Annotated in this window: 43 protein-coding genes, 1 tRNA gene and 3 rRNA genes (2 of these 47 cut by a window edge); 17 read left to right on the forward strand and 30 right to left on the reverse strand. The window is 63.4% G+C overall.

Going from position 1 to position 57,671, the window contains the following annotated elements; all coding sequences use genetic code 11:
- From C3E77_RS11755 to rpoB, 14 genes are all read right to left on the reverse strand, one after another.
- Positions 1 to 551, reverse strand: partial view of a hypothetical protein gene (locus C3E77_RS11755; RefSeq protein ID WP_108391807.1) — the 5' portion only. Its footprint begins 151 nt before the window's first position; only the first 551 of its 702 coding nucleotides appear in the window; its start codon is at positions 549 to 551; its stop codon lies off the left edge, out of view.
- 2 nt (positions 552 to 553) lie between these two features.
- On the reverse strand, positions 554 to 1,300 hold the full coding sequence (locus C3E77_RS11760) for a PilN family protein (protein WP_162924996.1): 747 nt from the start codon (positions 1,298 to 1,300) through the stop codon (positions 554 to 556).
- Positions 1,297 to 2,346 carry a type IV pilus assembly protein PilM gene (pilM, locus tag C3E77_RS11765; protein WP_108391809.1) on the reverse strand — a complete coding sequence of 350 codons (1,050 nt, stop codon included), beginning with the start codon at positions 2,344 to 2,346 and terminating at the stop codon, positions 1,297 to 1,299. The genes C3E77_RS11760 and pilM overlap by 4 nt, the downstream gene beginning before the upstream one ends.
- 21 nt (positions 2,347 to 2,367) lie before the next feature.
- Complete coding sequence (locus C3E77_RS11770) at positions 2,368 to 3,222, reverse strand: prepilin peptidase (RefSeq protein ID WP_108391810.1); 855 nt, start codon at positions 3,220 to 3,222, stop codon at positions 2,368 to 2,370.
- On the reverse strand, positions 3,219 to 4,949 hold the full coding sequence (locus tag C3E77_RS11775; RefSeq protein WP_234031198.1) for a hypothetical protein: 1,731 nt from the start codon (positions 4,947 to 4,949) through the stop codon (positions 3,219 to 3,221). Before C3E77_RS11775 ends, C3E77_RS11770 begins: the two co-directional genes overlap by 4 nt.
- A gap of 56 nt (positions 4,950 to 5,005) precedes the next feature.
- On the reverse strand, positions 5,006 to 5,713 hold the full coding sequence (locus C3E77_RS11780) for a PilW family protein (RefSeq protein ID WP_108391812.1): 708 nt from the start codon (positions 5,711 to 5,713) through the stop codon (positions 5,006 to 5,008).
- Positions 5,713 to 7,125 carry a prepilin-type N-terminal cleavage/methylation domain-containing protein gene (locus C3E77_RS11785; RefSeq protein ID WP_418288043.1) on the reverse strand — a complete coding sequence of 471 codons (1,413 nt, stop codon included), beginning with the start codon at positions 7,123 to 7,125 and terminating at the stop codon, positions 5,713 to 5,715. The genes C3E77_RS11780 and C3E77_RS11785 overlap by 1 nt, the downstream gene beginning before the upstream one ends.
- A gap of 106 nt (positions 7,126 to 7,231) precedes the next feature.
- Positions 7,232 to 7,705: a prepilin-type N-terminal cleavage/methylation domain-containing protein gene (locus C3E77_RS15770; protein WP_108391814.1), complete on the reverse strand. Its 474-nt coding sequence runs from the start codon at positions 7,703 to 7,705 to the stop codon at positions 7,232 to 7,234.
- A 174-nt stretch (positions 7,706 to 7,879) separates the two neighbouring features.
- Positions 7,880 to 9,109 carry a type II secretion system F family protein gene (locus C3E77_RS11795; RefSeq protein WP_158270298.1) on the reverse strand — a complete coding sequence of 410 codons (1,230 nt, stop codon included), beginning with the start codon at positions 9,107 to 9,109 and terminating at the stop codon, positions 7,880 to 7,882.
- Positions 9,110 to 10,645, reverse strand: coding sequence for a type IV pilus twitching motility protein PilT (locus tag C3E77_RS11800; protein WP_269467311.1), 1,536 nt, complete (start codon positions 10,643 to 10,645; stop codon positions 9,110 to 9,112).
- Positions 10,646 to 10,722: 77 nt separating this feature from the next.
- Positions 10,723 to 12,393, reverse strand: a complete 1,671-nt coding sequence (locus C3E77_RS11805) for a GspE/PulE family protein (protein WP_108393308.1) — start codon at positions 12,391 to 12,393, stop codon at positions 10,723 to 10,725.
- A gap of 135 nt (positions 12,394 to 12,528) precedes the next feature.
- A complete protein-coding gene (locus C3E77_RS11810) occupies positions 12,529 to 13,254 on the reverse strand; it encodes a hypothetical protein (RefSeq protein WP_162924997.1) in 726 nt (241 codons plus the stop codon).
- A gap of 210 nt (positions 13,255 to 13,464) precedes the next feature.
- Positions 13,465 to 17,346 (reverse strand): DNA-directed RNA polymerase subunit beta', encoded by a 3,882-nt coding sequence (locus C3E77_RS11820; RefSeq protein ID WP_108391817.1) that lies wholly within the window; start codon positions 17,344 to 17,346, stop codon positions 13,465 to 13,467.
- A gap of 45 nt (positions 17,347 to 17,391) precedes the next feature.
- Positions 17,392 to 20,883 (reverse strand): DNA-directed RNA polymerase subunit beta, encoded by a 3,492-nt coding sequence (rpoB, locus tag C3E77_RS11825; protein ID WP_108391818.1) that lies wholly within the window; start codon positions 20,881 to 20,883, stop codon positions 17,392 to 17,394.
- Between the two features lie 378 nt (positions 20,884 to 21,261).
- Here rpoB and C3E77_RS11830 point away from each other — a divergent pair, with 378 nt between their 5' ends.
- From C3E77_RS11830 to C3E77_RS11860, 7 genes are all read left to right on the forward strand, one after another.
- A complete protein-coding gene (locus C3E77_RS11830; RefSeq protein WP_108391819.1) occupies positions 21,262 to 22,290 on the forward strand; it encodes a putative endonuclease domain-containing protein in 1,029 nt (342 codons plus the stop codon).
- A gap of 76 nt (positions 22,291 to 22,366) precedes the next feature.
- The gene (locus C3E77_RS11835) at positions 22,367 to 23,242 is read left to right on the forward strand and encodes a spermidine synthase (RefSeq protein ID WP_108391820.1); all 876 of its coding nucleotides are present in this window, start codon (positions 22,367 to 22,369) and stop codon (positions 23,240 to 23,242) included.
- 1 nt (position 23,243) lies between these two features.
- Complete coding sequence (locus tag C3E77_RS11840; RefSeq protein ID WP_108391821.1) at positions 23,244 to 24,413, forward strand: PQQ-dependent sugar dehydrogenase; 1,170 nt, start codon at positions 23,244 to 23,246, stop codon at positions 24,411 to 24,413.
- Positions 24,414 to 24,463: 50 nt separating this feature from the next.
- A complete protein-coding gene (locus C3E77_RS11845) occupies positions 24,464 to 24,994 on the forward strand; it encodes a hypothetical protein (RefSeq protein ID WP_232528982.1) in 531 nt (176 codons plus the stop codon).
- Positions 24,995 to 25,037: 43 nt separating this feature from the next.
- Entirely contained in the window at positions 25,038 to 25,532 is a 495-nt protein-coding gene (locus C3E77_RS11850; RefSeq protein ID WP_108391822.1) for a SprT-like domain-containing protein, read from the forward strand.
- Positions 25,533 to 25,570: 38 nt separating this feature from the next.
- Positions 25,571 to 26,116 carry a DUF1697 domain-containing protein gene (locus tag C3E77_RS11855; RefSeq protein ID WP_108391823.1) on the forward strand — a complete coding sequence of 182 codons (546 nt, stop codon included), beginning with the start codon at positions 25,571 to 25,573 and terminating at the stop codon, positions 26,114 to 26,116.
- Positions 26,117 to 26,268: 152 nt separating this feature from the next.
- Positions 26,269 to 27,303, forward strand: a complete 1,035-nt coding sequence (locus C3E77_RS11860; RefSeq protein ID WP_108391824.1) for a hypothetical protein — start codon at positions 26,269 to 26,271, stop codon at positions 27,301 to 27,303.
- A 30-nt stretch (positions 27,304 to 27,333) separates the two neighbouring features.
- On the opposite strand, the gene C3E77_RS11865 is transcribed toward C3E77_RS11860, so the two are convergent.
- A complete protein-coding gene (locus C3E77_RS11865; protein WP_234031199.1) occupies positions 27,334 to 27,915 on the reverse strand; it encodes a helix-turn-helix domain-containing protein in 582 nt (193 codons plus the stop codon).
- 69 nt (positions 27,916 to 27,984) lie between these two features.
- On the opposite strand from C3E77_RS11865, the gene C3E77_RS11870 reads away from it, so the two are divergent.
- The 3 genes from C3E77_RS11870 (at position 27,985) to C3E77_RS11880 (ending at position 30,482) form a co-directional block, all read left to right on the forward strand.
- Positions 27,985 to 29,052 (forward strand): NAD(P)/FAD-dependent oxidoreductase, encoded by a 1,068-nt coding sequence (locus C3E77_RS11870; RefSeq protein WP_108391825.1) that lies wholly within the window; start codon positions 27,985 to 27,987, stop codon positions 29,050 to 29,052.
- 5 nt (positions 29,053 to 29,057) lie between these two features.
- Positions 29,058 to 29,714 (forward strand): SAM-dependent methyltransferase, encoded by a 657-nt coding sequence (locus C3E77_RS11875; protein WP_108393314.1) that lies wholly within the window; start codon positions 29,058 to 29,060, stop codon positions 29,712 to 29,714.
- A gap of 78 nt (positions 29,715 to 29,792) precedes the next feature.
- A complete protein-coding gene (locus C3E77_RS11880) occupies positions 29,793 to 30,482 on the forward strand; it encodes a CGNR zinc finger domain-containing protein (RefSeq protein WP_232528984.1) in 690 nt (229 codons plus the stop codon).
- Here C3E77_RS11880 and C3E77_RS11885 read toward each other — a convergent pair.
- From C3E77_RS11885 to C3E77_RS11895, 3 genes are all read right to left on the reverse strand, one after another.
- Positions 30,472 to 30,774, reverse strand: a complete 303-nt coding sequence (locus tag C3E77_RS11885; protein WP_108391826.1) for a DUF427 domain-containing protein — start codon at positions 30,772 to 30,774, stop codon at positions 30,472 to 30,474. The two genes, C3E77_RS11880 and C3E77_RS11885, sit on opposite strands and share 11 nt — an antisense overlap.
- A 92-nt stretch (positions 30,775 to 30,866) precedes the next feature.
- Positions 30,867 to 31,409, reverse strand: a complete 543-nt coding sequence (locus C3E77_RS11890; protein ID WP_108391827.1) for a 2-phosphosulfolactate phosphatase — start codon at positions 31,407 to 31,409, stop codon at positions 30,867 to 30,869.
- Positions 31,410 to 31,459: 50 nt separating this feature from the next.
- The gene (locus C3E77_RS11895) at positions 31,460 to 31,918 is read right to left on the reverse strand and encodes an EVE domain-containing protein (protein WP_108391828.1); all 459 of its coding nucleotides are present in this window, start codon (positions 31,916 to 31,918) and stop codon (positions 31,460 to 31,462) included.
- A 79-nt stretch (positions 31,919 to 31,997) separates the two neighbouring features.
- On the opposite strand from C3E77_RS11895, the gene C3E77_RS11900 reads away from it, so the two are divergent.
- From C3E77_RS11900 to C3E77_RS11910, 3 genes are all read left to right on the forward strand, one after another.
- Entirely contained in the window at positions 31,998 to 32,552 is a 555-nt protein-coding gene (locus tag C3E77_RS11900; protein ID WP_198410474.1) for a hypothetical protein, read from the forward strand.
- Between the two features lie 145 nt (positions 32,553 to 32,697).
- Entirely contained in the window at positions 32,698 to 34,290 is a 1,593-nt protein-coding gene (locus C3E77_RS11905; RefSeq protein ID WP_108391829.1) for a DEAD/DEAH box helicase, read from the forward strand.
- Positions 34,291 to 34,478: 188 nt separating this feature from the next.
- Positions 34,479 to 34,994: a GNAT family N-acetyltransferase gene (locus C3E77_RS11910; RefSeq protein ID WP_108391830.1), complete on the forward strand. Its 516-nt coding sequence runs from the start codon at positions 34,479 to 34,481 to the stop codon at positions 34,992 to 34,994.
- A gap of 95 nt (positions 34,995 to 35,089) precedes the next feature.
- On the opposite strand, the gene C3E77_RS11915 is transcribed toward C3E77_RS11910, so the two are convergent.
- The gene (locus C3E77_RS11915) at positions 35,090 to 35,659 is read right to left on the reverse strand and encodes an NUDIX hydrolase family protein (protein ID WP_108391831.1); all 570 of its coding nucleotides are present in this window, start codon (positions 35,657 to 35,659) and stop codon (positions 35,090 to 35,092) included.
- 67 nt (positions 35,660 to 35,726) lie between these two features.
- On the opposite strand from C3E77_RS11915, the gene C3E77_RS11920 reads away from it, so the two are divergent.
- From C3E77_RS11920 to C3E77_RS11930, 3 genes are all read left to right on the forward strand, one after another.
- Positions 35,727 to 36,368, forward strand: a complete 642-nt coding sequence (locus C3E77_RS11920; protein WP_108391832.1) for an alpha/beta hydrolase — start codon at positions 35,727 to 35,729, stop codon at positions 36,366 to 36,368.
- A 62-nt stretch (positions 36,369 to 36,430) separates the two neighbouring features.
- A complete protein-coding gene (locus C3E77_RS11925) occupies positions 36,431 to 41,212 on the forward strand; it encodes an Lhr family ATP-dependent helicase (RefSeq protein WP_108391833.1) in 4,782 nt (1,593 codons plus the stop codon).
- Complete coding sequence (locus C3E77_RS11930; protein WP_108391834.1) at positions 41,205 to 41,981, forward strand: DNA-formamidopyrimidine glycosylase family protein; 777 nt, start codon at positions 41,205 to 41,207, stop codon at positions 41,979 to 41,981. The genes C3E77_RS11925 and C3E77_RS11930 overlap by 8 nt, the downstream gene beginning before the upstream one ends.
- Before the next feature lie 7 nt (positions 41,982 to 41,988).
- Here C3E77_RS11930 and C3E77_RS11935 read toward each other — a convergent pair whose 3' ends face one another.
- The 8 genes from C3E77_RS11935 to C3E77_RS11970 all read right to left on the reverse strand — a co-directional run bounded on the left by C3E77_RS11935 (position 41,989) and on the right by C3E77_RS11970 (position 51,061).
- Entirely contained in the window at positions 41,989 to 42,483 is a 495-nt protein-coding gene (locus C3E77_RS11935) for an FBP domain-containing protein (RefSeq protein WP_108391835.1), read from the reverse strand.
- Positions 42,484 to 42,577: 94 nt separating this feature from the next.
- The gene (locus C3E77_RS11940; RefSeq protein ID WP_108391836.1) at positions 42,578 to 43,195 is read right to left on the reverse strand and encodes a GNAT family N-acetyltransferase; all 618 of its coding nucleotides are present in this window, start codon (positions 43,193 to 43,195) and stop codon (positions 42,578 to 42,580) included.
- A 321-nt stretch (positions 43,196 to 43,516) separates the two neighbouring features.
- Positions 43,517 to 43,633: ribosomal RNA gene (gene rrf, locus C3E77_RS11945) — 5S ribosomal RNA — on the reverse strand.
- A 169-nt stretch (positions 43,634 to 43,802) separates the two neighbouring features.
- Positions 43,803 to 46,921: ribosomal RNA gene (locus C3E77_RS11950) — 23S ribosomal RNA — on the reverse strand.
- A 454-nt stretch (positions 46,922 to 47,375) separates the two neighbouring features.
- Positions 47,376 to 48,900: ribosomal RNA gene (locus C3E77_RS11955) — 16S ribosomal RNA — on the reverse strand.
- Together the 16S, 23S and 5S rRNA genes form the textbook arrangement of a ribosomal RNA operon.
- A gap of 558 nt (positions 48,901 to 49,458) precedes the next feature.
- Positions 49,459 to 50,361 (reverse strand): Cof-type HAD-IIB family hydrolase, encoded by a 903-nt coding sequence (locus C3E77_RS11960; RefSeq protein ID WP_108391837.1) that lies wholly within the window; start codon positions 50,359 to 50,361, stop codon positions 49,459 to 49,461.
- The gene (locus tag C3E77_RS11965) at positions 50,358 to 50,798 is read right to left on the reverse strand and encodes a hypothetical protein (RefSeq protein ID WP_162924998.1); all 441 of its coding nucleotides are present in this window, start codon (positions 50,796 to 50,798) and stop codon (positions 50,358 to 50,360) included. The genes C3E77_RS11960 and C3E77_RS11965 overlap by 4 nt, the downstream gene beginning before the upstream one ends.
- Before the next feature lie 172 nt (positions 50,799 to 50,970).
- Positions 50,971 to 51,061 (reverse strand) — tRNA-Ser (locus C3E77_RS11970).
- A gap of 129 nt (positions 51,062 to 51,190) precedes the next feature.
- Between C3E77_RS11970 and radA the strand changes: the two genes are divergently transcribed.
- Positions 51,191 to 52,543: a DNA repair protein RadA gene (radA, locus tag C3E77_RS11975; RefSeq protein WP_108391839.1), complete on the forward strand. Its 1,353-nt coding sequence runs from the start codon at positions 51,191 to 51,193 to the stop codon at positions 52,541 to 52,543.
- 43 nt (positions 52,544 to 52,586) lie between these two features.
- On the opposite strand, the gene C3E77_RS11980 is transcribed toward radA, so the two are convergent.
- From C3E77_RS11980 to C3E77_RS11990, 3 genes are all read right to left on the reverse strand, one after another.
- A complete protein-coding gene (locus tag C3E77_RS11980; RefSeq protein WP_108391840.1) occupies positions 52,587 to 52,973 on the reverse strand; it encodes an SseB family protein in 387 nt (128 codons plus the stop codon).
- Positions 52,974 to 52,996: 23 nt separating this feature from the next.
- Positions 52,997 to 53,614, reverse strand: a complete 618-nt coding sequence (locus C3E77_RS11985; RefSeq protein WP_108391841.1) for a hypothetical protein — start codon at positions 53,612 to 53,614, stop codon at positions 52,997 to 52,999.
- A gap of 97 nt (positions 53,615 to 53,711) precedes the next feature.
- A protein-coding gene (locus tag C3E77_RS11990; protein WP_108391842.1) for an ExeM/NucH family extracellular endonuclease crosses the window boundary here: on the reverse strand, positions 53,712 to 57,671 show its 3' portion. 528 nt of this gene lie beyond the right edge of the window; only the last 3,960 of its 4,488 coding nucleotides appear in the window; the start codon falls outside the window, past its right edge — the gene reads right to left on this strand; its stop codon occupies positions 53,712 to 53,714.

Genomic DNA, 57,671 nt, shown 5'->3' on the forward strand with positions numbered 1-57,671 from the left:
TCGCCCTGCACGTTCACCGTGATCGGAATCGCCACAAAGTTCTCAGCGGAGATGCGAGCATCGGTGATGACCGTGGGAGTTTCAGGCCCTTCTGGTTCGGATGCCGCGGCATCCGTTTCAGCAGCTTCGTCGCCTTCCGCAGCTTCCTCGCCTGAATCCTCAGCCGGAGCCTCCGCCGGAGGCGGGGCAATCGACGTTTCCGGAGCCGTGTATTCGATCGCCTCGGCCACCGTGAGGGACGTAACCGTCGTCCCGCTCTCAGCTGCCAGAGTGTCGAGCTGGGTCAGAAACGCAGGAAGATCTCCGTCTGCAGGGATCGAGCTTCGCAAACCAGCAAGCTCAGCCCGCAGCGCATCGATGCTCTCAAAGTCGCCTTTCAGTTTGGCGATCGTCTGAACGGTCGCGTCGTTCTGCGCTTCCACAGAAACCCGCTGCTCGTCGGCGGCGGCCTTCGCCTGCAGTTGCGGGTCAACACCGACGAACCACCCCATCGCGAGGATGCCGACCATAACGACGGCGAGGCCGAGGACCCAGAGCTTGTACTTGTCCATAACTACTCGCCACCCTCACCGTTCGCAGCATCGCCGGAGTCGTCAGCATCCGCGTCAACTTCTCCATCGGCCTCCGCGTTCGGATCAACCTTCTGGTCCTCAGGCACGTAACGCTGTGACCACGCGCCCTCACCGATGTGCATGGTCACGACGGTCTTGTACAACCCGGTCTCCTCCTCGAGGGTGATCGAGTCAGGATTCGCATCGGTATACCCCGGCAGTTTCGACAGGGCAACGAGCCACGCGTCAGTATCCGGCAACGCAACAGTCGCCGCCCCGAATGTCAGCGTCGCCACCCTCATGCCCTGCAGCGGTGCACTCGGCTGTCCATAATCAACAAGAGGCGACGCCCCGTCGATCGCGATCTCGACAACAAGAACGTTTGGGGGCAGGGTCGCCTCGATCTGGTCGATGTACGCCTTCCAGTCGATCTCCGTCGCCGATCCGACCATCTGGCCGGCCTTCACTGTGGCGAGCGCATCCTGCACGACGCGCACATCCGCATACTTCTGCTGCTCGAGCAGCAGCTCCGCCGTACGGTTCTGCTCGGCCTGCAACTGGATTTGCGCGGTAAGCGCGAAGTAGAACGACGTCCCGGTCGCAACAAACACGAGCAGAACAACTCCGAGCGTTGCGTAGATCATCGAGCGCATGCCCCGCTTGCCGCGGTGCACAGCCCGGATCTCGAGCGGCAACAGGTCCGCCCGCGGCACTCCTCCAATTACCAGCGACTCTGTACTCTTGCTCATGCTTTGCTCCCCAGCGCGAGTCCGAGAGCCACGAGAATCGAAGCCTGGCGCTCGCGCAATTCGTCCGCGTTGAATGATTTCCCCAACGCGATGCCCGCATACGGGTCTGCCTGGATCACGCGCGTGCGCGTCAATTCGGCGAGCGCGTCAGGCAGCCCGCCGAGGTTCGCTCCCCCGCCCGTGAGCAGGATGCGGTCGACGGATGCCTCCGGCCGCGACTGGCTGAAATACTCCAGCGTATTGCGCGCGCTGATCAGCAGTTCACTCGTCACCTCGTTGATGATTTCCATCGGGTACTGGTATTGCGGGTCGTCGACACTCGTCCGAAGGCCGAGCCCGCGTTTGAGTCCGTCGGCCTGCTCCGGGGTGGTCTCCAGCCGCTGCGCAAGCGCCGTGGTGAGGTCATCGCCACCCGCAGGGATGATGCGCAGGAACTGCGGCACCCCGTTCGTCGCAATAACGATGGTGGTGGCGGATGCTCCGATGTCGACGATCGCGACGGTCCCGTTCGCCTGGTCCCCACGAAGCAGGACCCGGGCAAGGGCGAACGGAATGAGGTCGACTTCTTTCGTGGTCAACCCTGACTTCTCGACCGCGCGGACGTTTCCCATAACGGCTTCCTTGATCGACGCGATGAGCAGCCCGTGCACAACGGGGCCCGTGTCTGACTGGCCTTCGGAGACGGGATAAAAGTCGAGCATGGCGTCGGCCACCGGAACCGGCAGCAGTTCCTGCACCTGGAACGGGAGGGCTTCGCGGATCCGTTCCTGTGACATCCGCGGCAGGGTCAGGTCTCGAGCGAGCACCCGCTGGTTGCCCATGCCGATCACCACGTTCTTGCTCTTGAACCCGCCGGTCGACCACAGCCGTTTGAGCACGGATGACACGGTGCTCGGCTCGATCACCTCACCCCGGTTCACCGCCCCCGTCGGCAGCGGAAGCTCGTGAAAGCGCAGGAGAGTGGGGCGCGCCTTATCGGCATCTTTCAGCTCGACGGCGCGGATAGCGACGCTACCGATGTCGATACCCACGATTGTTGCTGACATGCTTCTCCTCTTACTTTCTACCTACGCCACGCCGAGCAGCGAGAGATAGGACTTCCATAGCGCGGTGCCAAAGAAAATGCCGGTCCAGGCGCCGATGAGCATCCATGGCCCGAACGGAATACCGCTCTTGCGGCCCGCCTTGCGCGCGAGCAGGAGCCCGGTCGCGAACAGCCCGCCGAAGAAGAACGCGGCAAATGCGCCGACAAACAAAGCACCCCAACCGACGAAGCCGAGGTACAGTCCGAGCACACCGGCGAGCTTGACGTCGCCGAATCCCATACCGCCGGGGTACAGCATCGCCATGAGGAAGTACGCCAACCACAGCGCCGCCATCCCGATACCCGCCCGAATCAGCGAGTCAAAATCCGAATTCAGGATGCCGACGGCCGCCAGCAAAACTCCGCCGACGAGGTAGCTCGGCAAGACGACTGCGTTGGGAAGCTTGTGCGTATCCAGGTCGATCAGCGCGAGAGCGACGCTGACGCCCGCAAGCCAGAGAAAAGCGACGAGCACGAGCACGTTCGCGACGATGCCGCTGGTCGAGGTCGCAGACGCGCTGGAATACAGCCACCACCACACGGCAACGACAGCGAAGAAGACACCGACGCCTGCTTCCACGAGCGGGTACCGCGCCGAGATGGGCTCTTTGCAGCTCCGGCACTTGCCCCGGAGCGCGAGCCATGACAGCACAGGCACGTTGTCGTACGGCTTGATTTCGGAGCCGCACCCCGGGCACGCGCTCGGTGGCGCGACGACGGACATGCCGTTCGGCACGCGGTAGACGACCACGTTGAGGAAGGAGCCGACGAGGAGGCCGAAAATGCCGACCGCGACAGCGAGAAACGTCAGCGGAATGCTGAACTCGGCGGGGGTCATGGGGTCGACCCGTCAGCGTTGAATGCCGTGCCAACACTTCCGATCTGACTGACACCGTACGTCGTCGACGTCGGCGAAAGAAACTTGGGTGGTGCCGTCGTTCGCAGTCGTCGGTCATAGTGGTAGCTCTTGTCATAGCCGGAGCTGCCCGTAGTCGCCACAGGCCCACGGAATACTTGCGCGATGGCGCCATTCACCGTGAGCGTGCCGCGCTTACTTGAGCCCTTGTCGTAGTTTTGAACAGAGAACGAGTTCGTCACGGCGAGGAGTGCAGCATTGATCGTCCGATCCTGCCCCAGTGCGAACTTCGACCTTTCACAGGTCGTGGTGTACCTCCCGTTCCTCACTTCATATTGGGTGCACTCGATCGGGTTCCAGACCCAGATCGCGTTGGCGACCAGGCCCAGAATGTCCGTCCCGGCATCCGTATAGGTGAGATCGCCCACGACGTAGGCATAGTTTTGCGCAGCGATCGTCATGGCCCCTTTGAGCTGTCCGGCCACGTAAACGTCACCGTTGCGGCACCCATAGTGGGCGGGCTTAACGGCCGCGGGCGCAACCTCGTTTTTCATCGGGTACTGGGAGACGGTGCTGTCTGACGAGAACACCCATCCGCCTTTCGTCGTGTTGGAATCCCCGTTGGAGCACACAAAATTCGCCGGATAGGTACCCGGCTGGGTGTAGTTCTTGTCGGTGTCGACAGACGGCACACTTTGCACGTAAAGGAGGTTCTGATCGACGACATCGATAGTCGCGCCTGTGGCCGACCCCAGCCCACCGGGTTCTGTTCCGGGCCTTCCGCATTGGTCCGGGTTAGATCCGACCGCGGAGTCGTCACCGGCGGTGTTCGTGAATTGCGTGTATGGCGACTTAACCGTCATCTTGCCCGTCGCCCCGTTGAGGGAAATCTGGGTGGGTCCGGTGTAGAGGCATCCAGGCCTGGGGACGTCCTGCTTCAGGTCGGACCGCGTCTCGCGTTTCATTTCCGCGTTCGTGGGCGGCATCCCGATGGTCTGGCTGGTCTTCGGGGCACCGGCATCGAATACGGGATTCGAGCAGGCATTTTCGTAGTTCTTCGGCGTCTTGTTGTTGGCAGTGGTTATTTCGCCCTTAAACCGTCCGCACAGCCGGAGCGTGTCGTTCGAGTGCATGGGGCCATCCATGACGTCAGTGGAAGAAAACTGAATGGTGTCGCACGAGTTCCCTGCCTTCCAGCTGTAGGTCGGTGTGCAGCTTTTACCACCCTGGCTCGGATCTCTGACTTCGTAGTCGGTGAAATACAAGAAGTCGATAAAACCCTTCTGCTTGAGATCGGCGACTACGGTCCTGGTCGCCGTCCCGACCCGCCCGGTTGAACGAATGGTTAGCACCCCGTTCGCCGTGTATTTCGAATTGTCGACCTCGTAGCGAAAAGAGGCTCGATCGTCGCTACCGGGAACTGTGCCCCACGTTCCGGCGACTCCGCTGCCGAAGGCCGGATTCTCCGGACTCGTCGGAAGAGTGACGGTGCTTCCGGAGGCCGACGAAAAAGCGGATGCTGGATTGCCGTACTTGCTGTACGTGCTGTCGTTTGCGAGCCGGTTCTGGTATTCGTCGACCCCCGCGTACGCCGCTGCAAGGGCAGCATTCCAGTCTTCGCTCGACTTCGAGCTACGCGCGCCGCTGACGGCGATAGTGACGGCTGTCGTCGCCACCATCATCATCACCGCTCCCAAGACGATGACCATGACGAGGGCTGCTCCGCTTTCTCCCCTGAGCCGCAAGAATCGGCCGACGGCATGTCTCATTCTGCACTGACCTCTCCGAGGTTAGGTACGCCGACGATGTTCTCAAGTTCGATGATCTGCCCCTTCGCGCCGCCCTCGGCTTCGACGCGCATCGTGATCAATACCGAACGGACTTTTCCGAGGTTCGGAGCTGACAATTGATTCCCGGCGCTCATCTCGATCGGATTCCTCTTCTCGTCGAGATAGGTGAAGAGAGGCCGCTCCTCGTCTTTCGGGATGAGCAACGAACCACTGAGGTTCCGAGAAGTCATCGCGGCGTCTGCCGGCCAGGAGAAATATCCGTCTGTCACCTTTGCCGTCCACCGTTGTTCTATGAGCTGGCGCTTGGCATTAACTGTGAACTTCACTTTCACCGGAGAGAGCGACAAACCAGACCCGCCCAGAATCGAATGGATCGTCAAGGATTCGGGGCCTCCAGCAACGAAGGCCGCGAGGGGGATGATGTTGTTCTTCACGGGAACAGTCGAACCGTTTCGAATAACGAGAGCCAGATCATTCATCGCATTGGACGCCGTCTTACTACTGGCGTCGATTCCCCGGCTCATGGTCGCGGCATTGGTCAAGCTGATGAGGAGGGCGGCGACGACGGTGGTCACTATGGATAACAGCACCATCGCGATGATGAGTTCGATGAGAGAAATCCCGCGATCACGCTCGGCCGCCGCGCGCGCGGCGAGGACAGCGACTCGCTTTCTGCTGGTCATCACGGGAGCGCCGTGCGCGGATCGAGAGTGAACGTCTTCGAGCCGGGCGGCGGCGGCGTCGAGGTGCGAACGGTCACCCGCGTTGTGTCGAGGGCCGTGGGATTAGTCCCGTTGGACCTCGGACTCGTATACAACTTCCAGGTGCCAAACGGCAGACCCACCGTTACTGTCTTATTCGTGCCCTGCGGAATCACCGTGTCTCCGAAAGAATATGTGACGGCATCCGTGCAGGCGGGCTGGCCACTGGCCGACACTTCCGGCGTCGTGATTCTCTCGGCGAAGAGGTACCGCTGTTCGGAATCTCCGGTGATGGAGACCACGCCGATGGGTACCGTAATAGCAGTGCTCGCCGGCGGCTTGGCCGCGACGAGGTTCGGCAGTTGCCCTACTCGCGGCGGCGTGGCGGTCTCGTCGTCGACCCAGGAGGTGGGATCGACGACCATACACGATTCCTTTGCCGCGGGCGCACCCGCTTCCTCAATCGTTTCGGGCATGAATGCGCCCGCGATCATTTGGTACCCAGCGCCGGCTGGAAAGAGGTTCATCGTCGACGACAGCGCTCGCACTACGGGAGGGCCTCCGCCGAGCACGCTGACCTCCATGTTTGTTGGGATCTTGATGGCGCCCGGCAAGGGCGCAGCCGGAGTGGGCGTGGCGGCATACGTGACGGAGTATCTCGCGGCGGCGTCATACGCGAACGACGCCGACGTCGATTGGCCCTTCAGCACGGTGACGACGCTCTCAGGGGTGGGGTTGTGGAGGTTGTCAACACTCCCCGTCTTCTCGAGCTTGACCGTGTACGTTCCCGGTACGACTTTGAGCAGGTAGCTGCAGCCGTCGGCGTCGGTCAGCGGAGGAGTCTCTGTGATCGCACCGCCCTCCGAGGTCTGCGTTGCGGTGACCTTCACGTCGGGGGTCCCCGCGCCGGCAGCGTTCTTCACAGAGACGAGGATCGTGCCCGTTGTGGGTTCATTGATCCTGCTCCCCGGTGTGAGGATGGTGTCCGCCCGAACTTCGGTCGACATATTCCCTTGCCAGGTAACGGTCACATTGACGCGTTTGTATTGCAGCGCCCCGCCTGCGCTGTCGCAGCGCACATCGGTGCCCGCCGTCGAAATCCAGGAGGTCGAACGGTTGATGGTGAAGCGGGTGCCGTCCACTTCCCTCTCATACGTTTCCGTCAGCACGTCGAAGACGTCGTCGAGCGATCTGACGAAGTCAATGTCACTGGCAGCGAGGTTGGTGGCTACGACCCGCGCGCGCGACCCCGAGGTCGTGGAGAGAACACTCGTGATAGACATCGACACGCCAACGGCGATGACCGCGAAGACCATCATCGCAACGAGGAGTTCGATGAGCGTCATGCCGCCTTCGCGACGCTCACTCGGAAAATGAGAACGGATTCGGTGCACAGCTATCCCTCCTTCGAGTAGGGCGCCTGAGGGGATTGCGGGACGGGTGCATAAGGAAAATAAGCGAGGGCGCCGCCTCTCGGCGACGCCCCACCCTCTCAAGCTGCTAGCCAGCGGTGGTGCCAGTGCAGGGCCCGGACTCTACTCCCGACGAATCGGTTACGTGGAACTTCTTGCCGTCCGTCCCCGTACGCGCCCCTTCGATGCAGAACGCTGGGCTTGCGGAGGTAGGAATCTTCTTCAACGTGAGTGAGCCGGTTTCCTTGCTCTTGGTGAGACCAAGCTTTGCGAGCTCCGCACCAGCCCCGGTGGTTGCCGCTGGATCCAGCGAGGTGGCCGTGAGTGCAGCCGCGCCATTGGTCTGGTACGCGACAACGGCGATCTTCGCGTTGGTCAGGTCCGACTGCACAGCGCTGTCCTTGGCATTCTCCTGAACACCCATGTAGATCGGGATGGCGATTGCGGCGAGGACGCCGATGATGATGACGACGATCAGGAGCTCGATCAGGGTGAAGCCCTTTTCCTTCTCCTGAATGGCCTTGTAGCGAGCCGCGAGCGCGGCGTTGATGCGAGAAACCATGAGGCTTTCCTTCTGACTAAGCGGTACTGATTTATGGGTCGGAAAGCCCGGTGGCCCCCCGTCTCTGACCTTACGTGAAGGAAACACTCAGGTTGGACACGCGAACAGGGGTGACTTGAGCATTTCGCCACCCCAGAGCGGGGGCGGTTGCACGTTAAGCTGAGTGAATCTCAGTTATTGCATCAGTGTGGCGATGTTGAAGACGGGCAGGTACAGCGCGACGATCATGCCGCCGACGACGATCCCGAGGAAGGCGATGAGCAGCGGCTCGATCAGCGACGTGAGGCTGTCGGTCATGGTCTGCACCTCCTGGTCATAAAATTCAGCGATCTTCTCGAGCATCTGCTGCATCGCCCCGGAGTCCTCGCCGACGGCAACCATCTGCACGACCATGGGCGGAAAGACGTCCTCCTCGGCCATCGGGCCCGCGATCGACTTGCCCTGCCGCACCGAATCCGAGACCTTCTTGAGCGCCTCCTCGATGACATAGTTGCCGGACGTCTCACCGACGATCTGAAGCGACTGCAGGATCGGCACGCCAGCCCCGATCATGTCTGCGAAGTTGCGCGAAAATCTCGCAACGGCCAGCTTCTTCATGAGCAGGCCGAAGACCGGCATCTTGAGCTTCAGCGGGTCGAGGAACTTGCGCACACTCTCGTCGTTCTTGTGCGACTTCCACCACGCGGTGCCGGCAATGGCGAGTACGAGGATCAATGGCCCGAGCCAGATCATTTGCTCGGAGAGCGTGACGAGGATCTGGGTCGGCAGGGGCAGGGTTCCACCCATCCCTTCGAACATGTCCTTGAACACCGGCACGATGAAGATGAGCATTCCCGCGACCGCGAGAACCACCATCCCGACAACGACCACCGGGTAGGTCATGGCGCTCTTGATGCTGTTCTTGAGCGCCGCTTCCTTCTCGAAGTTCGTCGCGACAGTGTCGAGCGCCTTATCGAGGAACCCGCCGGTTTCCCCCGCCTTGACCATGTTGATCATGATCGGCGGGAAATCCTTGTGGTGCTTGCGCATGGCATCCGACAGCGACGACCCGATCTCCACGTCGTCGCGCACGGTGCCGAGGATCTTCGCCAGAGGCTTCGACTCGGTCTGATCCGCCAGGATCGTCAGAGTCTTCATGAGCGACAGGCCCGCGCTGGCCATCGTCGACATCTGCCGGCTCATGATCGCGAGGTCCTTGAGCCCGATGCCCTTCGAGAACCCCGGGATGGTGATCTCTGTACTCAGCCCCGTGCCATCCGGAGCGGCCTCAATCGAGACCGGTGAGAGTCCCATCGAGCGGAGTCGCGTCGCAACGGCGGACTCGCTCGATGCCTCGACTTTGCCCTTGACGATCTTGCCCGCTGCGTCTCGTCCCTTGTAGGCATAGGCGAGGGTGGTTGGCACTTACCGCTCCAACCTGTTCGAGAACGAATCGCCGAAATCGATGTCAGACGCCTGCATCGCGCGAGTCGATGCCTCTGTCGGCGACTGAACACCGCTCAGCATCCGCGAGAAGCCCTCTGGGTCGTGTGCCTTGGCCTCGGCGGCCTGACGGGTCACCCGACCCGCGTTGACGAGCTCAGCGAGGTGCTGGTCCATCGTGTGCATGCCGAGTTCCTTACCCGCCTGCATCGCCGAGAGGATCTGGTACGTCTTGCCCTCGCGGATGAGATTCGACAGCGCCGGCGTAATGACCATCACCTCGGTTGCGACCACGCGGCCCGATCCGCTCGCCTTCGGCACGAGCGTCTGACAGACGACGCCCTGCAGCACTCCGGACAGCTGCGTGCGCACCTGGTCCTGCTGGTGCGACGGGAAGACGTCGATCACACGGTCGATCGTCTGCGCGGCATCCTGCGTGTGCAGCGTCGCGAAGACGAGGTGGCCGGTCTCGGCAGCGGTCAGCGCCACCGAAATCGTCTCGAGGTCGCGAAGCTCACCGATGAGGATGACATCCGGGTCCTGACGCAGCACGTGTTTGAGCGCGTTCGCGAAGCTGTGCGTGTCTGCACCGACTTCACGCTGGTTGACGATCGACTTCTGGTTCTTGTGCATGAACTCGATCGGGTCCTCGACCGTCACGATGTGGTCGGCACGGGTGCGGTTCACGAGGTCGATGAGCCCGGCAAGCGTTGTCGACTTACCCGAACCGGTCGGACCGGTTACCAGTACCAGACCGCGCGGCAACGCCGCGAAACGGCTCACAGAGTCAGGCACTCCGAGGTCGCTGAGGCGCTTGATCTCGGTCGGGATCAACCGGAACGCCGCCCCGATCGCCCCTCGCTGCATGTAGTAGTTCACACGGAAGCGGCTCTCCGCGCTGAGCGTGTGCGCGAAGTCGAGTTCGAGATGCTCGTAGAACGTCTCGCGCTGCTTGTCGGTGACGATGGCGGCAAGCTCCGCCGTCACCTTGTCGCGCGTCCATGGCGCTGCACCGTCGATCGGCGTGAGCCCACCGTTGACGCGGATCATCGGCGGTGCGTCGGCAGTGATGTGCAGGTCGGATGCCCCGAGGGCGACGACAGCGGAGAGCGCCTCAGCGAGCGAGATCTCAGCTTCTGCCTGGGGTGCGGTCTGCTCACCACCGTTTCGCTCGGCGCGCGCTGCTGCGGCGGCCTGGGCCATCCGGTTGGCCTCACTCCGCGTCATCGGCTTGGCGGCCTGCGGAATCGGCGTAGCCATGGCTCCGGACGCAGACAGGGACGGAGACGCATCACTGAACGGCAGCCCCGCGCGCGGCGCGAAAGGCGGCGTGAGCTCGTCAAAGACGTCGATGCCCGTAGAGTCCGAGTCGGAGGTCGCGTTGCTGGGCGCAGGATCCGGTGTGGCCGCTGCGGGGACACCAGTACTGGCATCCGTTCGCGGCTTGATTCCCGGGGTCCAGCCGCCGACGTTCGCGCCAGGTGGCAGGATCGGAATCTCATAGATTGGATCGCTCAAGCGTCACTCCCTCAAATGTGCTTTCTGCTGTGTGATACCCGGATCCGGCACATGCCGCCCCGGCCCTGCCGGCGTCGCTATACGACGACCCGCAGGATCTCCTCGAGGCTCGTGAGCCCCATGGTCGCTTTGGTGTACCCGTCTTCGCGGAGCGTGAGCATCCCCTGCTCACGAGCCACCCTCCCGATGTCCGCACTCGAGGCGCGGGCAACGGCCATCCGTTCGATCTCTTCCGAGATACTCATGACCTCGTGGATCGCGAGGCGACCGCGGTAGCCGGTGTTCGAGCACTGGTTGCAGCCCACGGGCCGGAAGATGCCCGGCATCCGCCTGCTTACCTCGACCTGCGGGAACTTCATCCGCTGCAGGTCATCGGCCGAGTGCTCCGCCGGCGCCTTGCACCGGTCGCAGAGCCGACGGGCGAGTCGCTGGGCGACGACGCAGTCGAGGGCAGAACCGACGAGGAAGGGTTCGATGTCCATCTCGGTCAGCCGGACGACGGCACTCGGCGCGTCGTTGGTGTGCAGGGTCGACAGCACGAGGTGGCCGGTGAGTGACGCTTCGATCGCAATCTGCGCGGTTTCATGGTCACGGATCTCGCCGAGCAGAACCACATCGGGGTCTGACCGCAGGATCGACCTCAGCGCACTCGCGAAGGTGAGCCCGGCTTTGGGATTGACCTGCACCTGGTTGATGCCAGCCATCCGGTACTCGACGGGGTCTTCAACGGTGATGACGTTGATCTCGGGCCGGGCCACGGTGTTGAGCGTTGAGTAGAGCGTCGTCGACTTTCCCGAACCGGTCGGACCGGTGACGAGGATCATGCCGTACGGCTTCGTGTACGACGCCTTGTACGCCTCGAAGTTTCGGTCTAGCAGCTGCAGGTCGCGCAGATCGAGGCTCGTGTTCGAGTTGTCGAGAATACGCATGACGACTTTCTCGCCCCACACGGTGGGCAGTGTCGCAACGCGCAGGTCGATCTTGCGCCCGCCGTGCATCACCGACATCCGGCCGTCCTGAGGCTTGCGCCGCTCGGCGATGTCGATCTCGCTCATGATCTTGAGCCTCGAGATCACACCGTTCTGGATGCTCTTGGGCGCGCTCTGCATCTCATGGAGCACGCCGTCGATGCGGTATCGCACCCGGAGTTCGTGTTCGCCGGGTTCGATGTGAATATCGGAGGCGCTGTCCTGGATCGCCTGCGAAACGAGCAGGTTGACGAACCGCACGATCGGCGCATCGTCGTCGCCGTTGTCCGCGAGCCCGAGTCCGGCATCCTGTGGCGCTGACTCCTCCTCGAGGGTGCTCGTCAGGTCGTTGAGCTCATCATCGGCACGAAGGTACCGATCGATGGCGGCGAGGAGATCCCCCTGCTCCGCCTGCACCTTCTCAACCCGCAGATGGGTTGCCGCGCGTACGTCATCGATCGCGAACACATCACCGGGCGTGACCATCGCGAGTTGAAGTACACCGTCGACGAGCCCGATCGGCAGCACCGAGTGGCGGCGGCAGAGCGTGGCAGGAACGAGGGCGACGGCCGTGCGGTCGACCGGGTACTCGAGCAGCTCGACGAAGCCGATCCCGGCCTGCGTTGCCCGTGCCCGCGCGAGTTGCACCGGGGTGACCATCTTCTGTTCGAGCAGCGCGCTGAGCGCAACCTCGTCGTCGGCCTGGTTGCGGCTGACCCGCTCGAGCTGGTCGAACGGCAGGATCCCCTGGAGGATCAGCGTCTCCATGATGGATGGCACGAAGATCACCTCCGGATCGTGTCAGGGCTTGGCAGCCTTGTTACGTTACAGGCCACAGTCGCATCGGCCACAGTCCCCCGTTGGGGATTCCGCCGCCCCCGTTCGCGTGACGCGTGTTGTCGTCGACGCTGCGAGCTATCCCCAGAGGGTCGCCACAATGTCCTCGGTGTAGCCCGCGATCTCAACCTGGGTCCAGTGCGTCGAGACCCATCCGTTCCCGCGGAAATAGTGCGACTCGCCCGCCGGGCCATATTCGCCCGTGTCGTCGGTCCACAGGATCGTGCAGTGCGTGCCACCCATCCAGTCCGCGCAGGTATGACCGTCAGCGGTGAGCGCTTCGATCGCCCCGGCACGCTGACCCTCGTCGACGATATTCACGGCGGACCCGATACCGACCTCGCTCGCCACCCCCCAATCGCAGTCGATGGATGGCAGGGATTCGCGAATCGACTCCGCTTTCTCCGACTTGGTCGGAGGAGTACCCGCGAGGGTTTCATCGTTGAGCGGCATACCGGAAACGTTGAGACTCTCGAAGAACGTGGGGCTGTAGACCTCAGAACACTCCGACGGCAGCGAGATCGCGTCAGGGCCTTCTGCCGTCGGCGTCGGCGTAGGCGTAGGCGTCACGCTCGGAGTCGGCGTGGCGGTCGCGGTGGGCGTCTCCGTCGCTGTCGCCGTCGGCGTCGGTGACGCCTCACCGCCGGTCCCCGCATCGCCACGGGTGGCCCAGAACACGACCAGGGCAATTACGACGGCGACCGCGAGCCCAACCGAAACCCACAGGATAAGGCGCCGGCGTCGTCGCCCGTCATCCACCGACACGGGCGTTTCATCACCGGGGATCCCGAACTGGTCCGACATGGCTGTCCTTTCACGAGGCAGGGTCCCCCACAAACTATCGGGAAGCCGACCCCTCACTCCGCAACGACCGGTCACGATTCGGACACGCATCACAACGGATGCCGTCGCGTGCGTCGTTCATGCGGCCGGAGGCATCCGTTAACGACGAAAGGCCCCGACTCAAAAGTCGGGGCCTTTCGCGTCAGCCGCCGAAGCGACCGTGCCTGTTACCTAGTTGTAGGTACCGGGGGTGAAATCGTCACTCGAGAAGGTGTCGAAGTCAACGAAGCCGAGGTCGGCCTCATCGAATGCACCATCCGTTGCGAAGATACGGTTCGGGTAACGCTCGGCCTTGGCCTCGTCAGTTGCCTCAACTGTGACGTTGCGGTACTTTCCGAGTCCGGTTCCGGCCGGGATGAGCTTACCGATGATGACGTTCTCCTTGAGGCCAAGAAGCGGGTCGCTCTTGCCCTCCATGGCGGCCTGCGTAAGAACGCGGGTCGTCTCCTGGAACGATGCGGCAGAGAGCCACGACTCGGTCGCGAGAGAAGCCTTGGTGATACCCATGACTTCCTGACGAGCGGATGCCGTCTTCTTGCCTTCGGTCAGCGCAGCGCGGTTCAGCTCGTTGTACTTCATCCGGTCGACGAGCTCACCAGGCAGGAGGCCTGTGTCACCGTGGTCAACCACTGTCACCTTACGGAGCATCTGGCGGACGATGACTTCGATGTGCTTGTCGTGGATGGGTACACCCTGCGAGCGGTAAACGCCCTGGACGCCACCAACGAGGTGCTTCTGAACTTCGCGAACACCGAGAACCCGGAGAACTTCCTTCGGGTCGACGGCACCGAGGTGCAGAGGCTGACCGAGCTCAACGTGCTGACCATCTTCAATGAGGAGGGTCGCGCGCTTGAGAACCGGGTAGATCACTGGCTCGTCACCGTTGTCCGGCGTGAGGATGATCTTGCGGCTACGGTCAGTGTCTTCGATGTTGACGCGGCCTGCAGCTTCAGCGATCGGCGTCGCACCCTTGGGGGTACGAGCCTCGAAGAGCTCCTGGACGCGGGGAAGACCCTGCGTGATGTCGTCTGCTGATGCCGAACCACCGGTGTGGAACGTACGCATCGTGAGCTGCGTTCCTGGCTCACCGATCGACTGGGCCGCGATGATGCCGACGGCCTCTCCGATGTCGACGAGCTTTCCGGTTGCGAGCGAACGGCCGTAGCAGGCTGCACAGACACCGACAGCGGACTCGCAAGTCAGGACCGAGCGCACCTTGATGCTCTCGACACCTGCCTCGACGAGCTTGTCGATGAGAACGTCTCCGACGTCCGAACCGGCCTCCGCAACAACGGTGCCCTTCGGGTCGATGGCGTCTGCAGCGAGCGAACGAGCGAACACGGAGTTCTCAACGTTGGCGTCACGGACGAGGGTTCCGGTGGAGTCGACAGCGGCGATCGCGAGCTCGAGGCCCTTGGTCGTTCCACAGTCTTCTTCACGGATGATGACGTCCTGCGACACGTCGACGAGTCGACGTGTGAGGTAACCCGAGTCGGCCGTACGAAGCGCCGTGTCAGCAAGTCCCTTACGAGCACCGTGGGTTGCGATGAAGTACTCAGCAACCGACAGGCCCTCGCGGTAGGACGAGATGATCGGGCGAGGGATGATCTCACCCTTCGGGTTGTTCACCAGGCCTCGCATACCCGCAATGTTGCGGATCTGCAACCAGTTACCACGAGCACCAGACGACACCATGCGGTTGATCGTGTTGTCCTCGGGGAAGTTGGCGCGCATCGCCTCAGCAACCTTTTCGGTCGCCTCGGTCCAGATCTTGATGAGCTCCTGACGACGCTCGGCGTCGGTGGTCAGACCCTTGTCGAACTGGCCCTGCACCTTGGCGGCGAGCTTCTCGTAGCCCATGACGATCTCGCGCTTGTTCGGCGGGGTGAGAACGTCGCTGAGCGCAACGGTGACGCCTGAGCGGGTTGCCCAGTGGAAACCGGCGTCCTTGATGTTGTCAAGGGTCGCGGCCACAACTGTCTTCGGGTAACGCTCTGCGAGGTCATTGACGATCGCGGAGAGCTGGCCCTTGTCGGCAACTGCTTCGACGTACGGGTAGTCGTCAGGAAGGGCTTCGTTGAACAGCGCGCGACCGAGTGTGGTCTCGACGAGTACAACTCCGGAACCTTCGTAGCCCTCTGGGCCCTCGCCCTTGGCAAAGGTGATGTCGTGAAGACGAATGCGCACCTTGGCGTTGAGGTCGAGTGACTTCTGGTCGAACGCGAGAATTGCTTCCGCGATCGACGAGAACGCGCGACCTTCACCGGCGACACCCTCCTTGAGGGTGGTCAGGTGGTGCAGGCCGATGATCATGTCCTGCGTGGGCAGGGTGACCGGGCGTCCGTCAGACGGCTTGAGGATGTTGTTCGATGCGAGCATCAGGATGCGAGCTTCAGCCTGCGCCTCAACCGAGAGCGGCAGGTGAACAGCCATCTGGTCACCGTCGAAGTCAGCGTTGAATGCAGCACAGACGAGAGGGTGAAGCTGGATGGCCTTACCCTCAACGAGCTGAGGTTCGAACGCCTGGATTCCGAGGCGGTGGAGCGTTGGTGCACGGTTCAGCATGACCGGACGCTCGCGGATGATCTCTTCGAGAACGTCCCAGACCTCGGGACGGCTGCGCTCGACCATACGCTTTGCTGCCTTGATGTTCTGAGCGTGGCTCAGGTCGATCAGGCGCTTGATCACGAACGGCTTGAACAGCTCGAGAGCCATCTGCTTCGGCAGACCACACTGGTGCAGCTTGAGCTGCGGTCCAACGATGATGACCGAACGACCCGAGTAGTCAACGCGCTTTCCGAGCAGGTTCTGGCGGAAACGACCCTGCTTACCCTTGAGCATGTCGCTCAGGGACTTGAGGGCACGGTTTCCCGTTCCTGTAACCGGACGACCACGGCGACCGTTGTCGAACAGAGCGTCAACAGCCTCCTGAAGCATGCGCTTCTCGTTGTTGACGATGATCTCGGGGGCCCCGAGGTCAAGCAGTCGACGCAGACGGTTGTTGCGGTTGATCACACGACGGTAGAGGTCGTTGAGGTCGGATGTCGCGAAGCGGCCACCGTCGAGCTGCACCATCGGGCGCAGTTCCGGCGGGATGACCGGGACAACCTCGAGCACCATCGCGGCCGGCGAGTTGCCGGTCGAGAGGAACGAGTTGACGACACGGAGGCGCTTGATGGCGCGGATCTTCTTCTGACCCTTGCCTTCGGCGATCTGCGTGTGCAGCAGCTCGGACTCAGCCGCGAGGTCGAAGCTCAGCAGTCGCTTCTGGATCGCTTCTGCGCCCATGAACGCCTCGAAGTACAGGCCGAAACGGTCCTGCAGTTCGTGGAAGACGGCATCCTCAGGCTTCAGGTCTCCGACCTTCAGGCTGCGGAAGTCATCCCAGACACGCTCGAGGTGAGCGATCTGCTCGTCGTACGACTTGCGGGCCTGGCTCATCTCCTTCTCAGCGGCGTCCTTGGTGCGACGCTTCTGGTCAGCCTTGGCGCCTTCTGCCTCAAGGGCAGCGAGGTCGTCTTCAAGCTTCTTCAGACGGTCGGCAATGCGGGTGTCGCGCTGGTCGCCGAGGGTCTTGATTTCGAGACGGATCTCGTTCTCAAGGCCTGGCATGTCTTCGTGGCGAGCTTCCTCGTCAACGGAGATGACCATGTATGCCGCGAAGTAGATGACCTTTTCGAGGTCCTTCGGTGCCATGTCGAGCAGGTAGCCCAAGCGCGAGGGAACGCCCTTGAAGTACCAGATGTGGGTGACGGGGGCAGCCAGCTCAATGTGACCCATGCGCTCACGGCGCACGGACGACTTGGTGACTTCCACTCCACAGCGCTCACAAACGATGCCCTTGAAGCGGACACGCTTGTACTTGCCACAGGAGCATTCCCAGTCACGGCTCGGGCCGAAGATCTGTTCACCGAACAGACCATCCTTCTCGGGCTTCAGGGTGCGGTAGTTGATTGTTTCAGGCTTCTTGACCTCGCCGTACGACCAACGACGAATGTCGTCGGCTGTAGCCAGGCCAATGCGAAGCGCATCAAAAGTTGTTACGTCGAGCAATTTCTCTCCTAAAGAAAGTTCTCTGAGGTCTTCAGTTGGCCAGGCTTAGATCTCGTCGATTGACGAGGACTCGAACCTGGAGGAAATGTTGATTCCGAGTTCTTCCGCAGCGCGGAAGGCGTCGTCGTCGGTGTCTTTGAGGCTGACGACAGTGCCGTCAGCAGACAAGACCTCAACGTTCAGGCAGAGAGACTGCATTTCCTTGATCAGAACCTTGAAGGACTCGGGGATGCCGGGCTCCTGGATGTTCTCACCCTTGACGATGGCCTCGTACACCTTGACGCGGCCAAGGATGTCATCGGACTTGATCGTCAGCAGCTCCTGGAGCGCGTAAGCGGCTCCATAAGCTTCGAGCGCCCACACTTCCATCTCACCGAAGCGCTGTCCACCGAACTGTGCCTTACCACCGAGCGGCTGCTGGGTGATCATCGAGTACGGTCCGGTCGAACGAGCGTGGATCTTGTCGTCGACGAGGTGGTGCAGCTTGAGGATGTACATGTAGCCAACCGAGATCGGCATCGGGAACGGCTCACCGGAGCGACCATCGAACAGGCGGGCCTTGCCGCTTGATCCGATGAGGCGGTCGCCATCACGGGTGACCGTTGTCGAGTCGAGGAGACCTGCGATCTCTTCCTCGGAAGCACCGTCGAACACGGGGGTCGCAACCTTGGTTCCGGCGGGAGCACTGTGTGCCTCTGCCGGCAGGTTCTTCGCCCACGTCGGCTTGCCTTCAACCTTCCAGCCCTGCTGAGCGATCCAGCCGAGGTGAAGCTCGAGGACCTGGCCGAAGTTCATTCGACCCGGGATACCGAGCGGGTTGAGGATGATGTCGACGGGGGTTCCGTCTTCGAGGAACGGCATGTCTTCGACAGGCAGAATCTTCGAGATGACACCCTTGTTGCCGTGACGACCGGAGAGCTTGTCACCCTCGGTGATCTTGCGCTTCTGGGCGATGTAGACGACAACGCGGCGGTTGACGCCCGAGCCGAGCTCGTCGTCGCCATCTTCGGAGTTGAACTCCTTGACGGCGATGATCGTGCCGCGCTCACCGTGGGGAACCTTGAGCGAGGTGTCGCGAACTTCGCGGCTCTTCTCGTTGAAGATCGCACGGAGCAGACGCTCTTCGGCGGAAAGCTCGGTCTCGCCCTTCGGCGTGACTTTTCCGACGAGGATGTCGCCGGGGCGAACTTCGGCGCCGATGCGGATGATGCCGCGCTCGTCGAGGTCCTTCAGCAGCTCCGGGCTGACGTTCGGAAGGTCACGGGTGATCTCTTCCTTACCCAGCTTGGTGTCGCGAGAGTCGACCTCGTACTCCTCGATGTGAATCGAGGAGAGGGTGTCGTCCTTCACCAGGTTCTGGCTCAGGATGATCGCGTCCTCGAAGTTGTGACCCTCCCATGACATGAATGCCACGAGGAGGTTCTTTCCGAGTGCGAGCTCGCCGTTCTCCGTTGCTGGACCATCAGCGATAACCTCGCCGGCCTCGATGCGGTCGCCCGCTGAGACGATGACGCGGTTGTTGAAGCTGGTGCCCTGGTTGGAGCGGTCGAACTTGCGGAGGTAGTACTCCTGGGTTCCACCCTCGTCGAGCTGGATGGTGACGACCTCGGCGGAAACCTCGGCGACAACACCCGACTTCTCGGCGGTGATCACGTCACCGGCGTCGATGGCTGCGTAGCCCTCCATACCGGTTCCGACGATCGGCGACTCCGAGCGAAGCAGCGGAACAGCCTGGCGCTGCATGTTGGCACCCATGAGTGCGCGGTTTGCATCGTCGTGCTCGAGGAACGGGATGAGGCTCGTCGCGACGGAAACCATCTGGCGAGGCGAAACATCCATGTAGCCGATTTCGCCGGCGGGGAAGAGGTCAACCTCTCCACCCTTGCGGCGGGCGAGGACGCGGTCCTCGGTGAAGCGGCCATCGTCGTTCAACGGTGCGTTGGCCTGGGCGACGATGTAGTCGTCCTCTTCCATCGCCGTGAGGTAGTCGATGTCCTTCGTGACGAGTCCGTCGACAACGCGACGGTACGGGGTCTCGATGAAACCGAACGCGTTGATGCGAGCGAACGATGCGAGCGAACCGATCAGACCGATGTTCGGGCCTTCAGGCGTCTCGATCGGGCACATACGGCCGTAGTGGGACGGGTGAACGTCTCGAACCTCAACACCTGCACGCTCACGCGACAGACCACCGGGGCCAAGCGCCGAGAGACGACGCTTGTGGGTGAGGCCAGCGAGCGGGTTGTTCTGGTCCATGAACTGCGAGAGCTGCGACGTACCGAAGAACTCCTTGATCGCGGCGACGACGGGGCGCACGTTGATCAGGGTCTGCGGGGTGATCGCTTCGATGTCCTGCGTGGTCATGCGCTCGCGAACGACGCGCTCCATGCGGGACAGACCGGTGCGGACCTGGTTCTGGATGAGCTCGCCGACGGCGCGGATACGACGGTTACCGAAGTTGTCGATGTCGTCGATGTCGAGGCGGATCTCAGCCTTCTTGCCATCGCGAAGACCGGTGAAGGTGGTCTCACCCGAGTGCAGGCGAACGAGGTACTTGATCGTCTCGACGATGTCGTCGACGGTCAGGACGCTGTCGCTGAGCGGTGCTTCAAGACCAAGCTTCTTGTTGATCTTGTAGCGACCGACCTTGGCGAGGTCGTAGCGCTTGGAGTTGAAGTAGAAGTTGTCGAGGAGTGCGCGGGCTGCCTCAGCGGCGACCTGCTCTCCCGGACGGAGCTTCCGGTAGATGTCGCGGAGCGCATCTTCCTTCGTGAGGATGGTGTCCTTCTCGAGGGTCAGCTCGATCGACTCGAAGCCCTTGAACTGCTCGAGGATGTCTTCGCTGGTCAGGCCGAGGGCCTTGAGGAACACGGTGACCGACTGCTTGCGCTTGCGGTCGATGCGAACGCCGACCTGGTCGCGCTTGTCGATCTCGAACTCGAGCCATGCACCGCGGCTCGGGATGATGCGAGCGGAGAAGATGTCCTTGTCGGATGTCTTCTCCTGGTTGCGGTCGAAGTACACACCCGGGCTGCGGACGAGCTGCGACACAACGACACGCTCGGTGCCGTTGATGATGAAGGTGCCCTTTTCGGTCATGAGCGGGAAGTCGCCCATGAACACGGTCTGAGTCTTGATCTCACCGGTGAGGTGGTTCATGAACTCGGCCTCGACGTAGAGCGGAGCAGCGTAGGTCTTGCCACGCTCCTTGCACTCATCGATCGAGTACTTCTCCGGCTCCAGGAAGGGGCTGGTGAAGCTCAGCTGCATCGTCTCGCCGAGGTCCTCGATGGGAGAGATCTCCTCGAAGATCTCGTCGAGGCCGGAGTGAGTCGGCAGGTCCTGTCGGCCGGCCTTTGTGGCTTCATCGACGCGTGCTTTCCACACGTCGTTGCCCACGAGCCAGTCGAAGCTCTCGGTCTGCAAAGCAAGCAGATCCGGAACCGTCAGGGTGTCGGTGATCTTCGCGAACGACAGACGCGATGCGTCGCGGCCGTTCTTGGGTGAGTTGGTGGATGCGTTGCGCGCAGCAGCCAAGGAAATAACCTCCGTGGGCCCTCGTACAGGCTCTAGTTACTGGTAGTAATGGAGAACTCGTCAGACGCCATCAAAAATGGTGCGTCTTTCTTGAGAAAGAAACACTTGGGCCGACCGCAATATGAAGGCATGGAAACGTCTGGGAGCGCAAAGGTCTACTATATGTCTTCCTAACTCCGCTGTCCAGTGCTTCGCCTTGACTGACATCCGTCGCTGCGGTATAAAGACCGCCTGCCGCTGATCCCGCCGGTCAGGAACCCCGGAATGGCGTGCACTGACGGCATGGAACGGTCCTCAACCGCCCGCTCGTTCGGTTCGCTGATTCACAGAACTTGTCCAGCCGCAGGCCGTCGAAAACGCTCCAACCATTCTGGGCAAATGACCGCGCGCAAACCTCTTCCCCACGAGCTCACCGGCCGCCCATTCACGGTGACCGAGGCGCGGGCGCTCGGGGTCAGCCGGGCGCGGCTGGCGGGAGGCGACCTCGCGCACCCGTTCTCGGGCATCCGTACGCCAGCAGGGACTCCCGTTCACGATCCGGTGTCGGCGGATGACTGGCGGCAGGTCTTCCAGACACACCAGCGGCGAACCCGCGAGTTGTGTGCCGCCTTTGACCTGCGGATGCCGTCAGGCGGTTTTTACTGTGGACCAACAGCGGCCCTCCTGCACGGCGTCCCGCTCCCGTACCGACTCTCATCCGACACCCGGCTCCACATCGGACTCCCCGAGGGGTGTCGAGCAGTGCAGGCGATCGGCACGATCGGTCACAGCTACAGCATCGACGAGGCCGAGATCGTCTCGGGAGCCCTGGGGCGCCTGACTGGCCCCGAACGGACGTGGTGCGACCTCGCCCGCTACCTGCCGCTCACCGAGCTCGTTGCCGCCGGCGACTACCTCATCCGCCGCACCCGCCCTCTGACGTCCACCGACCGACTGGCCGCCGCGGTCACCGCATACACGGGGCGGCGCGGCGTCAAGACCCTTCGGCGAGCGCTGGAACTCCTCAACAATCGCGCGGAGTCACCCAAGGAGTCGATCCTGCGCGTCGAACTGGTACTCGCCGGCCTGCCCTCACCCGAAATCAACGTCGACGTGTTCGACCGGCACGGCAGGTTCATCGCCAGGGTCGACATGATGTTTCGGCAACACCGTCTCATTCTCGAGTACGAGGGGTTGCAGCATCTGCTCGACGCCGACCAGTGGACCCGGGACATCCGGCGCACCCGAAGGCTCGAGTACGAGGGGTTGCAGCATCTGCTCGACGCCGACCAGTGGACCCGGGACATCCGGCGCACCCGAAGGCTCGAGTCCGAGGGTTGGCGGGTCATTCGGGTCACGCAGGCAGACCTCCACAACCTCCGCTCCCTGGTCGGGCTCATCACCGCCCACCTCACCGCGAGTTGCTGACTTTGCACGGGTTGGGCGGCCCCGCACCCGTGCAAACCCAGCAACTCGCGTGATGGAGCAAAGGTAGGCTCGAACCATGGCATCGCGCGAGACCGACAACCCCAGCATCAAACTGGCCCTGAGCGGTTTCCAGGCTGTGATCGAGGCCGACCGCTTCAACCCGGGGAGCTTCCAGCTCGTCGTCGACGGCACCCCGCAGTCGCACGTCAACCTCGACGACCCGAGCCAGCTCTTCTTCGAGTACATCCAGCGCATCGGCCACGTCATCGACGAATTCCGGGATCCTGGCAAGCCGATCACCGCCGTTCACCTTGGTGCTGGCGCGCTCACACTCCCCCGCTACATCGAGGCCACCCGCCCGGGCAGCAGGCAGCAGGTCATCGAGATCGAGCAGGATCTCGTCGATTTCGTGCGCGAGCACCTGCCGTGGCCCAAGCGCGCGGCAATCCGGGTCCGGTACGGCGACGCCCGCGAGGTCCTCGGCCGGCTGCCGGGCGGACTCGCCGGCACTGTCGACCTCGTCGTTGTCGATATCTTCTCCGGGGCACGCACCCCCGCCCACGTGACGAGCCTCGAGTTCTATCGCGCGGCATCCGCCCTTCTCGCGCCAGACGGCATCATCGTGGTCAACGTCGCTGACGGCCCCGGCCTGGCCTTTGCCCGTAACCAGGTTGCGACGCTGAACGCCGCGGTCTCCTCCGTCGCCGTGCTCGCCGAGACGCAGATCCTCAAGGGCAGGCGGTTCGGCAACCTCGTCCTCGTCGGTTCGAACGCTGAGTTGCCGATGGACTTCATCCCTCGGCTTCTCGCCGGCGGACCGCACCCGGCCAAGGCCGTCTACGGCAGTGAGCTCAAACAGTTCGTCGCGGGCGCCCCGGTGATGACCGACGCGACAGCGATCCCGTCTCCCCCACCCGCAAAGAGCATCTTCCAGGTGAAGTCAGGGAGCTGACATGGCACGCCGCACGCAACTGGGCACTGCCATCGCGCTGGTCGCGACGGCATTTCTCACTGGATGCACGGCGAGCGCCCCCGAGGCGCCTGGCGCGCCATCCGGTTCGCCGGCGACCACCCCGGCTCCCGCGCCGACGAGCACCGGTCCCGTCGGCCCGACCGGCGAGACGACGGTCCTTGCCACCGGCCTCGAGGCACCGTGGTCGATCCTGCCCCTCGGCGACAGCACCCTGATCAGCTACCGCGACACCGGCCAGATCATGGAGTTGACGATCGCCGGAGACCTCCGCGAAGCCGTCGTCGTTCCCGACGTCGCCGCGCAGGGAGAGGGCGGCCTCCTCGGACTGGCCTCCCGCACGGTCGCCGACACCAGGTGGATCTATGCCTACCTCACCACGGCTTCTGACAACCGCGTCATACGGATGCCGTTGGACGGTTCACCCGGCTCCCTCTCCCTCGGCGCCGCTGAGGTCGTCATCTCCGGGCTTGAGAAGGCGGGCAACCACAATGGCGGCCGAATCGCGTTCGGACCCGACGGGATGCTGTACGTCACGGTCGGCGACGCGGGAGACCCCGACAACGCGCAGGACCAGGACTCGCTCAACGGCAAGATCCTCCGACTCACGCCGGTCGGCGAGGTCCCGCAGGACAACCCGTTCCCCGGTTCTCCGGTGTATTCGCTCGGCCACCGCAACCCACAGGGCATCGCCTGGAGCGAAGACGGACGCCTGTGGGCCAGCGAGTTCGGGCAGAACACCTGGGATGAACTCAACCTGATCGAACCTGGTTCGAACTACGGCTGGCCGGTCGTCGAGGGTGCCGCAGCCAACGCAGACTACGTCGACCCCGTCTTCCAGTGGTCGACGAGCGACGCGAGCCCGAGCGGCCTCACCGTCGTCGACAACACCCTGTTCATGGCGGCCCTTCGCGGCGAGAAGCTCTGGTCGATCCTCGACGGAGTCCATGTCCCGGAGGGCAGCGTCGGGCTTGAGGGCGTGATTTCGGCCCAGCCATTCTTCGACACCGAGTTCGGGCGCATCCGCGACGTAGTGCCCGGCCCCGACGGCTCACTCTGGATGATCACGAACAACACCGACGGCCGAGGAAATCCGACCCCGGATGACGACAGGCTGGTCGAGGTCACGCTCTCCCCGCTCGTCGAGGGTTAAAGTCGAGAGTAGCCCCGGGGAAATCGGCGACACCGGGCAGCACCACCCTTTTGGAGTACACCCTGAGCATCATTCTTGGCTACGACGCCAAAACACTGCGCGAAAAAGTCGACCTCAAGGCTGTCGGAGAACGCCTCGAGGAACTCGGCGATATGCGCAGCCTCAGCGCCCTCTGTGAGAAGGCGTGGCTGTACAAGGTCGCCGGACAACTCGATGAAGCACTCGACGTCGCCAACCAGTGCGTGCGCCTCGCCCGGTTCACCGGCGACCGCAAAGGACTGATGCAGCCACGGATGCTGCGCGCACAGGTTCTGCAGTTCCGGGGCGCTTTCGACGAGGCGATTCACGAACTGTCCTCGCTCATCGACGAAGCACACACCCACGAGTGGAAGCTGCACGAGGCGCTCGCGCTCCAGCACCGCGGCAAGGTCTACTTCGACCAGCGTGAGTTCAAGCCAGCGCTCGCGGACTTCAGGGCCGCGGTTGCGCTGCGGACCGAACTCGGAGCATCCGATGACCAGATCGAGTCGGCTCTCATCGCCGTCGCCGTTACCGAGTCCTTCGTCGGTCAGCGGGCTTGACCGAAAGTGCCTGAATGTCGGCGGCTGCCGCTAACGTGATGACATGTCAGATTTGGTAAAGGTTCGGCTGTGGGCCGATTCTCTGATCAAGTTGCACCTTGACCCCTCGGTGTGGTCGTTCGGCTTCGACAACGCCAAGCGCCGCGCAGGCCTGTGCAACTTCACGACGCACCGGATCACCGTGTCGCGTTACCTCGCTGCTCGATACGACGACGATGATGTCCACCAGATCCTGCTGCACGAGGTTGCCCACGCGCTGGCTGGCCAGCGCGCCGGGCACGGGCCGGCGTGGCAGCGGGTCGCCGCCGACCTGGGCTATGTCGGCTCGAGGCTTCACCACGGCGAGACCGCCGACGAGCTCGCACCCTGGGTGGGGGCGTGCCCAAGCGGGCACACCCTTTATCGCCACCGAAAGCCCAGGCACGTGACCAGTTGCGGTGTGTGCTCACGGAGCTTCGACCCGAAGTTCACCATCACGTGGCAGCACCGTGAGATCACGCCGTCGATGCGGCAGCGCGCGGCCGCGGCGACTCCCTAACCCGCGAACCCAGGAACCGACGAACAGCGACGAGAACAATGACGACCTCCGGCACGCAGAACGACGCCCCGCGGCGCTGGGTCGCCCTCCTGCGTGGTGTCAATGTCGGCGGCGTCACCATCAGGTCCGCGCCTCTCGCCGACGTTTTCCGTGCGCTCGGCTTCGACGATGTGAAGACGGTGCTTGCGTCAGGGAATGTGCTCTTCACCACGACCGAGGACGACGGTTCGGCGCTGACCGGTCGAATCGAGAAAGCCCTGACCGACGAGTTCGGCTACTCGGCGCGGGTCGTCCTGGTGCGGCAGTCCACCCTCGCCGACGTCGTCACGGCCTATCCGTTCGATGAGGTCGACGACCGGCAGCCATACGTCATCTTTGCGTCAGACCCGATGATCTTTGGTGGTGTTGATCTTGCCGATCTCGACGAGTCGATCGAGCGTGTAGCTTCGGGCGATGACGTCCTCTATTGGGAGGTGCGGCGAGGCCTGTCCACAGACAGCACCTTCTCGAAACGCACGGCGAAGGCCAAGAGCACGGCTGTGACCACAACCCGCAACCTGCGGACGCTGCGCAAGCTGCTCTGAGCACCGGCGCGTGCGGTCAGCGGCGATGCTCAGCTACGCCAGAATGAACTGTGGACATCCGATGGTTAACCGCATCAGACGCTGACGTTGGTGCCGCCGTCGCGGCCTTGAAGCGCGACTCCCGACCCGCCTGGGTACCGAATAAACGGCAGGTGCTTGTTCATGTGAACAACTGTCTTCTCCTCTGGTATCTCTGCATCGTCTTTATGACGTTCGGCATCCGTGTGGATGACTTCCAGGGCGGTCAGGTCACGGGCACGGACGTTCTCGACATCGTCGGCAGCATGGTCGTTTTTGCGGCCTGGCTCGCGGGAACCGTATGGCTGACGCGGTGGGCGGCCAGACCGCCCACGCCGCAAGCACAACTCCGGCAGTGGCGGCAGGACCTGACCGCCCTCGCCAACGGCTTTGAGCCACGGCCACGTTCGATCGCTCAGTTCTCCTCCTTCCTCGGCGCCGATGGGCGCCCGATGGAACAGTTCCCACGCTTCGAAGCGCCCGGGATCGAGTTCGGCAACCTCACTCCGTATGGCCCGCGAGCTGGCGAGTGGCGGTATCTGCGCGTCGCACTTCCCGCGCCGTTGCCCCACCTCGTCCTTGATGCGACAGCGAATGACGGGCTCACGAGCGACCTGCCCGAGGGCATTGAGCGGCAGCAGAGATTGTCTGTTGGTGGGGAATTCGACAACTGGTTCCGCGTCTACTCACCGACGGAGTACGGCACCGAGGCCCTCTACGTCCTGACGCCCGACGTGATGGCCGACCTCATCGACCACGCCTGGGGCTTCAACGTGGAGATCCGCGACACGTCGATAATTTTCTTCACCAGGCCGGGGGCGGACTTCGCTGATCCCGCCTCGTGGCAGAGCTTCGGCGCCATCCTCACCACCGTCGTACCCCGCATCACCGCCAAAGCCGCCCGGTACCTCGACGAACGCGTTCCCGGGCAGGACACGTCTCGCCTCGTCACGCGCATTCGCGCCGAGCTTGATGCGCCCGACGTGCGGTACGTCGCCCAGGAGCCGCGCATCGGACACGATGGGCGCCGCCTCGCTCTGCGCGAGTGGGCCAACAACGCCCGGTGGGGTCTGCGAGCAGCCGGCTGGCTGGCCCTTCTCACTTTCCTCTACGTGGTGCCGGGGCTTTTCGCTTTCGCCGGGTTCATGTCGATCGTCGACGGCCGGTAATCCGCGACCACGTTCACGCATCGTCGCCCCTCAGCCGGGCGTCGAGGGGCGGGCGCGGAGGTGGATGCGCTTACCCTCTTTGCTGAAAATCGACAGCATCTCGACGGGCCCGGCACCGGTCGCCGACAGCCAGTGCGGAATGCGCGTGTCGAACTCCGCAGCCTCTCCAGGCCCGAGAGTCACGTCCTGTTCACCGAGCACGAGGCGCAGATGCCCCGAGAGCACGTAGAGCCACTCGTGCCCCTCGTGCACATTCGGCTCAGGCACAGCGGCGACACCCGCCGGGTTGGCGGGAAATGTGACCTTATAGGTCTGTACTGGACTCGACTCCGGCGAGAGCGTTTCGAACTGAATCTCGCCGACGCGCTTCGTTGTTCGGGCCACCAGCGGGCTGGGCGCGGCACGAGGAACTATGTCATCGAGTTCCAGTCTCAGCGCCCGCGCGATCGGGACCACGAGCTCAAGGTTCGGAGCACGCTTGCCCGCCTCGAGACGCGAGAGTGTGCTCGATGAGATCCCGGTAGTCTCCGAAAGCTCGGCGAGAGTCATACTTCGCTTTTCGCGCCAGCTCTTGAGCCGTGGGCCGATGAGGGCGAGAGAGTCGTCGGCCACGGGAACTCCGTTCTTGCCAAATTGGCACAGATAGTTGCTAACACGCTAGCACGGGGACACGCTGGGGGAATGACGAACAACGACCACCTCTCCGCCACATCCACCCCCGGCGCCCCTGACCCCTCGACTTCGAATGAGCACTGGGACGTCATCATCATCGGCGGCGGCACCGCCGGACTCAGCGCCGCTCTTATCCTGGCTCGCGCCCGCCGCCGCGTACTCGTCTTCGACGCGCAGGAGCCCCGCAATCGATTCGCACCCCACATGCACGGCGTGTTGAGTCGAGACGGCTACTCACCGCTCGATCTCGTCGCCGACGGCTACCGCGAAGTGCGCGCTGTCGACGGTGTGATCGAGAACGCCCGTGTCATACAGACTCGTGCGACGCCGGAAGGATTCGAGCTGATCGCCGACACTGGTGTGCGTGCGACCGCGCGCCGCCTCATCGTCGCGACAGGAACACGCGACGAACTTCCGGACATCCCTGGCCTCTCGGAACAATGGGGGCGCGGCGTGGCGGCCTGCCCGTATTGCGACGGCTACGAGGCGACCGGTCGGGCTATCGGAGTGCTGGCCAGCTCCGTAATGGGCCTGCACAAGGCGCACATGCTGCGCTCGTATTCAAGCGATGTCACAGTGTTCACCGCGCTCGTCGGCCCCATCCCCGACACCGACCTGCGCGTGCTCCAGCAGCGCGGAATACGGCTGGAGGATCGCCCCGTCACACACGTTGTCACTGAGGGGAGCACGATGACCGGGCTCGCCCTCGCGGACGGCACCGTCGCGCCCCTGGATGTCGTGTTCGCCGAACCGAGACCCATCGCACTGGACGAGCCACTGAGGCAGCTCGGCGCCGAACGCACCGACACGCCCTTCGGCCCGTGGACAGCGGTTGACGCGTTCGGCAAGACCAGCGTCCAGGGCGTGTGGGCGGTTGGCAACTCTGCCAACCCGGGTGCGCTGGTTCCCATCGCTGCCGGCGCAGGAGCGACCGCCGCCCTCGCCATCAACGGTGAGCTCGTGGCCGAGGACGTCGCTGCAGCTACAGAACGCGTCACTACAATCACTTCTCACCCCTCGAATGATTTCCCCGCCGACCGAGTGTTCGCGCCCATCTCCGAGGCGGTCGGAAAGTGACGGCGATGAGTTCCGAGAACCCGATCACCGATCCGGCCGCTTTCTGGGAGGCTCGCTATTTCTCCACCCAAGGCGACAACGGGGGGATGTGGAGCGGTCGCGTCAACGCGACGGTCGAACACGAGGTGTCCGGCCTGACCCCGGGCACGGCACTCGATCTCGGGAGCGGTGAGGGTGGCGACGCGCTGTGGCTCGCCGCACGCGGCTGGGACGTGACCGCCGTCGACATCTCGGCGACCGCGCTGGCCGTTGGAGCAACCAGAGCTGCCAACAGCGGCCTGGCCGATCGCATCAGCTGGGTGCAGGCTGACCTCGCGACGTGGCATCCGTCAACCGAGTTCGACCTTGTGACTGCGGCGTTCCTGCACTCGCCCGTCGAACTCCCGCGCGAGGACATCCTGCGTCGCGCGACCGCAGCGGTTGCGCCTGGCGGTCGGCTCCTCGTCGTCGGGCACGCAGCCTTTCCGCCGGGGGCGGGCCACGACCACGCCGACAACCACGACGCCCAACCGTTGCCGACACCGGACGCGGTGTTGGCGTCGCTCGAGCTGCCTGCCGGTTGGGTGGTCGAGACCAATGCGCTCGTCGACAGACCCATCACGGGGCGGGACGGAACAACCCTCACGCTGGTCGACTCCGTGTTGCGGGTGCGACGGGGCTAGACGGGCTGCCTGCTGACCAGCCGAGTTCGTCGGCAGGCCCCGGGGCTCCCTCAACCGGCTGCTCAGTACCATGGTCACATGCACCCCACTCCGCAGAATCCCTCTGCACTGAGCACGCCACCCGGACCCCTGACCAACGCAATGCGCGATGCTCGGGGGCCCGGTGCCGTGACGGGCATGACCGGGCAATGGCTCGTCTCCGAGGGCACACGCTGGTGGTTTGACACCGGTTCGCTCGCCCTGGACTTCGCATACACCGGCCAGGTCGGCGTCGACGCTGCAGCTGAGGGCGCGGAGGACGAGGAGACGCTGCGCACACCCGACGACCTCACATCATGGCTCAAGACGAGGCTTCCGAGTGCACCGGCCACCGAGCGTGATCTGCAGGACGCACTCATGCTTCGCGGGTCCATCGCGAGGCTCGCGCTTGCGGCGAGCGCCGGACGCGATCCGGAAGCCAGGGACATCGACCTGCTCAACCTGTACGCGGCAACCCCTGACATCCCGCCACGCCTTGCCGGCGGTACCGTGCAGGCCGGCCGCACAGAACCTCGGACGGGGCAGGCTCTCTCGACGGTGGCACGCGACGCCGTCGCACTCTTCTCGGGTGAGACGCTCGGCCGCATCCGCCAGTGCGACGCCGACGATTGCGCGCTGATCTACCTCGACACCTCACGCGCCGGCAACCGCCGCTGGTGCTCGATGCAGCGCTGCGGAAACCGGCACAAGGTTCGCGCCCACCGCGCCCGGGAGGCGGCTACTCGCTGATCGTCACCGAGCGGTCGAACGCCACGTACCCGGAGAAGTCCTTGCCGACCCTGTCGAAGGCGGTCGGGTACGGCTCCGGGTAGCTCCACGCCAGATCCTTCTTCTCCGTGCCGTCGACCGTGACGTTCCAGTACTGGCACGCGCCCTTCCAGGGGCAGGTGTACGGAGTGGGACTCTCGGAGAACAGGTCCTCGGCAATGCTCGACGGAGGGAAGTACCAGTTCCCCTCGATCTTGACGAGGTCTTCGGTCGGAGAATCGGCGATCACTGTGTCCTGATACGTAGCCTTCATGGCCCCGACGATACGCCCGGCATCCGCTGGAAACCATCGCTTGCGGGAGTTCGCAGAGAGCTGTCAGGATGCCCCGACGCTCCCGTGCCGGCTCAGACCAGACGCAGCACGTCGACCGAGTCCGTCGAATCCAGCCGGGCGGCGGCGACAACCCGGTCGCGCTGACCGTCTGCGATCAGTTCCTGGCCGGCGACGGATGCCGTGAACAGATGTCCTACCGCGTTCCTCAGTCCGTCGAAAGCCGCACAGGCGACAGCGGCCTCGGGCGAGGTGAAGTCGATTCCGAGCGCCGTCAGCGCATCGATGACCGCGCCGGCCGCGAGCAGGTCGTTGCTCGCGAAGCCGCCATCCCGCCCTGCGGCGACCACGGCAATCGAGACCCGGCGCCCCCGCTGGAGCTGCTGCTCGAGCAGCCACGCGGCGACCGCACTGCGGTTGGTGAGGTTCGCTGCCACGGCGCTGGTCGAGTCCCCCAGCGACTCGAGCGCAGCGTCCACCCCGGCGAGCGCGAGCGAGTCGACCCACACGACGATGTCGGCGTCGCCGATTCGCGCGAGGCCGTCGATACCGACATCGAACCGCACCTGGTACTTCGACTGGGCGGTCGGCAGGTTTCGGGTGGCGAGTTCAGGCATGGATCAAGGCTAGCTGCGGCATCCGGATGCCAGCTCTACTGTTACGCCGTCTAACGGCGGTGCTCGGGGTAGCGGCGATCATCGGCGCTCGGCCGCTGCATGGCCTCCCTGATCAGATGGAAGTCATATCGTGAGATCTCAAGCAGCCCGCGTCGCAGCTGGTAGCCCCACTGCGGCTGGTCGCGAGTGAAATCGAGCATGCCGAGCATCGGGCGGATGGGCGCTGGCTCGGCCTCCCGCTCGTAGTCGACGCGTCGCCGCCACGGCCGCCGGTCGAGCGATATCGCCTGGTACGGCATACCGGAGGCGATTCGACCAATTGCCGTGAACTCACGCAACGGCTCCCCGTCGGGATACTCGGTCTTGGGCGAGTACCAGACGATCCCGTCCGCCTCACCCATCGCGTCGAGTCCGCCGCGCTGCCCATGGTTCACCTGGGCGATCCCGAGGTCGACGGCATTGTGGACGTGGTCACGCGACGCCACCGCCAGCCAGTACCGAATCGCCATCCCCCCTGTTTAGCGCATTCCGGCGGGTCCACCGGTCGCGCACGGCGTCTCGGCCCACAAACACCTCCATACTGGGCATATGCGAGTTCAACTGAAGCTCATCCTCGACTGCGAGCCCGACGACGCGTGGCGGGCACTGCGCTCCCCCACCGTGCTGCAGGAGCTGTACGGGCCGCTGCTGACCCTCGCCCCTGACTCGCCAATGCCAACGCTCTGGGAACCCGGAGCGATGCAGGTCACCATGAAGGGTGTCGGCGTCGTGTCCGTCGGGCGCCAGCTGCTCGACCTTGACTTCGACCTGAAGCGGATGCCCGGCGTGCGGATCCTTGTCGACAACGGTCGACCGCTGAGCGGCCCCCTCGCCCTTCTCGACAGCTGGCACCACCGCATGGCTGTCGCGCCGGCCCCCGGCCAGCCCGGCAAGACCCTCTACCGCGACCGGCTCGACATCACGGGACCCGCCGCTGTCGCACTCTGGATGCCGCTGTGGACGATGTGGCAGTGGCGCGGGCTGCGCCTGACGCAGATGGCGCCGCACTGGGCGTTCGAGCCGGTGCAGCCGGACGCTCCGGCGGACGCAGAAGCTGGTCCAGAAACCGGTCCAAAAGCCGGCCCAAAAGCCGGCAAGGAGTAGCCATTCTCGGCGTCCTGCCAGACGTCACCAGGAGCATCCGCTAGACTGGGAGAACTTGCGGGCCCATAATTGTGCCCCTTGCGTCGTAGAACGCTTCCTCTCTCCCCGAGAAACTCGGGTCGATGACTCTTCATACGGCGAACGGATGTGGCCTTCGCCACCTTCGCCACTTGCTCCCGCTCCAGCGATTTCGCCTGTCGAGATCCGTACGGGATGCTTTGCCCCGAAAGGCACCACTTTGTCAGAAACTGTCCCAGACACCACTTTCGCTGAACTCGGCGTTCCCGCGCCCCTCGTCTCGGCCCTCGCCGCAGACGGCAAGACCCTCGCCTTCCCGATCCAGGTCGACACCCTCCCCGACACCCTCGGGGGACGCGACGTTCTCGGCCGCGGAAAGACCGGCTCGGGCAAGACGCTCGCGTTCAGCATCCCGATGGTCGCACGCCTCGGCGGCAAGCTCGCCGGTGGAAAGCGCCGCCCGGGCCGTCCGCTCGGCCTCGTGCTCGCACCGACCCGTGAGCTCGCCACCCAGATCTCGGCTGTACTCACCCCGCTCGCTGCGGCATACGGCCTCAACACCACCACCATCTTCGGCGGGGTCAACCAGACCCGCCAGGTCACCGCGCTCAAGGCCGGCGTCGACATCGTCGTTGCCTGCCCCGGTCGCCTCGAAGACCTCATGAAGCAGGGCTTCGTCAACCTCGACGCCGTCGAGATCACCGTGCTCGACGAGGCCGACCACATGGCCGACCTCGGCTTCCTGCCGGTCGTCACACGCATCCTCGACAAGACGCCGTCCAACGGACAGCGCCTGCTCTTCTCGGCAACGCTCGACAACGGAGTGGACAAGCTCGTCCGCCGCTTCCTGCACAACGAGGTCCTGCACAGTGTCGACGAGGCCACCAGCCACGTCTCAGCGATGACCCACCACGTTTTCGAGGTTCACGGCCCCGACGCCAAGAAGGACCTCATCGAGACCCTCGCATCTGGCACCGGTCGCCGCATCCTCTTCATGCGCACCAAGCACCACGCGAAGAAGCTCGCCAAGCAGCTCACCGACTCCGGTATCCCCTCCGTCGACCTGCACGGTAACCTCTCGCAGCCGCAGCGCGACCGCAACCTCGCCGCGTTCAGCGACGGAACCGCCCGTGTTCTCGTGGCAACGGATGTCGCGGCTCGCGGCGTGCACGTTGATGACGTCGAACTCGTCATCCACGTCGACCCGCCCATGGAGCACAAGGCATACCTGCACCGTTCGGGCCGTACCGCCCGTGCCGGCAGCGCCGGTGACGTTGTCACCATCTGCCTCCCGACCCAGAAGAAGGACCTCGCCGTTCTTCTCCGCAAGGCCGAGATCAAGGTGACCCCGGTCGCCGTCACGTCGAAGAGCCCCGAGGTCACCGCCCTCGTCGGTGAGGTCGCCGCGTACGTCAAGCCGCTCCCCCGCGTCGTTCAGGCACAGGGTGGTGGACGCTCACAGGGCGCCAACGCCCAGCGCAAGCGCGCTGGCCAGGGTGGACAGGGCGCTGGACGGTCTCGTTCAGGCGCCGGTTCACGCGACTACTCCACGTCATCCGCAGGCACAACGGGTCGCCGCCACGAGGGTGCAGCATCGGGCCGTCCGGCTCAGGCTCGCCCGGCACAGGCTCGCCCCGAGCGTTCCGCGCGTCCGGCATCCTCCGGTGGCGCATCCGCCGGTGGACAGCGCACCAACCGCAGGGTTTCCAGCGGCAGCTAACAGCCTTCTGAGCTGAACACCGGCCGGTCCGCGTTCCAGGATTCTGGAATGCAGACCGGCCGGTTTTTTTGTTGCCCCGGCATCCGCCCTCGCCCGCTTCTCGCCCTGTCTGCACCCGCATGAACCGGTGACGCGTGGATGCCGTCACCCGATTTCACGGCAGCGGGACCAGGGGGTATCGTCACGGTATGAGCAGCGAAGCCACCGTCACCCCGATCCGCGACGTTATTGTCCGCCCCGTCCGCGATGTCGACGCGGAGTCACTCGGTCGAGTCCACGCACAGTGCTGGCACGAGCAGTACGACGAGATCATCTCGAAAGCAGCGCTCGAGCACCTCTCCCCCCGCCGCATGGCCGAACTCTGGACCCACTGGATGAATCAGGGGCCCGAGTACCTTCAGTTCGCCGCGGTGCTGGACGGAGACATCATCGGGTTCTCGGGTTCAGGCCCAGCCCGCGACGCCGATGCACCTCGCCCCCGGGAGCTGTACTTCATCAACATGCTCGCCGAGTTCCGAAGCACGGGCACCGGCCAGAAGCTCTTCGACGCCGCGATCGGCGACGCTCCCGCATATCTCTGGGTATCGACGGCGAACACCCACGCCCGCCACTTCTACGAGAAGAACGGGTTCATCGCGGATGGCGCCGAGCACACTGAGCCGTTCCTCGGCGAGGAGATCCACGAAGTTCGCTACGTCCGGTAGCGCTTCGCCCTCCGCCACAAACGGCTGAACGGGCCTTGCTCGGCCACAAACGGCTGCGTTTCCTCGCGAAACCCAGCCGTTTCTGTCGGCGAGCGCTACCTCAGCTGCCCCACCGATGCGAGCGCGACCCGAAGCAGGGTGCCGCGTCCGCCCTCCATCTCGTCGCTGACGGCATCCGACTGCGCTTCTTCCGGGGTCATCCAGGTGATCTCGAGTGCGTCCTGGCGCGGGTCGCAGGTCCCGGTGACGGGAACGACGTAGGCCAGGGCAACGGCGTGCTGCCTGTCATCGGTGTATGCGGAGATACCGGGCATCGGGAAGTACTCGGCGACGTGGAACGGAGTCGGCGACGCCGGAAGCAGCGGGAACGCCATGGGTCCGAGGTCTTTCTCGAGGTGGCGGAACAGCGCGTCGCGCAGCGTCTCTCCATAGAGCACGCGCCCGGAGACGAGCGTGCGGGTCATCTGCCCCGTCGACGTCGCGCGGAGCAGCACTCCCACCTCGGTGACGATGCCGAGGCCGTCGACGCGAACCGGCACCGCCTCCACGTACAGCAGCGGCAGCCGCTGGCGAACCTCAGCAAGCTCAACGTCGCTGAGCCAGCCCGGGGTCGGGTTCGATGACGGTTCCTGGGGCTGGTCGGGGTCGGGAGTGCGAACGCTCATGATCCATTCTTACCAGCGTTCACCTCTGTAGGCTTGACCGAAGTCCCGAATGAGAGAGAACCGCCGGATGACAAAGCCCATGATTGACCACGACGCCGTCCTTTGGTCGGCAACCGGGGAGGATCAGGACGACAGGTCCCTCTTGATCGTGATGCACGGCTACGGATCGAACGAAGCCGACCTCTTCGGCCTGGCACCGTTCCTGCCGCTCGAACCGGTGATCGCGTCCCTTCGCGCGCCGCTCATCGCCCCCTGGCCCATCGACGGCTTCTCCTGGTACCCGATCGACTCGCCGGGACAGCCTGACGAGTCAGGGGTCGACCTGGCCGCCGAGGCCGTGCTCGAATGGCTGGACTCGCTGCCGAACCAGCCATCGACGATCGGCCTGCTCGGCTTCTCCCAGGGCGGAGCGATGGCGATGCAACTGCTCAGGCACGCTCCCGAGCGTTTCGCCTACGCCGTCAATCTCTCCGGCTATGTGCCCCCTGGCGTGGTTCCCGGTGACGCGGTGCTCGCCGAGCGCCGTCCCCCGGTGTTCTGGGGCCGCGGCACTCACGACCAGGTCATTCCGCTCTCGGCGGTCACCCGGACCGTGGACTGGCTGCCCGAACACTCCAAGCTCGCCGGGCGCATCTACGAGGGACTCGACCACTCGATCTCACAGCAGGAACTCGCCGACATCCGCGCGTTCATCGAACGCCAGTTGTAAATCCCCCGGGCATTTAACCCGGAGGGACGGATGCTGTCAGTGGCGTCAGGCAGGATGGAAACGTGCGAGATGTCCTCGACAGGTTTTCCCCCGCCACCCGTGAGTGGTTCAGCGGGGCGTTTGCCGAGCCCACCGGCGCCCAGATCGGTGCATGGGATGCCATCTCGCGCGGTTCCCACGCCCTCGTCGTTGCCCCGACAGGGTCGGGTAAGACGCTGTCGGCGTTTCTCTGGTCACTCGACCGGCTGATGGCAACGCCGCGGACCGACGACACAGGCACCCGCGTCCTGTACATCTCTCCGCTCAAGGCGCTCGGTGTCGACGTCGAGCGCAACCTCCGCGCACCGCTCACCGGCATTACCCAGACCGCGCTGCGCCTCGGCGCAGAGCCACCCCACATCTCGGTCGGTGTCCGCTCCGGCGACACGCCTGCCGCCGACCGCCGGTCACTCGCGAAGAACCCGCCAGACATCCTCATCACGACGCCTGAGTCGCTCTTCCTCATGCTCACCTCGGCCGCGAGAGACACCCTCCGTTCAGTCGAAACCGTGATCATCGACGAGGTCCACGCCGTTGCCGCGACCAAGCGCGGCGCGCATCTCGCGCTCTCCCTCGAACGCCTCGACGCACTCCTCGAGAAGCCGGCACAGCGCATCGGCCTGTCGGCGACGGTTCGTCCGCGCGAAGAAGTGGCACGCTTCCTCGGCGGCTCCTCGCCGGTCGAGATCGTCGCGCCGCCGGCGTCCAAACGGTTCGACCTCAGCGTCATCGTCCCCGTCGACGACATGACCGACCTCGCATCGGGCGCCCCGTTTCTTCCCGAGGGCTCAACATCCGGCGCAGTCGACGGCGAACGCACCGGCTCGATCTGGCCGCACGTCGAAGAAGCCATTGTCGACCGCATCCTCGACCACCGATCCACCATCGTCTTCGCGAACTCCCGCCGACTGGCCGAACGGCTCACCGCACGCTTCAACGAGATCTACGAAGAGCGGCTCAATCCAGAGTCCCGCGTCGAAGAAGCCCAGCCGGTCGGCACGGCCGTCGGCTCGCCTGCGCGCCCACCCGCAACGCTGATGGGCGGAAGCGGCCAGACCGAGGGCTCCGCGCCCGATGCACCACAGCTCGCCAGGGCACACCACGGGTCCGTGTCCAAAGAACAACGCGCGTTCATCGAGGATGACCTCAAGTCGGGCCGACTCCGCTGCGTCGTTGCCACCTCGAGCCTCGAACTCGGCATCGACATGGGTGAGGTTGACCTGGTCGTTCAGGTCGAGTCGCCGCCCTCGGTCGCGAGCGGCCTTCAGCGCGTCGGCCGCGCGGGGCACCAGGTCGGTGAGATCTCGCGTGGCGTGCTGTTCCCGAAGCACCGATCCGACCTCGTCAACTCGGCAGTGGCATCCGAACGGATGGTGGCGGGGCGCATCGAGTCGCTCGCCGTCCCGACGAACCCGCTCGACATTCTCGCCCAGCAGACCGTCGCGGCCACGGCACTCGAGCCCATCGGCGTCGAGGAGTGGTTCGAGCAGGTGAAGCGCAGCGCCCCGTTCTCCAGACTGCCCAGGTCCGCCTACGAAGCGACCCTCGACCTGCTGGCCGGCCGCTACCCCAGCGACGAGTTCGCCGAGCTGCGTCCACGCATCGTCTGGGATCGTGACGCCGGCACCCTCACCGGTCGCCCCCGCGCGCAGCGGCTGGCGGTGACGAGCGGAGGCACGATCCCCGACCGCGGCCTCTTCGCCGTATACATGGTGTCGAGCGACTCGACGCCGGGGTCCCGCGTCGGCGAGCTCGACGAGGAGATGGTCTACGAGTCTCGCGTCGGCGACGTCTTTGCGCTCGGCGCCACCAGCTGGAAGATCCAGGAGATCACCCACGACCGTGTGCTCGTCACGCCGGCGTTCGGCCAGCCGGGCAGGCTCCCGTTCTGGAAGGGTGACAGTCTCGGCAGGCCAGCCGAACTCGGTGAAGCGGTCGGCGCGTTCCGCCGTGAGATCGACGGGGCGAGCGAAACGGATGCCGCGGCGCGGCTGAGCGGCGCCGGTCTCGATTCACGCGCTGCAACGAACCTTGTGGCGTATCTCACCGAGCAGCGAACGGCCACCGGGCACATCCCGTCGGACAAGACGCTCGTCGTCGAACGCACGCGAGACGAACTCGGTGACTGGCGGGTCATCCTTCATTCCCCATACGGCATGCAAGTTCACGCGCCGTGGGCTCTCGCGGTGAGCGCGAGGGTGCAGGAGCGCTTCGGCCTCGACGGCGCGTCGGTCGCGAGCGATGACGGCATCATTGTGCGGATTCCCGACACCGAGGCAGAACCTCCCGGTGCCGAGCTGTTCGTCTTCGACGCCGACGAGCTCGAGGCGCTCGTCACCGAGCAGGTCGGCGGCTCCGCGCTGTTCGCGTCCCGGTTCCGCGAGTGCGCGGCCCGTGCACTGTTGCTGCCCAACTACTCGCCCGGAAAACGCGCTCCGTTGTGGCAACAGCGCCAGCGATCGGCGCAACTGCTCGATGTTGCCCGCAAGTACCCGAGCTTCCCGATCATCCTCGAAACCGTGAGGGAGTGCCTTCAAGACGCGTACGATCTTCCCGCGCTCCTCGACATCACGAAGAAGCTCGCCGGCCGCGCCATCCGTATCGTGGAAACCACCACCGATCTGCCGTCACCCTTCGCAAAGTCGCTGCTCTTCGGGTATGTCGGTGCCTTCATGTACGAGGGCGACAGCCCGATCGCCGAGCGCAAGGCTGCGGCGCTGACGATTGACAGTGCCTTGCTGGCCGAGCTGCTCGGGCAGGTGGAGCTCCGCGAGCTGCTCGACCCTGGCGTCATCGCGCGCACCGAAGCGGAGCTTCAGCGGCTGGCCGAGTCGCGCCGGGCTCGTGGCCTCGAGGGGGTTGCCGACCTGCTGCGGATGCTCGGTCCACTCACCGTCGAGGAAGTCGCGGAGCGGCTGGAACCGGTCGGCACCCCAGACGTTTCGGGTACGCGAGACGCTGTCGGCGCCGGAGACGTCGCCGTCGACGGAGACCCGGCTGACGCAGCAGAGGGATCCCGCGCTACTGACGGCGCGCCGGCATCCGCACCCGCTGACACACACGGCACTGCGGCGCCCATCGACGCGGAACGTCTCGACGCTGCTGCCGCACACCTCGAAACGCTCACCGCCACGAAGCGGGCCATTGCGGTCTCGTTCGCCGGCACGAGCTGGTTCGCAGCGATCGAGGATTCGGCACGGTTGCGCGACGCGCTCGGTGTCCCGCTGCCGATCGGCGTTCCGCTCGCGTTCATCGAGCCGGTCGCCGATCCCGTCGGCGATCTCGTCGCCCGTTTCGCACGCACCCACGGTCCGTTCACCACCCAGCAGGTGGCCGACAGGTTCGGGCTCGGCAGCGCCGTCGCGGCGCACACCCTCACCCGGCTCGCCGACGCCCGACGGGTCGTCCGCGGCGAGTTCCTCGCCACGGGCAGAGAAGCCATCGGCGATAACACTGAGTGGTGCGACAGCGAGGTCCTCCGTCGACTCCGTGTCCGTTCGCTCGCGGCGCTCAGGCACGAGGTCGAGCCTGTCGAGCAGGCTGCTTTCGCCCGGTTCCTTCCGGTCTGGCAGCAGGTCGGAAGCCGACTCCGCGGCGTCGACGGTGTTGCCGCGGTCATCGACCAGCTCGCCGGTGTCTCCCTTCCGGCATCCGCGTGGGAATCCCTCGTGCTGCCGCAACGGGTGACCGACTATTCACCGGCGATGCTCGACGAGCTGACGGCGACGGGCGAAGTCGTCTGGGCCGGCGCGGGCTCGCTCCCCGGAAACGACGGCTGGGTCACGCTGCATCTCGCGGAGACTGCACCTCTTACCCTGCCGATCCCGGCTGACGCCGACACCGACGAACTGCAGCGCGAGGTGCTCCTCGCCCTGGGTGGCGGCGGGGCGTACTTCTTCCCCCAGCTGGCGGAGGCGACCGGTGCCCGCGACGATGCGTCGCTCGTCACCGCGCTGTGGGAACTGGTCTGGGCTGGGCTGATCACCAACGACACCTTCGCGCCGCTTCGCACACTCACTGGCCACGGAAAAGGCGCACACCGAACCACCCGCGCCCAGCCCAGGTCGCGCATGTACCGCGGGCGGCCGATCCGGCCCGCCACGATGGCCACGAGGGTCGGCGCCCCGATCCTCGGCGGTCGCTGGTCGATCCTGCCGCTCGCCGAACAGGACTCCACGGTGCGCGCCGCGGCCACCGCTGAGATCCTGCTCGAACGCTACGGCGTCGTCACCCGGGGTTCCGTCATGGCCGAGGGCGTGCCAGGCGGTTTCGCCCTGACCTACCGCGTGCTGAGCGGGTTCGAAGACTCCGGCCGCGCCCGCCGGGGGTACTTCATCGACGGACTCGGAGCCGCACAGTTCTCCCTGGCGGGCACGGTCGACCGCCTCCGAACCTTCACCCGCCCCGACGACGACGAGAAGCGCGCACCGGCGGAGACTGTCACCCTCGCCGCGAGTGATCCTGCCAACCCGTACGGTGCAGCACTTCCGTGGCCGGCCCTCGAGACGAGCGGAACCAAGCACAGGCCGGGCAGAAAAGCGGGTGGCCTGGTCACGCTCGTCGACGGTGAGCTCGTCCTGTACTTCGAGCGTGGTGGCAAGACGCTTCTCGCGTTCTCCGACGACCAGGACACACTCACCGTGGCGGCGACATCCGTCGGAATGCTCGTCAAACGCGGCGCGATCGACAAGCTCTCCATCGAGAAGGTCAACGGCGAATTTCTCCTCGGCACGCCCGTCGCCGCGGCGCTGCGCGAGGCTGGCTTCAGCGAGACGCCACGGGGGCTTCGGATGCGACATGCCTGAGGGTGACACCGTCTACCGCGAAGCCTTCCATCTCAACCAGGCTTTGCAGGGCGCGACCGTGACCGGGTGGGACATCCGGGTGCCTGCGTTCGCAACCTCCGACCTCACCGGCGAACGCATCGATGGCGTCGCCAGCCGCGGCAAACACCTGCTCCACCGCGTGGGCGACTTCACCCTGCACAGCCACCTCAAGATGGAGGGATCGTGGCACCTGTACCGGCCGGGCTCCCCGTGGAAGCGCCCGGCGTTCCAGGCGCGCGCTGTTGTCACGACCGCTGACTGGGTGAGCGTTGGCTTCGACCTGGGCGTCGTTGAATTGATCCCCCGGACAGAGGAAGAAACGGTGGTTGGTTACCTCGGCCCCGATCTCCTCGGCGCCGACTGGAACTCCGATGAGGCAATCGCCAGGCTCACGGCTGCCCCAGAGGTGCCTACGGCCGTCGCGCTCCTCGACCAGCGGAACCTCGCCGGCCTCGGAAACGTCTTCGCGAATGAACTGTGCTTCCTCCGTGGAGTTCTGCCCAGCCGCCCCATTGGCGAGACGGATGTTCCGGCGCTGGTCGCACTCTCGTCCCGGCTCATTCTCGCAAACCGGGATCGCGTCGAACGAACCACGACGGGAGACGCCCGTCCCGGCCGAAAGGTCTGGGTCTACGGCCGAGCCGGCAAACCCTGCTTGCGATGCGGTACCCGCATCCGGGCGGGCAAGCTCGGCCAGGACGAACTGAGTCTGCGCGACACCTACTGGTGCCCCCGCTGCCAGTCCTGAGACGGCGTCAGACGCTGTCGACCTTCGCGAGGAATCCGGCGAGTCGGTTCAGCAGCCCCTCGATCTTCGCGGCGACCACCGCCGACGGATCCGGCTGGATCTCAGACACCGGCGGTTCGACCCGGACGTGCGCGGAGCAGTTCAGGCCAACACAGAGGTAGGTGCCTATGGTGTTGCCGTTGCGGCCGGCATCGCCCGAGCGCGGAGCCACAAACAGGGCGACGCTGTCGGCCGGTTGCGGCGTTTGGCAGAGCGAGCACATCTGGAATCTGGCACGGGAGGCAACCGGGTCGGCGCGGCGCAGCACGATGCCAACCGGCTCATCACCACGCCAGGTCACGAGGTACGCCCGCTGCGGGGCCTTCGGGTCCTGCCAGCCCAGGTAGTCGCGGCGCTCCCAGTCGAGGTGTTCCAACCCGACAGGGACCATGATGCGAAACGCCTCACCCTTGGAGCAGTTCATGAAGGACGTGCGGATGTCGATCTCGCTCAGCTCACGCATGGATCCCCTTCCGAGTGTCGCCCCTCCAGCCTACGAGCCACTCCGCGTCACCCTCAAGCGACGGGCGGAGAACCGCGACTTCCCGGAGCGTTCTCTATCCGCGTGTACGCACCCCGTCCTCTCGCGAGGTGGGCCGCGTTCCAGCGGGAGTCGCGTCCGCTGCGGACGCTCGAGCAGTCAGTTGCGCGTACATGTACATGTCGCGCGGCGTCCCATCAATTCGCTGCCACGCCCGGAGAAGTCCCTCGCGTTCGTAGCCGGCGCTTTCTGCTGCACGCCAGGATCCGCGATTCCACGGCTCGACGTAGAGCTCAAGGCGGTCCAGGTCAGGATGGTGTCGCGCCCACGACGTGAGAGTCTCAAGGGCCTCCGCCGCATACCCCTGTTGCCGCTGGGATGCCACGATCCAATAGCCGACGCTTGCGCGTGCCCCGGCACCTGCCGCGAAGAACATCCCGATGTGGCCGACGGCGCGGTCGGATGCATCGGCGATCACAAATGAGTAGCCCTCTCGCGTTCGTAACCGGTCATGTTGCCGAGCAACAAAGTCGAGAGCTTCGCGCTCACCATCCGTCGACGGCACCGTGGTGATGGACGGGATCAGTTGATCGCGGGACGCCTCCTGCACGGTTGGCACGTCTGATGCTCGCCAGGCACGCAAGCGCAACCTCGGTCCGCCGAGGAGCGGGAGTTCCATCGGGATGTCCGTCATGCCCTATGGTCCCACGCGGCTCGGGCGCTGCTTGGCCAGAAGGGGCGCGACTTCCGGTGATGGAGTAGCCGGTTGTGGCCGAGCAACGGGGATGAGCAACCGTATCTGGCCGAGCAATGTGGTGAGCAGCCGGTTGGGGCCGGGCAGTGGGGGTGGGGCGGGTGCTGCGGATGTTGTGGCCGGGGGGTTAACGAGGAAAAGCCACCCGGTGTGGGTGGCTTGGTTGCGTTGGTGTGGCTGGCTTTGACCGTCGGAAGTCGCGGTCTGTTGTGGGTTAAAGACGAAGAGCCCACCCCGGTGGGGTGGGCTCTTCTAAGTTAAGTCCGGCGGTGTCCTACTCTCCCACAGGGTCCCCCCTGCAGTACCATCGGCGCAAAGAGTCTTAGCTTCCGGGTTCGGAATGTGACCGGGCGTTTCCCTCTTGCTATGGCCGCCGAAACATCTTGTGACACTTGGTCAAAAGTTGAATCGAACAAACACATAATGTGTGTGTTCGGTTCTCGACCGTACATCGAGAACCACATAGTGGACGCTACGCATCGTGAATTTTATCGATCACGAAATTCGATTTACCTCAAAACTCATGCTCCACCACGAGGGTGGGATGATTGGTAAGTTATCGGCTTATTAGTACCGGTCAGCTCCGAGAGTCTTTAGTCCTCTCTTCCACATCCGGCCTATCAACCCAGTAGTCTAGCTGGGAGCCTCTCGCCCGAAGGCATGGAAATCTCATCTTGAGGCCGGCTTCCCGCTTAGATGCTTTCAGCGGTTATCCATCCCGAACGTAGCTAATCAGCGGTGCTCCTGGCGGAACAACTGACACACCAGAGGTTCGTCCAACCCGGTCCTCTCGTACTAGGGTCAGATCCTCTCAAATTTCCTGCGCGCGCAGCGGATAGGGACCGAACTGTCTCACGACGTTCTAAACCCAGCTCGCGTACCGCTTTAATGGGCGAACAGCCCAACCCTTGGGACCTACTCCAGCCCCAGGATGCGACGAGCCGACATCGAGGTGCCAAACCATGCCGTCGATATGGACTCTTGGGCAAGATCAGCCTGTTATCCCCGAGGTACCTTTTATCCGTTGAGCGACAGCGCTTCCACAAGCCACTGCCGGATCACTAGTCCCGACTTTCGTCCCTGCTCGACTTGTCAGTCTCACAGTCAAGCTCCCTTGTGCACTTACACTCGACATCTGATTGCCAACCAGATTGAGGGAACCTTTGGGCGCCTCCGTTACTTTTTAGGAGGCAACCGCCCCAGTTAAACTACCCACCAGGCACTGTCCCTGAACCGGATTACGGTTCGAAGTTAGATATCCAATATGACCAGAGTGGTATTTCAACAATGACTCCACCGACACTAGCGTGCCAGCTTCACAGTCTCCCACCTATCCTACACAAGCCACACCGAACACCAATACCAAGCTGTAGTAAAGGTCACGGGGTCTTTCCGTCCTGCTGCGCGTAACGAGCATCTTTACTCGTAGTGCAATTTCGCCGAGTTCGCGGTTGAGACAGCTGGGAAGTCGTTACGCCATTCGTGCAGGTCGGAACTTACCCGACAAGGAATTTCGCTACCTTAGGATGGTTATAGTTACCACCGCCGTTTACTGGGGCTTAAATTCTCAGCTTCGCCTTGCGGCTAACCGTTCCTCTTAACCTTCCAGCACCGGGCAGGCGTCAGTCCGTATACATCGTCTTGCGACTTGGCACGGACCTGTGTTTTTAGTAAACAGTCGCTTCCCACTGGTCTCTGCGGCCCTACCACGCGTCCCGGAGCAAGTCCGTTGACGTGTCAGGCCCCCTTCTCCCGAAGTTACGGGGGCATTTTGCCGAGTTCCTTAACCACGATTCTCTCGATCTCCTTGGTATTCTCTACCTGACCACCTGAGTCGGTTTGGGGTACGGGTGACTTGAACCTCGCGCCGATGCTTTTCTTGGCAGCATAGGATCATCGGATCTTGCCCTTACGGGCTCCCCTTCAGCTCTCAGCCTTATATGAGAGACGGATTTGCCTATCTCTCGGCCTACAACCTTGGCCTGGGACAACCATCGCCCAGGACCGACTACCTTCCTGCGTCACACCTGTTAATACGCTAACCGCACCAGCATAGGGTCGAGCGCTAGGCCCACCGTCTCACCCCGAAGGGATCAATCAGTGGGATTCAGACTCTTAGCATCACTGGATTAGCTTGGGCGGTTCTTCGTCAGTACGGGAATATCAACCCGTTGTCCATCGACTACGCCTGTCGGCCTCGCCTTAGGTCCCGACTTACCCAGGGCGGATTAGCCTGGCCCTGGAACCCTTGGTCTTTCGGAGGACGGGTTTCTCACCCGTCTTTCGCTACTCATGCCTGCATTCTCACTCGTGTGGCATCCACGGCTGGTTTACACCGCCGCTTCGCTCGCCACACGACGCTCTCCTACCCATCAATACGGCTGGACCACGAAGGCCTGCCTATAAATATCAATGCCACAACTTCGGTGGCGTGCTTGAGCCCCGTTAAATTGTCGGCGCGGAATCACTTGACCAGTGAGCTATTACGCACTCTTTCAAGGGTGGCTGCTTCTAAGCCAACCTCCTGGTTGTCTGTGCAACTCCACATCCTTTCCCACTTAGCACGCGCTTGGGGACCTTAGTTGGTGGTCTGGGTTGTTTCCCTCTCGACGATGAAGCTTATCCCCCACCGTCTCACTGCTGCGCTCTCACTTACCGGCATTCGGAGTTTGGCTGACGTCAGTAACCTTTTAGGGCCCATTAGCCATCCAGTAGCTCTACCTCCGGCAAGAAACACGCAACGCTGCACCTAAATGCATTTCGGAGAGAACCAGCTATCACGAAGTTTGATTGGCCTTTCACCCCTATCCACAGCTCATCCCTCAGTTTTCAACCTAAGTGGGTTCGGTCCTCCACGTGCTCTTACACACGCTTCAACCTGGCCATGGATAGATCACTTCGCTTCGGGTCTAGGACATGCGACTGAATCGCCCTATTCAGACTCGCTTTCGCTACGGATACCCCTCACGGGTTAACCTCGCCACATATCACTAACTCGCAGGCTCATTCTTCAAAAGGCACGCTGTCACCCCTACAAGGAGGCTCCAACGGTTTGTAAGCAAACGGTTTCAGGTACTATTTCACTCCCCTCCCGGGGTACTTTTCACCTTTCCCTCACGGTACTTGTTCACTATCGGTCATCTGGGAGTATTTAGGCTTATCAGGTGGTCCTGACAGATTCACACGGGATTTCTCGGGCCCCGTGATACTTGGGATACTCTTCACGCCATCACGAAATTTCGACTACGGGGTTCGCACCCTCTATGACCAGGCTTTCAATCCTGTTCGTCTATCACGCTCTGTAACGTCGCACCGGCGGCAGCCAAGTGCAGAAAAGTCCCACAACCCGAACATGCAACCCCTGCCGGGTATCACACATGCACGGTTTAGCCTCTTCCGGGTTCGCTCGCCACTACTAACGGAATCACTGTTGTTTTCTCTTCCTGTGGGTACTGAGATGTTTCACTTCCCCACGTTCCCTCTACCCGCCCTATATATTCAGGCGGGAGTCACCAGGTAACCTTGCAGCCCTGGCGGGGTTTCCCCATTCGGACACCCTCGGATCACAGCTTGTTTATCAGCTCCCCGAGGCTTATCGCAGATTACTACGTCCTTCTTCGGCTCCAGATGCCAAGGCATCCACCGTTTGCTCTTAAAAACTTGCCAATCACATGAGTTTTGAAAATCGAAAATCTATCTCGAAAAAATTGACCAATGGACTCAAACATAAATGCTTGAGTCAATTGTTGTTTTCGACTCGAACCGAAGTCCGAGTCAAAAGATGCTCGCGTCCACTGTGTAGTTCTCAAAGTACGGGCGGTACCCACCCCATCCAACAACCCGAAGGTTCCCGTTGAACAGGAGAAGGTCCAGAGGTACAGTCCGAAACACTCGAAAGCGTTTCGTTCCGGTCCCTCAGGACCCAACAGCGTGCAACATACGAACCGTGCCGGCCCGACTCTTTCCTTCCCCGGCAAAACCAGGGCGTACTCGTGTCGAATCATTACGATCCGTATCAATGTCAATGTTCCACCCATGAGCGCCAGCAGGAACGTTCGTCCCTGAACTGACTGGCCAGTGAATTCCGCTGTATACAGACGGACTGGCACGTGCTCCTTAGAAAGGAGGTGATCCAGCCGCACCTTCCGGTACGGCTACCTTGTTACGACTTAGTCCTAATTACCAATCCCACCTTAGACGGCTCCCTCCCAATAAAGGGTTAGGCCACCGGCGTCGGGTGTTACCGACTTTCATGACTTGACGGGCGGTGTGTACAAGGCCCGGGAACGTATTCACCGCAGCGTTGCTGATCTGCGATTACTAGCGACTCCGACTTCATGAGGTCGAGTTGCAGACCTCAATCCGAACTGGGACCAGCTTTTTGGGATTCGCTCCACCTCGCGGTATTGCAGCCCTTTGTACTGGCCATTGTAGCATGCGTGAAGCCCAAGACATAAGGGGCATGATGATTTGACGTCGTCCCCACCTTCCTCCGAGTTGACCCCGGCAGTATCCCATGAGTTCCCACCATTACGTGCTGGCAACATAGAACGAGGGTTGCGCTCGTTGCGGGACTTAACCCAACATCTCACGACACGAGCTGACGACAACCATGCACCACCTGTATACGAGTGTCCAAAGAGTTCACGATCTCTCGCGCGTTCTCGTATATGTCAAGCCTTGGTAAGGTTCTTCGCGTTGCATCGAATTAATCCGCATGCTCCGCCGCTTGTGCGGGCCCCCGTCAATTCCTTTGAGTTTTAGCCTTGCGGCCGTACTCCCCAGGCGGGGAACTTAATGCGTTAGCTGCGACACGGAGACCGTGGAATGGTCCCCACATCTAGTTCCCAACGTTTACGGGGTGGACTACCAGGGTATCTAAGCCTGTTTGCTCCCCACCCTTTCGCTCCTCAGCGTCAGTTACGGCCCAGAGATCTGCCTTCGCCATTGGTGTTCCTCCTGATATCTGCGCATTCCACCGCTACACCAGGAATTCCAATCTCCCCTACCGCACTCTAGTCTGCCCGTACCCACTGCAGGCTGGAGGTTGAGCCTCCAGTTTTCACAGCAGACGCGACAAACCGCCTACGAGCTCTTTACGCCCAATAATTCCGGACAACGCTTGCACCCTACGTATTACCGCGGCTGCTGGCACGTAGTTAGCCGGTGCTTTTTCTGCAGGTACCGTCACTTTCGCTTCTTCCCTGCTAAAAGAGGTTTACAACCCGAAGGCCGTCGTCCCTCACGCGGCGTTGCTGCATCAGGCTTTCGCCCATTGTGCAATATTCCCCACTGCTGCCTCCCGTAGGAGTCTGGGCCGTGTCTCAGTCCCAGTGTGGCCGGTCACCCTCTCAGGCCGGCTACCCGTCGTAGGCTTGGTGAGCCATTACCTCACCAACTACCTGATAGGCCGCGAGTCCATCCTTGACCAAAATTCTTTCCAACCACTGAAGATGCCTTCGCGGTTCGTATCCGGTATTAGACGTCGTTTCCAACGCTTATCCCAGAGTCAAGGGCAGGTTACTCACGTGTTACTCACCCGTTCGCCACTAATCCGGAGAGCAAGCTCTCCTTCATCGTTCGACTTGCATGTGTTAAGCACGCCGCCAGCGTTCGTCCTGAGCCAGGATCAAACTCTCCGTAAATGTTTAATTGCACGACCACCGAAGTGACCGGCACATTGTTTGCGGTAACGAACCGGAATAGGTTCAGAAACCGCGAGTTTGAAACTGACAGAACAAATCATTACTGACTTGCTTTGTTGTTTAAATGTTTTCCAAAGGAATCCGTAACCCAACCAGAAAAGGTCGAGTCAACGGGTATTTGGCATTTGACATTGTGCACGCTGTTGAGTTCTCAAGGATCGGATGCTCCCGCTTTTCACCCTCTCGGGCTGCTCCGCAGGGCAACTTCTCTACCTTAGCACCCTTTCTCAGCAGTTCTGACAGCATCCGAAGTGATTCGGAAGGCCAAAAGCTCGAGAGAGGAGCCAGGAATCCCACCATCAAAATAGCATCCGAAATTCGGAACATTCTGAGAGTGGGAGGTGGTCCCGCATGAGGCCGGCGAGCTAAGCTCAGCCGCACCTTTGGGGTGACGAGTAGTTACTCTACGTTGGCTTTCGTCACTCCGGCAAATTGCACGTACACGCCGGGCGTGTCGGCTCCTGACGCGGTCACACCGTGAGGACAGAACGCCGAGATCTAGGCAATCTTCGCGTCGTCGTTCTCGTCACCCCGGAGCATCCCGACCCAGCGACCGAGATACACGGCACCCGCCTCGTCGTGAATGAGCGTCGGGTGGTATCGGACCGGGTACGGAGTGTCTGGAACCCCATCGGCCGGCCGGACGTCAACGTGTGCAACGTCGAATCCGTGGGCATGCAACCAGTCAGCCATGGCGTAGTCGGTTCGAGAATCACCGAGTGTCCGCCACGACTGCGGTACCGCTCCCCCGTCCTGGGTCAGCAGATCCAGGAACTTCTGCGCCCCAAGGTCCTTGCCGAGGCGCACTGACTCAATGTCAGTCGAGATGATCGTCGGGTCGATGCGATAGGGCACCGCACCATCGGCGTCAGGGTGCCGTTCCGTGTTCCACTCGTAACCCAGGTCGAGGCGCTCGAAGACGTGAGCGGCGTCCGCGTCGAAACTCTCGCGAACCGCGGCATACTCTTCCGCCGATATGGAGGTCAGCTGCTCGACGGACACCATGGCGCGTTTGGTCTCGTCGAAGTACACCACCTCCGAGTACCGTGACTCGACGAGTTCCCGGATAGCAGCACTGTATGCATCGGGCATTGCGAGCGTGGTGTCGACGGTGATCTCGCCCATTCCCTCCGGGGTGATGCGCGTCGTCACCGCGCCCTTCTCGCACACCGCCCACACCCTGGCTGTGGCATCGAGGCCGCGTGCGAGGAGTTGAGGGACGACCTGCTCTCTGATGAATGCATCCGAGCGGCCGGTGTTGAACGCGACCGGGATACCGGCATTGGCCAACTCCACGAGATCACCAGCGATGCTCGGAATGGCGATGCTGCGGCTCACCGGGCTCGCAATCGGTCCGTCAACATCGAGCAGGAGGCCAAGAATGGGCGCGTTATCAGTCACCCGATCATTTTACGGACGGATGCTGCGGCGGGGCTGGTGTCTCCCTGGATACCAGACGACCGGTGTCGACGACGGCTGCGTATCGACCTCACAGTCCAAACGACCCACAACGTGAAACAAACAAGTACCGTCGGCGCGACGGTTGAGCTCCACCCTGAGTTGAACCACAGCAGCATCGATATCGAGTGGATGAGAAGCACACCGGCGATCCACAGGTTTTTCCCGACCACCCCGATGATCCCTGCAAGTGCGATGAAGGCGATCGCAACCCACATCATCTGAACTCTTCCCTCGATGTTCCTGGGCGTAAGCGGGCCACCAAAACTGAACTGTTTAAGTTGCGCGTCAAGGGCGAAGACCTCACCGATCAGGAACAGGGCAAAGCATCCGTAAATTGCGGCCTGCTGTTGCCATCGCCAGGGAGTCGTCGGTGTCATGTGCACGATGATGAGCCTCTGATGCGCCACGATGATTCCGGACCGGTCATGGGGCTCCTTCGCGTTGAGCCGACACTAGCGGACCCGACGTCGAGGGTCCACGATTAACCCCTCGAGCAAATGACAAAGGCCCCGACACCCTCTGATTTCAGGGGATTCGGGGCCTTCGTGGTGGCGGTGACGGTGGGATTTGAACCCACGGTGCGCTTTAGACGCACACAACTTTTCGAGAGTTGCACCTTCGGCCGCTCGGACACGTCACCGCCGTCGAGTGTAGTAGATCCTTCATGCCTGCGCGAATCGGGGCGGATGCCGCTGGGGACCTCGAGTCGGTTCTGCCCCGCTCGCGCGCGGGGACCAGTGATGTCCGACGTCGAGGTTAAGCTCTGACCATGGCTAAACCGACGTCGACATTCAAGTGCACCGAGTGCGGCTGGCAATCCGCGAAGTGGGCGGGCCGATGCGGCGAGTGCCAGCAGTGGGGAACCGTCATCGACGCCACAGCCGACGCCGGACAACGTCTTACTGCCACCACCGTCTCTGCCGACCGATCCGCTCGCCCGATCACCGAGGTGACCGAGGCCGACGTCTCACACTGGCCGACCGGGATCGATGAGTTCGACCGCGTGCTCGGCGGAGGTATCGTGCCAGGGGCCGCAATACTTCTCTCCGGCGAGCCCGGCGTCGGAAAATCCACACTCCTGCTCGAGGTCGCCGCCCGCGCCGCGAAGGCCAAGTCCCGTGTGCTCTACGTCAGCGCAGAGGAGTCGGTCAACCAGGTGAAGCTGCGGGCTCGCCGCACGGGCGCGTTGAGCGACAACCTCTTCCTCGCTGCCGAGACCGACCTCGGTGTTGTGCTGGGTCAGATCGACGCGGTGAAGCCCGAGCTCCTCATCGTCGACTCGGTTCAGACCGTGTCGAGTTCGCTGTCCGACGGCATTGCCGGGCAACCAAGCCAGGTGCGCGAAGTCGCCCAGACCCTGATCAGGGTTGCAAAAGAACGCGGGCTTCCCGTGTTGCTCGTTGGCCACGTCACGAAAGACGGCAGCATCGCAGGCCCCCGCCTGCTCGAACACCTCGTTGACGTCGTGTGCCAGTTCGAAGGCGACCGCCACACGTCACTCCGATTCGTGCGCGCGCTCAAGAATCGCTTCGGACCCACCGACGAGGTGGGGTGCTTCGAGATGACCGGCGACGGCATCGCCGAAGTGCCTGACCCGAGCACGCTCTTCCTCAGCCGCGGCATCACGGTATCCGGCACCTGCGTCACCGTATCGATGGAGGGCAAACGTGCGCTTCCGGTCGAGATTCAGGCACTGGTGCTTGAGACCAGCGCGCCGAACCCGCGGCGCGTCACCAACGGCGTCGATTCTTCCCGCGTCGCCATGCTGCTCGCCGTGCTCGACCAGCGTGCGGGGATTCGTCTCCACGACAAAGACATCTACGTTTCGACGGTGGGTGGTGTCCGACTCAACGAGCCCGGCGCAGACCTCGCCATCGCCATCGCGCTCGCATCCGCCGCGCTCGGCTACGCAGTTCCGCACAGCTTCGCCGCGTTCGGCGAAATTTCGCTCGCGGGCGAGGTGCGGCCCGTCAGCGCCGCGCGCCAGCGAACGTCGGAGGCCACTCGCCTGGGCTACCGGACGATAGTGGATGCCCGCACCGGCAGCATCCGCGAGGCACTCGACGTTGCGAAAAAGTCAGCAGGAACCCCGTTCGACCGTGAACTCGACGCGGTGTTTTAGGCCACAACGGATGCTCGGCGCGATGTGACCGATAAACCGCTGCCTAAAGGGCGAGGACGCGAAGAATTTCGTCGGGCGTCGCCTGCATCGGATGCGGCCCGGCGATGTCGAAGAAGACGGTTTCGATGTCCTGTCCGTGCGTCCGGAGGAAGGTGTGCAGCCAGGCGCCGTCCTGGAGGCCGACGAACGGGGGCAGCGCAGCCGGCTTATTGGCCGCATCGCTGAAGATCAGCAGCGCGAGGCGCCCGGTTTCCGGTTGCTTGTATGTCCACACCTCACCGGCGTCGGTCGGCTTGTCGCGCTGACCAGGCTTTACAAGGGGGACGACCATCCTGTCATTCCTGAGTGCGAAAGCGACGGCCGCCATGTCCTGCTGTTCGAGGGCTTCTGCGAGAACCTGTGACCGGAACTCCGGCTTCTTTTTCGGCATGCCTCTATCTTCGCAGGCGCGGGTCAGCCAGTGATCATGAACTGCTTGGTCTCGGCGCTCTCGAAGCCCGCGACGGAGGTTGCGAGATGGTACGACACACCGTCAGACGGAACCGGGGGACGCTCCCCGTCGCAGGTCGTCGTGCTCGATCGGGTCCTGTCCCACGCAATCGGGGTGCTCGACGCGACAGTCTGACCCGGCTCCAGCTGGACGACAGCATCCGCCGGTTCCACCTGACAATCGGTCGAGGTCCAGTAGACATCGGTACCACTGGTGATGGTGAAGACCTGCTGGCTGGTGCCCACGTTGATCGAGCAGGCGTTCTTTCCCGTGTTCGTAATCTGCAACGACAACTGGGGAAGCTCGTTTGCGCCGTAACTCCCCTGATCGGTCATGGCCTCGACGAGCACGTTCTTTTCCGAGCAATCCGTTACTTCGCCGGTCGCCTCTTCCGTCGGAGACGGCGCGGCGCTCGGTTTCGCTGACGCAGAGGCCTTCGGCGTGGGTTCGAAACCGGACGTCGACCCCGGCTTCCAGATCACAAGCACGATGATCGCAATGACGGCGAGCAACCCGGCCAGGACAAGCAGCCGTCGGCGAACGTAGACGCTTCGCTTCTCTCGTGTCTCCCGGGTGGCCATGGAATCAGGATAACCAGAGGCATCCGGAGCGCACGCAAAGACGCGCGGAGGGTCGCGATTGCGGCCCGCCGCGCGTCGATGCGCTCAAGCGCTCGTTCTACCAGCCGAGCAACCGCGCAAGCCAGCCGATGATCTTCTTGATCGCGGCGATGACCTTCTCGATCGGCGTCGGTTGCGCCGGTGGTTCATCCGGAGCAACAGTGAGAGGGATGGTCACCGTTGTCCCCGACTCCGCCGCCGTGAGAACCACGGTCGTCGGACCCGTCCCGGCAGGCACCGTGAAGGTGACCGTCGCAGCCCCGGCCGTTACCGGTGATGTAGCGACCGTCGCGCCGTTGATCACCGCGCTCACGCTGGTGTTGGCCGGGCTGCCAAGCGAGGTGAGGTCGAGCTTCGACAGGGTGAGAGTGACCGAGGAACCCGCGGAAACCGGTCCGGCAGGAATGCCGGTGACCTGAACCGAACGCCGGTCGAAGGTCGGCGAAACCGGGCTGTTCGCCGTGAGGTACGAGATCCAGGCGTCCCGGTCCACGAGACCGGAATCCCTCGTATCAGTTGCACTGGTGAAGACGTGGAAGTTGTCACCACCCTGAAGCAGGAAGCTGAACGAGCCGATGCGGTAACTGCGGCTCGGATCGATCGGCTCCCCGTTCACCGTGATGCTCGTGATGCGGTCGCCCTCCGCGCGCGCAGGGTCGAATGTGTACGTCACGTTGTTCGACAGCCCGAGCTGGAGGTACGGCCGGGTCGGCACAGCGCCCTCGGCCGTGCGCTGCCACTGCTGCTCGAGCATGACCTTGAACTGGTCGCCGGTCAGCGAGGTGGTGCCCAGGTTGTTCAGGAACGGGAGCACAGCATTCGCTTCGGCGTACGTGATGTCGCCAGCGTCCAGGTCGGCCCGCAGGCCACCGGGGTTGACGACGCCGATTTCGGCCCCGCCTCGTTCCGGCGCCGCGAGCGAATCAACGAGTGCGTCGGCCACAAAATTGCCGAGCGTGGACTCGGACGAGCGGTCATCGCGGACCCCATTGCTGAATGCCGTCGTAATCGGTGCCGTCGCGGAGCCGACGACCTGCCGGCCGATGACATCCGACTCGGCGATTGCGGATCGAACGATCCGGTCGACGACGGCCACCGCGGGGTACTGCGCAATCAGGGTTGCATCGTCTGTCGTGACGCGGGCGACGTTCTGCGCCGTATAGCTCGCCACCTCACCGGTGAGGGTATCGACCTGGAGCGTGATCTGGCCGACGAACTCGCCATAGCTGCCGGTCTGCAGGATCGGCCTGGTTCCCTCGCCACCAGGAATGGGAGCATCCCACGCGTAGCGCTTGTGGGTGTGACCGGTGAAGATCGCGTCGACCTCAGCACTCGTTTCAGTCACGATGTCGGCAAAGGCTCCGCCAGCGGCTATCTCCTCCTCGAGGGTTGCACCGTCGGGCGCGCCTGCCCCCGCACCCTCGTGGTATTCCGCGACGATGACATCGGCCTCTCCGTTGGCGTCGTCTCCATCGGAAAGCTGAGCGGTGACCCGGTTCACGGCGTCGACGGGGTCACCGAACTCGAGACCGGCTATGCCAGCGGGCAAGACGAGCGACGCGGTTTCCTCGGTGACGGCACCGACAACTCCAACCGTGACACCGTCGACCTCGAACAGCGCGTATTCCTGGAGCGCCGGTGTCGAAGTTCCCGCGTCATAGACGTTCGCCCCCAGGTACGGGAATCTCGCGTTCTGGCCGCCGTTCATCACGCGGTCGACGAGATCGTCGTAACCCTGGTCGAACTCGTGGTTACCAACGGCTGCCGCCGCGAGGCCGAGCGCGTTGAGTACATCGATCGTCGGCTGGTCCTGCAGGGCGCTCGACGCGAACAACGAGGCGCCGATATTGTCGCCGGCCGAGAGGAAGAGCGTTGACTCCGGGCCGAACTGGGCCTTGAGCTGCTCAATTGTTCCAGCGAACTTCACGGTATTGGCGTCGATCCTGCCGTGGAAGTCGTTGATGTTCAGCAGGTTCACGACGCTCGTCGGGCTGAAGTCGATGCCAACGAGCATGGGGTCGTGGTCGCTCGAACGGTAGGGGTCGGGCGAGTAGAAGTTGGTCGCGTTGTAGTTGTATCGCGAGTACTCGAGCGCGATCGACTCCACTGAATTGATGTTCCAGATATCAGCATCCGTCACCAGCGAGTTAGCGGCGGCTGACGCGAACACATAGTCCAGGGAACCGATCGCCTGGCCGAAGGTGTACGTCTCCTCACCGGTCTTCGCTCCCTGGTTGATGTAACCGGCCGCTTCGATAACGGCGATCGGGTCTTCTTTGGCATATGAGTTGAAGTCACCCACGAGGAAGACGTTGCTCGTGTCGAGCTCGCCCGATACCTCGTCAGCGAAGTCGACAAGGGCCGTGGCCTGGCGGGTGCGGTCGCCGTTGTACGCGCCCTGGCCGGTGTCGATGTTGTCACCGGTGGCCCCTGAGTCGCTCTTCGACTTGAAGTGGTTGGCAATGACCAGGAAGGTTTCGGCATCATCCCCGCCGACGGGCTTGAACGCCTGCGCGTCGGGCTCGCGGGCGTTGGTAAACGCGGGCGAGTCGAGGAGGATTCGTGTCTCACCGACCGTCTCGACGGATGCCGTCTGGTAGATGAATGCGGTTCGGATCACGTCTTCGTCTGCGGGCACATCGGCGGGTGACGGCACGAAGTTCCAGACGTCGCTCCCCGCTGACTCGTTGAGGGCGTCGACGAGGACGCTCAACGCGTAGTCACGGTCCTTGCCGATGGACGCGGAGTTCTCGATCTCTTCGAGCGAAACCACGTCAGCGTCGAGCGCGTTGATCGCAGACACGATCTTGGCCTGCTGGCGTTCGAGGTTCTCGGCGTCGGCGGCTCCACGAACGCCGCAGCCGGCGGCATCCGAATTGTTCACGGTGACCGGGTTTCCGGCGCGGTCCGTGTAGAACGTGCACCCCGAGCGGTCGGCGCCCGTGGTCGCGAAGTAGTTGAGCACGTTGAACGTTCCGAGGGTGATGTCGCCACCGACGTCTTCGGGCGCATCGGTGCGGGTGTTCTCGAAGGTCACCGGCTGGACTGTCGCAGCGTTCTCCCCGGTGAGCTGCGCGGTCGGCTGGAACGACCAGCTGTCAAACCGGTAGTCGAGTACGACAGGCGACGTGAAGGTGACCGCTGCACCGACGCGGACCGGGGCCTCGGTGGAGAGGTACGGCAGCGGGATGTTCCGGTTCGCTCCGTTGTTGGCCGACGACAGGAAGTTGGTCGTTGCGCCGTCGTCGAGAAGAACGAGCTCGGTGGCAAACCGCGCCTGGGCTGCCGCGTGCTCTGCGCTCCCGGGCAGACCGAGGACCGTCGGGTTGACCAGCGGCGTCGACGATGCGGTGAGCCCGATGGTTCCAAACCCGTTGGTGTCGTAAACGTCGGTCACCGTGTAGTCCCCGACCGGCGCCAGCAGCATCCCCTCGAATGCTTCGCGCTCGGCGGCGGTTCCCGGGTATGCCACTGCTGCGGGCACCGGCGCCGTGGCCGGATCGAGCTGTGTGAGCCCGCCTGCCTCAACGGTGAGCTGACTGAGCCCGTTGTATTCGCCAACAACGCCGGTCACTTCGACGTGCTGTCCTGTGGCAACGTCTGCGACGGTCGACGGCGAGTAGATGAAGATTCCATCGGATGCCACGTGGTCGGCGAGGTCGCCGCCTGACCCTGGCGTCTGGATGTAATAGCCGTTGAATCCACCGGTCGCGTATGCGGCAGTCACGACTCCGGTGGTCGTGACCGTTGCGCCAACCCACGGGCTCGCGTCACCGGTGCCCTGAACCTCAGCGATGCTCAGCAACTCCGGGTCGGTGGGATCGGTCGGATCAGTGGGGTCGGTGGGATCGGTCGGGTCGGTGGGGTCTGTGGGATCGGTCGGGTCGGTGGGGTCTGTACTGTCCGCGGTGCTCTGCGGCGTGATCGTAGCGGACAATGTGAAATCGCTGGCGTTGCTGTCGGTGTCTGCGAATGCCGTGCGGCCGAGCGACTTGACGTCGGTGTTCCCGGCGGGCGC

Origin of the sequence: Mycetocola zhujimingii (genome assembly GCF_003065425.1) — a bacterium.
Classification (GTDB): Bacteria; Actinomycetota; Actinomycetes; order Actinomycetales; family Microbacteriaceae; genus Mycetocola_A; species Mycetocola_A zhujimingii.

Excerpts from the sequence above, each read along its gene's own strand:
- C3E77_RS11760 (WP_162924996.1), bottom strand. The coding sequence starts at position 1,300 with ATGAGCAAGAGTACAGAGTCGCTGGTAATTGGAGGAGTGCCGCGGGCG.
- pilM (WP_108391809.1), bottom strand. The coding sequence starts at position 2,346 with ATGTCAGCAACAATCGTGGGTATCGACATCGGTAGCGTCGCTATCCGC.
- C3E77_RS11770 (WP_108391810.1), bottom strand. The coding sequence starts at position 3,222 with ATGACCCCCGCCGAGTTCAGCATTCCGCTGACGTTTCTCGCTGTCGCG.
- C3E77_RS11775 (WP_234031198.1), bottom strand. The coding sequence starts at position 4,949 with ATGGTCATCGTCTTGGGAGCGGTGATGATGATGGTGGCGACGACAGCC.
- C3E77_RS11780 (WP_108391812.1), bottom strand. The coding sequence starts at position 5,713 with ATGACCAGCAGAAAGCGAGTCGCTGTCCTCGCCGCGCGCGCGGCGGCC.
- C3E77_RS15770 (WP_108391814.1), bottom strand. The coding sequence starts at position 7,705 with ATGGTTTCTCGCATCAACGCCGCGCTCGCGGCTCGCTACAAGGCCATT.
- C3E77_RS11810 (WP_162924997.1), bottom strand. The coding sequence starts at position 13,254 with ATGTCGGACCAGTTCGGGATCCCCGGTGATGAAACGCCCGTGTCGGTG.
- C3E77_RS11830 (WP_108391819.1), top strand. The coding sequence starts at position 21,262 with ATGACCGCGCGCAAACCTCTTCCCCACGAGCTCACCGGCCGCCCATTC.
- C3E77_RS11835 (WP_108391820.1), top strand. The coding sequence starts at position 22,367 with ATGGCATCGCGCGAGACCGACAACCCCAGCATCAAACTGGCCCTGAGC.
- C3E77_RS11840 (WP_108391821.1), top strand. The coding sequence starts at position 23,244 with ATGGCACGCCGCACGCAACTGGGCACTGCCATCGCGCTGGTCGCGACG.
- C3E77_RS11850 (WP_108391822.1), top strand. The coding sequence starts at position 25,038 with ATGTCAGATTTGGTAAAGGTTCGGCTGTGGGCCGATTCTCTGATCAAG.
- C3E77_RS11855 (WP_108391823.1), top strand. The coding sequence starts at position 25,571 with ATGACGACCTCCGGCACGCAGAACGACGCCCCGCGGCGCTGGGTCGCC.
- C3E77_RS11870 (WP_108391825.1), top strand. The coding sequence starts at position 27,985 with ATGACGAACAACGACCACCTCTCCGCCACATCCACCCCCGGCGCCCCT.
- C3E77_RS11875 (WP_108393314.1), top strand. The coding sequence starts at position 29,058 with ATGAGTTCCGAGAACCCGATCACCGATCCGGCCGCTTTCTGGGAGGCT.
- C3E77_RS11880 (WP_232528984.1), top strand. The coding sequence starts at position 29,793 with ATGCACCCCACTCCGCAGAATCCCTCTGCACTGAGCACGCCACCCGGA.
- C3E77_RS11885 (WP_108391826.1), bottom strand. The coding sequence starts at position 30,774 with ATGAAGGCTACGTATCAGGACACAGTGATCGCCGATTCTCCGACCGAA.
- C3E77_RS11890 (WP_108391827.1), bottom strand. The coding sequence starts at position 31,409 with ATGCCTGAACTCGCCACCCGAAACCTGCCGACCGCCCAGTCGAAGTAC.
- C3E77_RS11895 (WP_108391828.1), bottom strand. The coding sequence starts at position 31,918 with ATGGCGATTCGGTACTGGCTGGCGGTGGCGTCGCGTGACCACGTCCAC.
- C3E77_RS11900 (WP_198410474.1), top strand. The coding sequence starts at position 31,998 with ATGCGAGTTCAACTGAAGCTCATCCTCGACTGCGAGCCCGACGACGCG.
- C3E77_RS11905 (WP_108391829.1), top strand. The coding sequence starts at position 32,698 with ATGTGGCCTTCGCCACCTTCGCCACTTGCTCCCGCTCCAGCGATTTCG.
- C3E77_RS11910 (WP_108391830.1), top strand. The coding sequence starts at position 34,479 with ATGAGCAGCGAAGCCACCGTCACCCCGATCCGCGACGTTATTGTCCGC.
- C3E77_RS11915 (WP_108391831.1), bottom strand. The coding sequence starts at position 35,659 with ATGAGCGTTCGCACTCCCGACCCCGACCAGCCCCAGGAACCGTCATCG.
- C3E77_RS11920 (WP_108391832.1), top strand. The coding sequence starts at position 35,727 with ATGACAAAGCCCATGATTGACCACGACGCCGTCCTTTGGTCGGCAACC.
- C3E77_RS11930 (WP_108391834.1), top strand. The coding sequence starts at position 41,205 with ATGCCTGAGGGTGACACCGTCTACCGCGAAGCCTTCCATCTCAACCAG.
- C3E77_RS11935 (WP_108391835.1), bottom strand. The coding sequence starts at position 42,483 with ATGCGTGAGCTGAGCGAGATCGACATCCGCACGTCCTTCATGAACTGC.
- C3E77_RS11940 (WP_108391836.1), bottom strand. The coding sequence starts at position 43,195 with ATGACGGACATCCCGATGGAACTCCCGCTCCTCGGCGGACCGAGGTTG.
- C3E77_RS11965 (WP_162924998.1), bottom strand. The coding sequence starts at position 50,798 with ATGACACCGACGACTCCCTGGCGATGGCAACAGCAGGCCGCAATTTAC.
- radA (WP_108391839.1), top strand. The coding sequence starts at position 51,191 with ATGGCTAAACCGACGTCGACATTCAAGTGCACCGAGTGCGGCTGGCAA.
- C3E77_RS11980 (WP_108391840.1), bottom strand. The coding sequence starts at position 52,973 with ATGCCGAAAAAGAAGCCGGAGTTCCGGTCACAGGTTCTCGCAGAAGCC.
- C3E77_RS11985 (WP_108391841.1), bottom strand. The coding sequence starts at position 53,614 with ATGGCCACCCGGGAGACACGAGAGAAGCGAAGCGTCTACGTTCGCCGA.